The organism is Streptomyces sp. T39, assembly GCF_008042045.1.
Lineage (GTDB): Bacteria > Actinomycetota > Actinomycetes > Streptomycetales > Streptomycetaceae > Streptomyces.
Window position 1 is genome coordinate 3,429,523 of sequence record NZ_RDBP01000012.1, and the last position, 43,349, is coordinate 3,472,871.

The 43,349-nt window shown below is 74.0% G+C and carries 40 protein-coding genes and 3 pseudogenes; 37 read left to right on the forward strand and 6 right to left on the reverse strand.

Annotated features, from left to right (window positions below):
- Window positions 1-232, forward strand: a pseudogene (locus EAO77_RS16535) (IclR family transcriptional regulator C-terminal domain-containing protein); the annotation flags it as partial.
- A gap of 67 nt (window positions 233-299) precedes the next feature.
- Here EAO77_RS16535 and EAO77_RS16540 read toward each other — a convergent pair.
- A complete protein-coding gene (locus EAO77_RS16540) occupies window positions 300-1,100 on the reverse strand; it encodes an IclR family transcriptional regulator (protein WP_147988722.1) in 801 nt (266 codons plus the stop codon).
- Between the two features lie 475 nt (window positions 1,101-1,575).
- On the opposite strand from EAO77_RS16540, the gene allB reads away from it, so the two are divergent.
- Both allB and alc read left to right on the forward strand, forming a co-directional pair.
- Window positions 1,576-2,904 (forward strand): allantoinase AllB, encoded by a 1,329-nt coding sequence (allB, locus tag EAO77_RS16545; protein ID WP_147989173.1) that lies wholly within the window; start codon window positions 1,576-1,578, stop codon window positions 2,902-2,904.
- A 3-nt stretch (window positions 2,905-2,907) separates the two neighbouring features.
- Entirely contained in the window at window positions 2,908-4,029 is a 1,122-nt protein-coding gene (gene alc, locus EAO77_RS16550; protein ID WP_147988723.1) for an allantoicase, read from the forward strand.
- A gap of 99 nt (window positions 4,030-4,128) precedes the next feature.
- Here the strand turns inward: alc and EAO77_RS16555 are convergent, their stop codons facing one another.
- Window positions 4,129-4,875, reverse strand: coding sequence for an SDR family oxidoreductase (locus EAO77_RS16555; RefSeq protein WP_261993931.1), 747 nt, complete (start codon window positions 4,873-4,875; stop codon window positions 4,129-4,131).
- Between the two features lie 220 nt (window positions 4,876-5,095).
- On the opposite strand from EAO77_RS16555, the gene EAO77_RS16560 reads away from it, so the two are divergent.
- Both EAO77_RS16560 and EAO77_RS16565 read left to right on the forward strand, forming a co-directional pair.
- Window positions 5,096-5,710: a dihydrofolate reductase family protein gene (locus EAO77_RS16560; protein WP_147988724.1), complete on the forward strand. Its 615-nt coding sequence runs from the start codon at window positions 5,096-5,098 to the stop codon at window positions 5,708-5,710.
- 131 nt (window positions 5,711-5,841) lie between these two features.
- The gene (locus tag EAO77_RS16565) at window positions 5,842-6,819 is read left to right on the forward strand and encodes a DMT family transporter (RefSeq protein WP_147988725.1); all 978 of its coding nucleotides are present in this window, start codon (window positions 5,842-5,844) and stop codon (window positions 6,817-6,819) included.
- Between the two features lie 9 nt (window positions 6,820-6,828).
- Here EAO77_RS16565 and EAO77_RS16570 read toward each other — a convergent pair whose 3' ends face one another.
- Window positions 6,829-7,038, reverse strand: a complete 210-nt coding sequence (locus EAO77_RS16570) for a hypothetical protein (protein WP_147988726.1) — start codon at window positions 7,036-7,038, stop codon at window positions 6,829-6,831.
- 145 nt (window positions 7,039-7,183) lie between these two features.
- On the opposite strand from EAO77_RS16570, the gene EAO77_RS16575 reads away from it, so the two are divergent.
- The 4 genes from EAO77_RS16575 (at window position 7,184) to EAO77_RS16590 (ending at window position 11,582) form a co-directional block, all read left to right on the forward strand.
- Window positions 7,184-8,416 (forward strand): histidine kinase, encoded by a 1,233-nt coding sequence (locus EAO77_RS16575; protein ID WP_147988727.1) that lies wholly within the window; start codon window positions 7,184-7,186, stop codon window positions 8,414-8,416.
- Entirely contained in the window at window positions 8,413-9,087 is a 675-nt protein-coding gene (locus EAO77_RS16580) for a response regulator (RefSeq protein WP_147988728.1), read from the forward strand. Before EAO77_RS16575 ends, EAO77_RS16580 begins: the two co-directional genes overlap by 4 nt.
- Window positions 9,088-9,159: 72 nt before the next feature.
- Complete coding sequence (locus EAO77_RS16585) at window positions 9,160-10,338, forward strand: cytochrome P450 family protein (RefSeq protein ID WP_147988729.1); 1,179 nt, start codon at window positions 9,160-9,162, stop codon at window positions 10,336-10,338.
- A gap of 47 nt (window positions 10,339-10,385) precedes the next feature.
- A complete protein-coding gene (locus tag EAO77_RS16590) occupies window positions 10,386-11,582 on the forward strand; it encodes a cytochrome P450 family protein (protein ID WP_147988730.1) in 1,197 nt (398 codons plus the stop codon).
- Between the two features lie 40 nt (window positions 11,583-11,622).
- Here EAO77_RS16590 and EAO77_RS16595 read toward each other — a convergent pair whose 3' ends face one another.
- Window positions 11,623-12,627 (reverse strand): Gfo/Idh/MocA family oxidoreductase, encoded by a 1,005-nt coding sequence (locus tag EAO77_RS16595; protein ID WP_147988731.1) that lies wholly within the window; start codon window positions 12,625-12,627, stop codon window positions 11,623-11,625.
- A 156-nt stretch (window positions 12,628-12,783) separates the two neighbouring features.
- On the opposite strand from EAO77_RS16595, the gene EAO77_RS16600 reads away from it, so the two are divergent.
- The 14 genes and pseudogenes from EAO77_RS16600 to EAO77_RS39470 all read left to right on the forward strand — a co-directional run.
- The gene (locus EAO77_RS16600) at window positions 12,784-13,503 is read left to right on the forward strand and encodes a GntR family transcriptional regulator (RefSeq protein ID WP_147989175.1); all 720 of its coding nucleotides are present in this window, start codon (window positions 12,784-12,786) and stop codon (window positions 13,501-13,503) included.
- Between the two features lie 182 nt (window positions 13,504-13,685).
- Window positions 13,686-14,675, forward strand: coding sequence for a sugar ABC transporter substrate-binding protein (locus EAO77_RS16605; RefSeq protein WP_147988732.1), 990 nt, complete (start codon window positions 13,686-13,688; stop codon window positions 14,673-14,675).
- Between the two features lie 209 nt (window positions 14,676-14,884).
- On the forward strand, window positions 14,885-15,904 hold the full coding sequence (locus tag EAO77_RS16610) for a sugar ABC transporter substrate-binding protein (protein WP_147988733.1): 1,020 nt from the start codon (window positions 14,885-14,887) through the stop codon (window positions 15,902-15,904).
- Entirely contained in the window at window positions 15,901-16,962 is a 1,062-nt protein-coding gene (locus tag EAO77_RS16615; RefSeq protein ID WP_147988734.1) for an ABC transporter permease, read from the forward strand. Before EAO77_RS16610 ends, EAO77_RS16615 begins: the two co-directional genes overlap by 4 nt.
- Complete coding sequence (locus tag EAO77_RS16620; RefSeq protein WP_147988735.1) at window positions 16,929-17,804, forward strand: ATP-binding cassette domain-containing protein; 876 nt, start codon at window positions 16,929-16,931, stop codon at window positions 17,802-17,804. Before EAO77_RS16615 ends, EAO77_RS16620 begins: the two co-directional genes overlap by 34 nt.
- 119 nt (window positions 17,805-17,923) lie before the next feature.
- Window positions 17,924-19,090 (forward strand): ROK family glucokinase, encoded by a 1,167-nt coding sequence (locus EAO77_RS16625; protein WP_147988736.1) that lies wholly within the window; start codon window positions 17,924-17,926, stop codon window positions 19,088-19,090.
- Complete coding sequence (locus EAO77_RS16630; protein WP_187283231.1) at window positions 19,087-19,656, forward strand: hypothetical protein; 570 nt, start codon at window positions 19,087-19,089, stop codon at window positions 19,654-19,656. Before EAO77_RS16625 ends, EAO77_RS16630 begins: the two co-directional genes overlap by 4 nt.
- A 207-nt stretch (window positions 19,657-19,863) precedes the next feature.
- Complete coding sequence (locus EAO77_RS16635; RefSeq protein ID WP_147988737.1) at window positions 19,864-20,586, forward strand: nucleotidyltransferase family protein; 723 nt, start codon at window positions 19,864-19,866, stop codon at window positions 20,584-20,586.
- A 37-nt stretch (window positions 20,587-20,623) separates the two neighbouring features.
- Complete coding sequence (locus EAO77_RS16640; protein ID WP_261993933.1) at window positions 20,624-20,935, forward strand: hypothetical protein; 312 nt, start codon at window positions 20,624-20,626, stop codon at window positions 20,933-20,935.
- The gene (locus tag EAO77_RS16645; protein WP_147988738.1) at window positions 20,932-21,681 is read left to right on the forward strand and encodes a metallophosphoesterase; all 750 of its coding nucleotides are present in this window, start codon (window positions 20,932-20,934) and stop codon (window positions 21,679-21,681) included. The genes EAO77_RS16640 and EAO77_RS16645 overlap by 4 nt, the downstream gene beginning before the upstream one ends.
- 157 nt (window positions 21,682-21,838) lie before the next feature.
- Window positions 21,839-23,122 (forward strand): 4-carboxymuconolactone decarboxylase, encoded by a 1,284-nt coding sequence (pcaC, locus tag EAO77_RS16650; RefSeq protein ID WP_147988739.1) that lies wholly within the window; start codon window positions 21,839-21,841, stop codon window positions 23,120-23,122.
- Between the two features lie 12 nt (window positions 23,123-23,134).
- Entirely contained in the window at window positions 23,135-23,779 is a 645-nt protein-coding gene (locus EAO77_RS16655; RefSeq protein WP_147988740.1) for an MBL fold metallo-hydrolase, read from the forward strand.
- Window positions 23,780-23,868: 89 nt separating this feature from the next.
- The gene (locus EAO77_RS16660; RefSeq protein ID WP_147988741.1) at window positions 23,869-24,648 is read left to right on the forward strand and encodes an exodeoxyribonuclease III; all 780 of its coding nucleotides are present in this window, start codon (window positions 23,869-23,871) and stop codon (window positions 24,646-24,648) included.
- A gap of 58 nt (window positions 24,649-24,706) precedes the next feature.
- Window positions 24,707-25,069, forward strand: a pseudogene (locus EAO77_RS39470) (DUF6278 family protein); the annotation flags it as partial.
- Here the strand turns inward: EAO77_RS39470 and EAO77_RS40050 are convergent.
- Window positions 25,032-25,217: pseudogene (locus EAO77_RS40050) on the reverse strand (MBL fold metallo-hydrolase); the annotation flags it as partial. The pseudogenes EAO77_RS39470 and EAO77_RS40050 sit on opposite strands and share 38 nt — an antisense overlap.
- Before the next feature lie 330 nt (window positions 25,218-25,547).
- Between EAO77_RS40050 and ggt the strand changes: the two are divergent.
- Both ggt and EAO77_RS16680 read left to right on the forward strand, forming a co-directional pair.
- Window positions 25,548-27,371, forward strand: coding sequence for a gamma-glutamyltransferase (gene ggt, locus EAO77_RS16675; RefSeq protein ID WP_147988742.1), 1,824 nt, complete (start codon window positions 25,548-25,550; stop codon window positions 27,369-27,371).
- Window positions 27,372-27,520: 149 nt separating this feature from the next.
- Window positions 27,521-28,261, forward strand: a complete 741-nt coding sequence (locus EAO77_RS16680; RefSeq protein ID WP_261993934.1) for a glycoside hydrolase family 75 protein — start codon at window positions 27,521-27,523, stop codon at window positions 28,259-28,261.
- Window positions 28,262-28,334: 73 nt separating this feature from the next.
- On the opposite strand, the gene map is transcribed toward EAO77_RS16680, so the two are convergent.
- A complete protein-coding gene (gene map, locus EAO77_RS16685) occupies window positions 28,335-29,102 on the reverse strand; it encodes a type I methionyl aminopeptidase (RefSeq protein ID WP_147988743.1) in 768 nt (255 codons plus the stop codon).
- Window positions 29,103-29,166: 64 nt separating this feature from the next.
- Here map and EAO77_RS16690 point away from each other — a divergent pair, with 64 nt between their 5' ends.
- The 12 genes from EAO77_RS16690 to EAO77_RS16745 all read left to right on the forward strand — a co-directional run.
- A complete protein-coding gene (locus EAO77_RS16690; RefSeq protein WP_147988744.1) occupies window positions 29,167-29,442 on the forward strand; it encodes a helix-turn-helix domain-containing protein in 276 nt (91 codons plus the stop codon).
- A 10-nt stretch (window positions 29,443-29,452) separates the two neighbouring features.
- A complete protein-coding gene (locus EAO77_RS16695) occupies window positions 29,453-29,833 on the forward strand; it encodes a PPOX class F420-dependent oxidoreductase (RefSeq protein ID WP_147988745.1) in 381 nt (126 codons plus the stop codon).
- 95 nt (window positions 29,834-29,928) lie between these two features.
- Window positions 29,929-31,218: a hypothetical protein gene (locus tag EAO77_RS16700; protein ID WP_187283232.1), complete on the forward strand. Its 1,290-nt coding sequence runs from the start codon at window positions 29,929-29,931 to the stop codon at window positions 31,216-31,218.
- 242 nt (window positions 31,219-31,460) lie between these two features.
- The gene (locus EAO77_RS16705; RefSeq protein WP_147988746.1) at window positions 31,461-32,303 is read left to right on the forward strand and encodes a nitrilase-related carbon-nitrogen hydrolase; all 843 of its coding nucleotides are present in this window, start codon (window positions 31,461-31,463) and stop codon (window positions 32,301-32,303) included.
- A complete protein-coding gene (locus EAO77_RS16710) occupies window positions 32,300-33,580 on the forward strand; it encodes an aspartate aminotransferase family protein (RefSeq protein WP_147988747.1) in 1,281 nt (426 codons plus the stop codon). The genes EAO77_RS16705 and EAO77_RS16710 overlap by 4 nt, the downstream gene beginning before the upstream one ends.
- A 9-nt stretch (window positions 33,581-33,589) precedes the next feature.
- Window positions 33,590-34,993, forward strand: coding sequence for a dihydropyrimidinase (hydA, locus tag EAO77_RS16715; RefSeq protein WP_147988748.1), 1,404 nt, complete (start codon window positions 33,590-33,592; stop codon window positions 34,991-34,993).
- Window positions 34,994-35,004: 11 nt separating this feature from the next.
- Window positions 35,005-36,006 carry a TIGR03842 family LLM class F420-dependent oxidoreductase gene (locus tag EAO77_RS16720; RefSeq protein WP_147988749.1) on the forward strand — a complete coding sequence of 334 codons (1,002 nt, stop codon included), beginning with the start codon at window positions 35,005-35,007 and terminating at the stop codon, window positions 36,004-36,006.
- Between the two features lie 22 nt (window positions 36,007-36,028).
- On the forward strand, window positions 36,029-37,558 hold the full coding sequence (locus EAO77_RS16725; RefSeq protein WP_147988750.1) for an NCS1 family nucleobase:cation symporter-1: 1,530 nt from the start codon (window positions 36,029-36,031) through the stop codon (window positions 37,556-37,558).
- 170 nt (window positions 37,559-37,728) lie between these two features.
- Complete coding sequence (locus EAO77_RS16730; protein WP_147988751.1) at window positions 37,729-38,352, forward strand: TetR/AcrR family transcriptional regulator; 624 nt, start codon at window positions 37,729-37,731, stop codon at window positions 38,350-38,352.
- A 20-nt stretch (window positions 38,353-38,372) separates the two neighbouring features.
- Window positions 38,373-39,029 (forward strand): M15 family metallopeptidase, encoded by a 657-nt coding sequence (locus EAO77_RS16735; protein WP_147988752.1) that lies wholly within the window; start codon window positions 38,373-38,375, stop codon window positions 39,027-39,029.
- A 131-nt stretch (window positions 39,030-39,160) separates the two neighbouring features.
- A complete protein-coding gene (locus tag EAO77_RS16740) occupies window positions 39,161-41,851 on the forward strand; it encodes a LuxR C-terminal-related transcriptional regulator (protein ID WP_410088494.1) in 2,691 nt (896 codons plus the stop codon).
- A 152-nt stretch (window positions 41,852-42,003) separates the two neighbouring features.
- The coding region (locus tag EAO77_RS16745) for an MFS transporter (protein ID WP_147989180.1) at window positions 42,004-43,349 on the forward strand (1,346 nt) is incomplete at its 3' end.

Here is a 43,349-nt window from a genome sequence, read left to right on the forward strand (position 1 = left end):
CTCCACGGGCGTCGGCAAGGCGCTCCTCGCGCACACCCCGGCGGACGAGGTCCGCGCCCTGCTCGCCCGGACGGGCATGCCCGCGGCGACGGAGAAGACGATCACCACGCCCGACGGCTTCCTCGCCGCGCTGGAGCAGGTCCGCCGGGCCGGGTACGCGGTGGACGACAACGAGCAGGAGATAGGGGTCCGCTGCCTCGCCGTCCCCGTGCCCGAATCCCCCACCGCGGCGGGGGAGCGAGGGGAGGCGGCCGGGCCGTTTCGGGGCGGCACGTGCCGCCCGGGCCGCGCCCGGCGGTCTACGCCTGGGCGCCCGTGCTGGCGAGTGCGGCCGACAGGTCGCGGGCGACCTCCTGGAGGATCGGGACGATGCGGCCCGTCGCGGCCTCCGTCACGCGTCCCGCCGGGCCGGAGATCGAGATCGCCGCCGCGGTGGGGGATTCGGGCACGGGGACGGCGAGGCAGCGGACCCCTATCTCCTGCTCGTTGTCGTCCACCGCGTACCCGGCCCGGCGGACCTGCTCCAGCGCGGCGAGGAAGCCGTCGGGCGTGGTGATCGTCTTCTCCGTCGCCGCGGGCATGCCCGTCCGGGCGAGCAGGGCGCGGACCTCGTCCGCCGGGGTGTGCGCGAGGAGCGCCTTGCCGACGCCCGTGGAGTGCGGCAGCACGCGGCGCCCGACCTCGGTGAACATGCGCATCGAGTGCTTGGACGGCACCTGGGCCACGTAGACGATCTCGTCGCCGTCGAGCAGGGCCATGTTCGCCGTCTCGCCGGTCTCCTCGACGAGGCGGGCGAGGTAGGGGCGCGCCCAGGTGCCGAGCAGGCGGGAGGCCGATTCGCCGAGCCGGATCAGCCGGGGGCCGAGCGCGTAGCGGCGGTTGGGCTGCTGCCGCACGTATCCGCAGGCGACGAGGGTGCGCATCAGGCGGTGGATGGTCGGCAGGGGCAGACCGCTGCTCGCGGAGAGCTCGCTCAGCCCGACCTCGCCCCCGGCGTCGGCCATCCGCTCCAGCAGATCGAAGGCGCGCTCCAGGGACTGCACACCGCCGCTGGCGGCGGGCTTGGCTGCGTCGGTGGCGCTGGCGTCGGACGTCGGCACGTCGGCGGTCCTTTCGGGCAGGCAGGGCAAGGCAGCAGCCTACCGGGCGTGTGCGGGGGACACCTCGCGGCCGCCGCGCCGTCCTGGCCGGTCAGAGCCTGTTTGTCCCGGTGTCTGCCACCGTGGCCGGTGGGGTTCGGTCCTGCGGTCGGGGGAACCCCCCGACCGCAGAACGGAATTCTACTTCCACTTTGTGGAAACATCCAAGACGGGTGCGTCCGGCGGGTCCCGTCCTCGGCGGGTCTTGACGGAGGTGCGGCGGAGGGGAAGACTCCTGATTGCTTTCAACAGTTCGTTGAATTTCTGCGGGGGATCTCTTCGGCGGCCGCCTCGGTGCGCCGGAGCGACCACCCGCGACGGCACGCGAGAGAAGGCAGGTGAGCGGGTGTCCGACGTGGACGACGCCGCGGACGTGAATCCGGTCGCGAGTGACGGGCCCCCGGCGGCCGGCCGCGGGACCGCCCCGGACGCGCAGGTGCGTCTGGTGCTGCGCTCCACCCGGGTCGTCACCCCCGAGGGCACGCGCGCCGCGACGGTCTCCGTCGCGGGCGGGCGGATCGCCGCCGTCGGGGCGTACGACGCGGAGCCGCCCGCGGGCGCACGGCTGGAGGACCTCGGCGACGACGTCCTGCTCCCCGGCCTGGTGGACACCCACGTCCATGTGAACGACCCGGGCCGCACGGCGTGGGAGGGCTTCTGGACCGCCACCCGCGCCGCCGCGGCCGGCGGCATCACCACCCTGCTGGACATGCCGCTCAACTCCCTGCCGCCGACGACCACCGTCGGCAACCTGCGGACCAAGCAGGACGTCGCCCGTCCCAAGGCCCATGTCGACACGGGCTTCTGGGGCGGCGCGATCCCCGGCAACGTCAAGGATCTGCGCCCGCTGCACGACGCCGGCGTCTTCGGCTTCAAGTGCTTCCTCTCGCCGTCCGGCGTGGAGGAGTTCCCCGAACTCGACCAGGAGCAGCTCGCCCGGTCGATGGCCGAGATCGCCGGCTTCGGCGGACTGCTCATCGTCCACGCCGAGGACCCGCACCACCTCGCCTCCGCGCCGCAGCGGTCCGGGCCCCGGTACGCCGACTTCCTCGCCTCCCGGCCCCGCGACGCCGAGAACACCGCCATCGAGGGCCTCATCGCCCACGCCGAGCGGCTGGGGGCCCGGGTGCACGTGCTGCACCTGTCCTCCAGCGACGCGCTGCCGCTCATCGCCGCCGCCCGCGAGAGGGGGGTGAGCATCACCGTGGAGTCCTGCCCGCACTTCCTCACCCTGACCGCCGAGGAGGTCCCGGACGGGGCGACCGAGTTCAAGTGCTGTCCGCCGATCCGTGAGGCCGCCAACCAGGACCTGCTCTGGCAGGGCCTCGCCGACGGAACCATCGACTGCATCGTCTCCGACCACTCCCCGTGCACCACCGACCTCAAGACCCCGGACTTCGCATCCGCCTGGGGCGGCATCTCCTCGCTCCAGCTCGGCCTGCCCGCGATCTGGACCGAGGCCCGCAGGCGCGGCCACACCCTCGACGACGTCGTCCGCTGGATGTCCGCGGCGCCCGCCGGGCTCGCGGGCCTGGACCGCAAGGGCGCCATCGAGGCGGGCCGCGACGCCGACTTCGCGGTCCTCGCACCGGACGAGAGCTTCACCGTCGACCCGGCCGAGCTGCACCACCGCAACCAGGTGACCGCCTACGCGGGCAGGACCCTGTACGGCGTCGTGCGGTCCACCTGGCTGCGCGGCGAGCGGATCGTGGAGAACGGCAACCTGGCCGAGCCGAGGGGCCGGCTGCTCGAAAGGAACGACTGACCCGTGTCTGCATCCTCCATCCCTTCCTTCACCGGCGACGCCAGCCCCTACGGCGGCGGCGACCCGTACGCCGACTACCGCACCGCCGACTTCCCGTTCACCCGGTACGCCGACCTCGCCGACCGCCGCCTCGGCGCCGGAGTCACCGCCGCCAACGACGAGTTCTTCGCCGAGCGGGAGAACCTGCTGAAGCCCGCGCCCGCCGAGTTCGACCCCGAGCTCTTCGGCCACAAGGGCAAGATCATGGACGGCTGGGAGACCCGCCGCCGCCGCGGCGTCTCGGCCGAGCGGCCCCACCCCGCGGACGAGGACCACGACTGGGCACTCGTACGGCTGGGCGCCCCCGGGGTGATCCGCGGCATCGTCGTCGACACCGCCCACTTCCGCGGCAACTACCCGCAGGCCGTGTCCGTCGAGGGCACCTCGCTGCCGGGCTCGCCCTCGCCGGAGGAACTCCTCGGCGACGACGTCAAGTGGACGACCCTCGTCCCGCGCACCGCCGTCGGCGGCCACGCGGCCAACGGCTTCACCGTCGACGTCGAGCAGCGCTTCACCCACCTGCGCCTCAAGCAGCACCCCGACGGCGGCATCGCCCGGCTGCGCGTGTACGGCGAGGTGGCCCCCGACCCGCGGTGGCTCGGCGTGCTGGGCACCTTCGACCTCGTGGCGCTGGAGAACGGCGGCCAGGTCGAGGACGCGTCCGACCGCTTCTACTCGCCGGCCACCAACACCGTCCAGCCCGGCCGGTCCCACAAGATGGACGACGGCTGGGAGACCCGCCGCCGCCGGGACAAGGGCAACGACTGGATCTCCTACCGGCTGGTGGAGCAGTCCGAGATCCGGGCGGTCGAGATCGACACCGCGTACCTGAAGGGCAACAGCGCGGGCTGGGCCGCTCTGTCGGTGCGCGACGGAGCCGACGGTGCGTGGCGCGAGGTGCTGCCGCGCACCCGCCTCCAGCCCGACACCAACCACCGCTTCGTCCTGGACGCGCCCGCCGTCGGCCGCGACGTCCGCATCGACATCTACCCCGACGGCGGCATCTCCCGGCTGCGGCTCCTCGGCTCGCTGACCGAGCAGGGCGCCGCCCGCCTGACCGCCCGTCACCAGGAGCTCGGCGGCTGATTCGCGCCGCCGTGCGGGGAGGCCACGACACCCTCCCCGTGCACCCGTGGGGCGCACCGGCCGACAGCAACGGTGCGCCCCGCGGGCACGTCCCCGGCCCTACGCCGCGTGCCCGCCGTCGACGGACAGCTCCGCGCCCGTGACGTAGGCGCCCGCGCTCCCGGCCAGATACACGACCGCGTCGGCGATCTCGTCCGGGTGCCCGAAGCGGCCCAGCGCCGTACCCGCGCGCTGCGGCTCGGCGTACGGTCCGTCCGCCGGATTCATCGCGGTGTCGACGGGCCCCGGGTGGATGATGTTGGCCGTGATCCCGCGCCCGCCCAGCTCCCGCGCCAGGGCCTTGGTCAGACCGGTCAGCGCCGACTTGCTCATCGTGTAGAGCGTGCCGCCGGGCCCCGGCACCCGCTGGGTCATGCAGCTGCCGACGGTGATGATGCGCGAGCCGTCCGGCATGCGTGCCGCGGCCGCCTGCGACGCGAGGTACACGCCGCGGACGTTCACCGCGAGCACCCGGTCCACGTCGGCCGGCGTGATCGTCTCCAGCGGGCCGAGCAGGCCCACGCCGACGTTGTTGACCAGCACGTCCAGCCCGCCCAGCAGGTCCGCCGCGTCGGCGACCGCCCGGGCGGCCTCGCCGGCGTCGCCCGAGTCGGCGCGCAGGGCCAGTGCCCGCCGGCCCATGCCCCGCACCGCCGCGACGACTTCCTGCGCGGCGTCCTTGTCGGCCGCGTAGGTGATCGCCACGTCCGCGCCGGCGCGCGCCAGCCGCACCGCCGTCGCCGCGCCGATCCCGCGGCTCGCGCCGGTCACCAGTGCCACCTTGCCGTCCATCTGTGCCTCCGACATCCCGTGAATGGTTGCGGCTTCAATCACAGTCGAAGCGGGCGCCGGACGCTGGCGGCAAACGGACGTCGTGATCGGCGGACCGATGAGTCACGGGGCACCGTGGAGTCGGAACCCACGACAGAGGTCCACGGCACGGCAGGACGTGACAGGACGAGACGACGCGGCGCGACGGTGACGTCACCACGGCACGGCGGCGCGTCCCGCAGGAAAGGCGCCGATCATGGCGAAGCTCAGCCTCACCCAGTTCCTCACCCTCGACGGCGTCTACCAGGCGCCCGGCGGCCCCGAGGAGGACCCCAGCGGCGGGTTCGACCTGGGCGGATGGTCCGTGCCGTACGGCGACGAGGACTTCGGGGCCTTCATGGACGAGGTCTTCCGCAGGCCCACCGCCTTCCTCCTCGGCCGCCGCACCTACGAGATCTTCGCGAGCTACTGGCCCAGGCAGACCGATCCGGCCGACCCGATCGCCTCCAAGCTCAACGGGCTCCCCAAGTACGTCGCCTCCACCACCCTGGAGTCGGCCGACTGGGCGGGCACCACCGTCATCGGGCGCGAGGACATCGCCGAGGAGGTCGCGGAGCTGAAGCGGACCACCGACGGCGAGATCCAGATGCACGGCAGCGGCGCCCTGGCCCAGTCGCTGATGGGCCACGACCTCGTCGACATCCTCCATCTGCTCACCTTCCCGGTCGTCCTCGGCAAGGGCATGCGCCTGTTCGCCGGCGGCGCGACGGCCACCGCGTTCCGGCACACGGCGGCGCGGACCACCGGCAGCGGCGTGACCGTCCACACCTACGAGTTCGCCGGCCGCCCCGCGTACGGCAGCTACGCGTAGGCCCTCCGCCGCCGTGGCGGGAAAGACGTGGCCCGCGTCCGTCCCGCCCGGTTACCGTGATCACCCCGCCCGCCGTGTGAGAGCCGCCGACGTCTCCACCGTGCCCGTCACCACTGGAGACCGGAGACCAGGTGTCGTCGATCGCCCTGCCCGCACCCCTGCCCGCCCCCCGCCCGGCGTGGCTCACCGATCTGCCCGTGCTGCTGGTCGCCGTGGTCTGGGGCGCCAGCTATCTGGCCGCCAAGGGCATCACGACGGCGCACACCGTCGTGGCCGTGCTCGTCCTGCGGTTCGCGCTGGTGCTGCCGGTCCTCGTCGTCGTCGGCCACCGCCGGCTGCGGGCCCTGACGGCGGCGCAGTGGCGCGGGGCGGGTCTGCTCGGACTGGTGCTCGCCGGTGTGTTCCTGCTGGAGACCTACGGCGTCGTCCACACCTCCGCCACCAACGCCGGCCTGATCATCAGCCTCACCATGATCTTCACCCCGCTCGCCGAGGCGGCCGTCACCCGGCGCCCGCCCACCCGCGCCTTCCTCGCCGCCGCGGCCGTCTCCGTCGCCGGTGTGGTGCTGCTGACGCAGGGCGGCGGATTCACCGCCCCGTCCACCGGTGACCTGCTGATGCTGCTGGCCGCGGTGGTCCGCACCGTGCACGTCCTGGTGATGGCGCGCACGAAGTCGGTCGCGGGCGCCGACTCGCTGTCGCTCACCACCGTCCAGCTCGGCGGCGCCGTGGCCGTGTTCGCCGCCCTCGCGCTGATCCCCGGCTCCGGCGCGTCCCCCTGGGCGGCCGCCGTCGCCTTCGGACCCCGCGAGTGGGCCGGGCTCGTCTTCCTCTCCGTGTTCTGCACGCTGTTCGCGTTCTTCGTGCAGATGTGGGCCGTACGCCGCAGCTCCCCCTCCCGCGTCAGCCTGCTGCTCGGCACCGAGCCGCTGTGGGCCGCCGCCGCCGGTATCGCGATCGGCGGCGAGCACCTGGGCGCCTGGGGCCTGCTGGGCGCCGCCCTCGTGCTCGCGGGAACGGCCTGGGGCCGGCGCGCCGCCGGCGCCGGGGAGCCGCCACGGGCCCGGCCGGCCGGCCCCGCCCCCTCCCCGCAGGGGGCGCGGCGCTGAGGGCGGGCGTCAGCCCCGGCTCCGCGGCCGGTCCGACGCCACCATCAGGACCAGGCCCGTCACCGCGAGGACGATGCCCGCGTACATCTCGTACCCGTCCAGGAAGTCCAGCCGCCGCACGACGCCCCACAGCCTGAACCAGCCCGTCAGCTCATGGACCACCCCCGCCGCCCCCCAGACGAACAGCAGGAATCCGGCGACCTCGCACAGCTTCTTCATGGCGGCAGCGTCCCGGCTGCGGGTGCCCGGCCGCATCGGCCGTCGGCAGCCTCCGCGCCGCCGAAAGTCTGAGTCCGCCCGACTTCGGTAGCGCGTACGGCCCCGCGCCCCCGCGGCGCTCCCGCGGGCACCTAGCTTTGTCGACATGACGCGTACGGAGTACCCGTGGCTGCTGCCCTCCGCCATGGCCGACCCCCTCGACCCCGACCTCACCCCCGGCGGGGAGCCGCGCCCCCGCCCCCGGCGCACCGTCCGCGACTGGGTCGTCGACACGCTCGTCTTCCTGGGCGCGGCCGCGGTGGGGGTGGCCGCGGGGCAGGTCGCCCGGGACGCGGGCAACGCGGAGGCCGTCGTCGTCGCCGACCAGCTCGTCGGCGCCGCCGCCTGCTGCGCGCTGTGGGCGCGCCGCCGCGTCCCCACCGGCCTCGCCACCGTGCTGCTGATCGTCACGGTCGTGGCCCCGGTCGCGGGCGGCGCGGCGATGGTGGCCCTCTTCAGCCTCGCCGTGCACCGCCCGTTCCGGACGCTCGCCCTCGTCGGCGCGCTCGCCGTGGTGTCGGCCGTCGTGCAGCCCGCGGTGCGCCCCGATCCGGGGATGTCCTACCTCGCCTCCGTCATCGCCGGAATCGTCCTGGTGCTGCTGATGGTCGGGTGGGGCATGCTGGTGCGGGCCCGCCGGCAGCTCGTCGTCGCCCTGCGCGAACGCGCCCGCCGCGCCGAGACCGAGGCCGAGCTGCGAGCCGAGCAGGCCCAGCGGCTGGCACGCGAGGCCATCGCCCGCGAGATGCACGACGTCCTCGCCCACCGCCTGACGCTGCTCTCCGTGCACGCGGGCGCGCTGGAGTTCCGGCCCGACGCGCCGCCCGCCGAGGTCGCCCGGGCCGCCGGGGTCATCCGCGACAGCGCGCACGAGGCGCTCCAGGACCTGCGCGAGATCATCGGTGTGCTGCGCGCGCCCGGTGACGGAGACGGCCCCGACCGGCCGCAGCCCACCCTCGTGACCCTGGACGCCCTCGTCGCCGAGTCGCGGCAGGCCGGCATGACCGTCGCGTTCGACAGCACCGTCGCCGACCCCGCGTCGGTGCCCGCCGCCACCGGACGCACGGCCTACCGCATCGCGCAGGAGGCCCTCACCAACGCCCGCAAGCACGCCCCGGGCACCGAGGTGACGGTCGCCGTGCACGGCGGCCCCGGCGACGGACTCACGGTGGAGGTGGTCAACGCACCCCCGGCCGGCCCCGTCGGCCGGGTGCCCGGCTCCGGTCAGGGACTCATCGGGCTGACCGAACGGGCCACCCTCGCCGGCGGACGGCTGGAGCACGGCGCCGCCCGCGACGGGGGCTTCCGCGTGGCCGCTTGGCTACCGTGGCCCCCATGACCATCCGTCTGATCGTCGTCGACGACGACCCGCTCGTCCGGGCCGGCCTCTCCCTCATGCTCGGGGGCGCCGGCGACATCGAGATCGTGGCGGAGGCCGCGGACGGGGCGCAGGCGATCGACCTGGTCGGCCGGCACACGCCCGACGTCGTGCTGATGGACATCCGGATGCCGGTGATGGACGGCCTCGCCGCGACCGAGGCCCTGCGCGCCCGGCCCGGCGCGCCCGACGTGGTCGTGCTCACCACCTTCCACGCCGACGAGCAGGTGCTGCGGGCGATGCGGGCCGGGGCCGCCGGGTTCGTCCTCAAGGACACCCCGCCCGCCGAGATCGTCGCCGCCGTGCGCCGGGTGGCGTCCGGGGACCCGGTCCTTTCGCCGGCCGTGACCCGCCAGCTGATGACCCACGCCGCCGGCACCGGCGCGGACGTCCGCGCCGCCGAGGCGGCCCGGCGGCTGGACACCCTCGCCGAGCGCGAGCGCGAGGTGGCCGTCGCCGTCGGACGGGGGCGCTCCAACGCGGAGATCGCGTCCGAGCTCTACATGAGCCTGCCCACGGTGAAGACCCATGTGTCGCGCATCCTGGCGAAGCTCGGCCTCAACAACCGGGTCCAGATCGCCCTGCTGGCCCACGACGCGGGGCTCCTCGACGACGGGCGGCAGGATCCGTAGCGCGCCGCGCACCCCGGGCGCGCGCTGCCGGAACCCCTTATCCGGCGGCGCCGGCCTCCGTAGGCTGACGGGATGAGCGTCATCGATCTCGCCGACTTCGGGGCCGGCTTCACGGCCGACCCCCATCCGTACTACGCGCGGCTGCGGGACGCGGGACCGGTCCACGAGGTGCGCGCCCCGGACACCGGGCGGTTCTGGCTGATCGTCGGACACGAGGAGGCGCGCGCGGCGCTCGCCGACCCCCGCCTGTCCAAGTCACCGGCGACGGTGGGCTGGACGATGCTCGACGAGCAGGTCATCGGCCCGAATCTGCTGGTCCTCGACCCGCCCGACCACACCCGGCTGCGGAAGCTGGTGGCACGGGAGTTCACCATGCGGCGGGTGGAGCGGCTCGCGCCGAGGGTGCGCGAGATCACCGACGGGCTGCTCGACGCCATGGTGCCCGCCGGGCGGGGCGACCTGGTGGACTCCCTGGCGTTCCCCCTGCCGATCACCGTCATCTGCGAACTGCTCGGCGTGCCGTCCGCCGACCGGGACGCGTTCCGCGCCTGGTCCGGGGAGATCGTCGCCCCGTCCGGCGCGCAGGCCGAGGCCGACGCCGTGTACGCGCTGAGCGCGTACCTCGACGAGCTGATCGAGGACAAGCGCTGTGCGGCCCCGACCGGCGACCTGCTCTCCGCGCTGCTGCGCACCAGGGCGGAGGACGACGACCGGCTGTCCGCGGCCGAACTGCGCGCGCTGGCCTACCTGCTCCTCGTCGCCGGTCACGAGACCACGGTCAACCTGATCGCCAACGCCGTCCGCGCCCTCCTCACCCACCCGGAACAACTGAAGCTGCTGCGCGACGACTCCGGCCTCCTCGACGGCGCGATCGAGGAGACGCTGCGGTACGAGGGACCCGTCGAGAACGCCACCGTCCGTTTCAGCGCCGAGCCCGTCGACTGCGGCGGCACGGTGATCCCGGCGGGGGAGACCGTCCTCGTCGGCCTGGCGGCCGCCGGCCGGGACCCGGCCCGCTTCCCCGGCCCCGACCGCTTCGACATCACCCGCGACACCCGGGGGCACCTGGCCTTCGGCCACGGCCTCCACTTCTGTCTCGGCGCCCCGCTCGCCCGTCTGGAGGCCCGCACCGCCCTCCGCGCCCTCCTCGAACGCTGCCCCCGTCTCGCCCTCGACGCGCCCACCGACCCCGGCGACTGGATCCCCGGCCTGCTGATACGGGGGGTGCGCCGCCTCCCGGTGCGCTGGTGAGGCGCGCCCTCCCGCACCGTCCTGCCCGAGCACCCGAGAGGAAGACCGTGACCACCGACGCCGCACTCGTCGATCTCGCCGCCCTCGGCGACGACTTCACCCGCGACCCGTTCCCCGTCTACGCCGCGTTACGCGCCCGCGGCCCCGTGCACCACGTCCGGCTGCCCGAGGGCCACACCGCGTGGCTCGTCGTCGGACACGAGGCGGGCCGGGCCGCACTCGCCGACCCCACGCTGTCGAAGGACTGGCGCAACGTCTCGCCCGAGCTGGGCATCTCCCGGATCTCCTCCGGCGTCAGCATGCTCAGCTCGGACCCGCCGCTGCACACCCGGCTGCGGAAGCTGATCGCGCGGGAGTTCACCATGCGGCGGGTCGAGCGCCTCGCGCCGAGGGTGCGGGAGATCACCGACGGGCTGCTCGACACGATGGTGCCCAAGGGCGCCGCCGACCTCGTGGACGCGTTCTCCTTCCCGCTCCCGATAGCCGTCATCTGCGAACTCCTCGGGGTGCCCTTCCTCGCCCGCGAGGACTTCCGCGACTGGTCCAACACCGCGCTGTCGTCGCACGACAAGGCGGCGCGGGAGGAGGCCGCGGGCCGGCTGACCCAGTACCTGGTGGGTCTGCTGGCACAGAAGCGCGAACGGCCCGGCGACGACCTGATGAGCGGTCTGATCCACGCCGCGGACACCGAGGACGACGACCGGCTCACGCCCGAGGAACTGATCGGCATGGCGTGGCTGCTGCTGGTCGCCGGGCACGAGACGACGGTCAACCTGATCTCCTCCGGCGTCCTCGCCCTGCTGACCCACCCGGACCAGCTGGCCCTGCTGCGCGCCGAACCCGCCCTGATCGACGACGCCGTGGAGGAGATGCTGCGCTACGACGGGCCCGTGGAGACCCCGACGTACCGCTTCACCACCGAGCCCTACGAGGTCGGGGGCACCACCGTGCCGGGCGGCGGGCAGCTGGTGCTCGTCGCCATGTCGGACGCCAACCGGGACCCGGCCCGCTTCCCCGACCCGGACCGCTTCGACATCCGCCGCGACACCCGGGGCCATCTCGCCTTCGGGCACGGCATCCACTTCTGCCTGGGGGCGCCGCTGGCCCGGCTGGAGGCCCGGATCGCGATCCGGAGCCTGCTGGAGCGCTGCCCGGATCTCGCGCTCGACGCGCATCCGGCCGCGCTGCCGTGGCGCGGCGGGCTGCTGATCAGGGGACCGGAGCGGCTGCCCGTGCGGTGGTGAGCGACCCCGGCGGGCTCCCGGGCTCCCGTGCGAGGACGTCCTACCCGGCGGGGATCTCCTCCAGCCGCACCGGACGCCCCTCGCGGCGGGAGAGCTCGCACGCCTCGGCGACCCGCAGCGCGGTGAGGGCCTCCCAGCCGTCGCAGGCGTTCTCCGCCTCGCCCTGCACGAGGCGGATGAACGCGTCGAGTTCCGCCTCGTACGCCGGGGCGAAGCGCTCCAGGAAGCCCGGCCACGGGTTGTCCACCGGAGGCAGGCCCTTCGGTTCGGTCGAGCTGATCGGGGTGCGGTCGTCGAGCCCGACGGCGACCTGGTCGAGTTCGCCGGCCAGCTCCATCCGCACGTCGTACCCGGCGCCGTTGCAGCGGGTGGCCGTCGCCGTCGCCAGCGTCCCGTCGTCCAGGGTGAGCAGCGCGGCCGCCGTGTCGACGTCGCCGGCCTCCCGGAACATCGGGTGGCCGCCGTCCGAGCCCGTCGCGTACACCTCGGTGATCTCACGGCCCGTCACCCAGCGCACCATGTCGAAGTCGTGCACCAGGCAGTCCCGGAAGAGCCCGCCGGACAGCGGCAGGTAGTCGGCCGGCGGCGGCGCCGGGTCGGAGGTGACGGCCCGTACGGTGTGCAGTCTGCCGAGCCGGCCCGAGCGCACCAGCTCGCGGGCGGCCGTGTAGCCGGCGTCGAAGCGGCGCATGAAGCCGAGCTGGAGTGCGGTGCCCGCCTCGTCGACCGCGCGGAGGGCGGCCAGGGTGCCCGGCAGGTCGAGCGCGATCGGCTTCTCGCAGAACGCCGGCAGCCCGGCGCGGGCGGCCCGGCCGATCAGGTCGGCGTGCGCGGCGGTCGCCGAGGCGATCACCACCGCGTCCACGCCCCAGGCGAAGACCTCGTTCGCGCTCGGTGCCGCCGTCGCACCGCACCGGTCGGCCGTCCGGACGGCCCGCGCCGCGTCGGTGTCCGCCACCACCAGGGAACCCACCTCCCGGTGACGGCTGAGCACCCCCGCGTGAAAGCTGCCGATACGTCCCGTTCCGATCAGTCCGATGCGCATGGCCCAAAGGTGGAGGCGGGCCGGGGCCGCTGTCAAGACTTTGTCCTGACAATCGAACCTCACGGCTTCCCGTCGACATGGCGTGCGACTACGCTCCCCCACGTGCCCAAGCAGCCCCGACACGAGACGGACACGTCCCGGTCGCTCCAGCTGAGCGTGGACCGCAACAGCCCGGTCCCGCTCTACTTCCAGCTGGCCCAGCAGCTGGAATCGGCCATCGAGCGAGGGATGCTCACCCCCGGCAGCCTGCTCGGCAACGAGATCGAACTGGCCGCGCGTCTCGGGCTCTCCCGGCCCACCGTCCGCCAGGCCATCCAGACCCTCGTGGACAAGGGGCTGCTGGTGCGCCGCCGCGGCGTGGGCACCCAGGTCGTGCACAGCCAGGTCCGGCGCCCGCTGGAGCTCAGCAGCCTCTACGACGACCTGGAGGCCGCCGGGCAGCGCCCCGCGACCAAGGTGCTGGCCCATGTCGTCGAGCCGGCCGACGCCCGGGTCGCGGCCGCCCTCGGGATCACCGAGGGCAGCGACGTCCGGATGATCGAGCGGCTGCGCTACGCCCACGGGGAGCCGATGGCCCGCCTGCGCAACCACCTGCCCGCCCGGCTGCTCGACTGCGACACCGAACAGCTGGAGTCCACCGGCCTGTACCGGCTGATGCGGTCGGCGGGCATCACCCTGCACAGCGCCCGGCAGTCGGTCGGCGCGCGGTCGGCCGACCACGCCGACGCGGAGCTGCTGGGCGAGGAGGCCGGGGCGCCGCTGCTGACCATGCAGCGCACCACGTTCGACGACACCGGACGGGCCGTCGAGTTCGGTGCGCACGTCTACCGGGCGTCGCGCTACTCCTTCGAGTTCCAGCTCCTGGTGAGGCCCTGACACGGCTCCCGGCGGGGCCCGGGGGGAGTTCCCGCCGAGGTCCCGGGGGGAGGTCCCGGGGAAGCGGGCCCGACCTCCCGCGCCCCCGTCAGAATGTTCGGACAATGCCTTGACGGGGTCGCGCGCCCGTCGTAGAAACTCCCCCAGCCGCAACCGGGCGGCCCGGGACAGGAGGCGACACGATGCGCATCACCCGCACGGCGGCGGCGGTGCTCGCCGTCTGCGCCCTGGCCGCCGGATGCAGCGGTTCCGGGGGCAAGGAGGGCAACGAGAAGCCCGCCGCCGACGACGGCGCCCCCGCGGCCGGCACCCCGGCGCTGAAGATCGCCATGGTCACCCACTCCGGCCAGGGCGACACGTTCTGGGACATCGTCCAGAAGGGGGCCGCTGCGGCCGCCCGCAAGGACGGCGTCCGGTTCCTGTACGCGGCGGCCCCCGAGGGCAAGGAGCAGGCCCAGCTCGTCCAGACGTACATCGACCAGAAGGTCGACGGCATCGTGGTCACCCTCGCCAAGCCGGAGGCGATGGGCGACGTCGTCCGCAAGGCGGTCGCCGCCGGCATCCCCGTGGTGACCGTCAACTCGGGCGGGGAGTTCTCGAAGGACCTCGGCGCGCTCGGCCACATCGGCCAGGACGAGTCGGTGGCGGGCGAGGCCGTCGGCGAGGAGCTGAACGAACGCGGCCGCAAGAAGGCGCTCTGCGTGATCCACGAGCAGGGCAACGTCTCCCTGGAGGCCCGCTGCGACGGGGTGCGCAAGACCTTCGGCGGCGAGGTGGAGAACCTGAACGTCGAGGGCACCAACATGCCCGCCACCACCTCGTCGATCGAGGCCAGGCTGCAGAGCGGCAGGGACATCGACGCCGTCGTCACCCTCGGCGCGCCCTTCGCCGCGGCCTCGGTCAAGGCCCGCGAGGGCGCCGGCTCCGGGGCCGAGATCAGCACCTTCGACCTCAACGCGGCCGTGGTGGCGAGCCTGAAGGCGAAGGAGATCACCTTCGCCGTGGACCAGCAGCCCTACCTCCAGGGCTATCTCGCCGTGGACGGGCTGTGGCTGCACAAGGTCAACGGCAACGTCGTGGGCGGCGGCAAGCCGGTGCTCACCGGTCCCGCGCTCGTCACCGCCGAGGACGTGCCGGCGCTGGAGAAGCTGACGGCGGCCGGCACCCGGTGACCTGCCCGCCGCCCCGCGCGCAGCCGCCCCCGGCGCGGCGCGAGCCCCCGGGCCCGCGGCCCCCGGGGGTCCCCCCGCACCCGCTGCCGGGACGGCGACCCGCCGTGACGGATACTTGGGCGGCCGGGCCGGGTCATCGGGCCCCCCGGCCGTACGGGCAGGACGACCCCCGGCCGTACGGAACGACACGGCGAGAAGGGCACGGCTTCGTGGCACGGGCAAGGACAGGGGTACGCGCGCTCGGCGCGGTGCTGGCGGCGGTACTCGGGGTCACCACCCTCGCGGGGTGCAGCAGCACGGGCGGCAAGCGGGCCGAGGACGCCCGCAAGGCCGCCGAGAACGCCCGGGGCAAGGCCGCGGTCACCACCCCGCGCTGGACCTTCGCCATGGTCACCCACTCCGGGGACGGCGACACCTTCTGGGACATCGTCCAGAAGGGCGCCAAGGAGGCCGCGGCCAAGGACAACATCAACTTCCTCTACGCCCACAGCGACGAGGGACAGCAGCAGGCGCAGCTCGTCGACTCCTACATCTCCAAGAAGGTCGACGCCCTGATCGTCACCCTCGCCAAGCCCGACGCCATGAAGGGCGTCGTCGCCAAGGCCACCAGGGCGGGCATCCCGGTGATCACCGTCAACTCGGGCTCCGCGCAGTCCAGGGAGTACGGGGCGCTGACCCACATCGGCCAGGACGAGTCGGTGGCGGGCGAGGCCGTCGGCGAGGAGCTGAACGCACGCGGCCGAAAGAAGGCGCTGTGCGTCCTGCACGAGCAGGGCAACGTCGGTCACGAGCAGCGCTGCGCCGGGGCGAAGAAGACCTTCGGCGGCCGGCTGCAGAACCTCTACGTCGACGGCACCAACATGCCCGACGTCCAGGCGTCCATCGAGGCCAAGCTCCAGGCCGACCCGTCCGTGGACGCCGTCGTCACCCTCGGGGCGCCGTTCGCCGACGCCGCGGTGCAGGCGAAGAAGACCGCCGGCTCCGACGCCGAGATCGACACCTTCGACCTCAACGCCAAGGTCGCCGCCGGCCTCGAACAGGGCACCCTCGGCTTCGCCGTCGACCAGCAGCCCTACCTCCAGGGCTACGAGGCCGTCGACCTGCTGTGGCTGTACAAGTACAACGCCGACGTCCTCGGCGGCGGCCGGCCGGTGCTGACCGGACCGCAGATCATCACCGAGAAGGACGCCGCCCAGCTCAGGGAGTACACGGAACGGGGGACCCGATGAGCCAGGCCGCACCACCCGCCACCTCCGGCGGCGCCGGGCCGGCGCCGGACGAACGGCTGACGCGCACATCGCTGCCGCGCCGGCTCATGGGCCGCCCCGAGCTGGGCTCGGTGGTCGGCGCCGTCGCGGTGTTCGTCTTCTTCTCGATCACGGCCGACTCCTTCCTCCAGCCCTCCAGCCTCAACACGGTCCTCTACGCGGCCTCCACCCTGGGGGTCATGGCCGTGCCGGTCGCGCTGCTGATGATCGGCGGCGAGTTCGACCTGTCGGCCGGTGTGATGGTCACCAGCTCGGCGCTGATCTCGTCGATGTTCAGCTACCAGATGACCGCCGACGTCTGGGTCGGCGTCGGGGTGTCCCTGCTGGTCACGCTGGGCATCGGCGCCTTCAACGGCTTCATGCTCACCCGCACGAAGCTGCCCAGCTTCATCATCACGCTCGGCACCTTCCTGATGCTGACCGGTCTCAACCTCGGTTTCACCAAGCTCATCAGCGGCACGGTGTCCACCAAGTCCATCGCCGACATGGAGGGGTTCGCCTCCGCACGCGCCGTGTTCGCCGAGACCCCGTTCTTCGGCGCGACCGTCAAGTCCACGATCCTGTGGTGGGCCGTGCTCGTCGCCCTGGCCACCTGGATCCTGCTGCGCACCCGCTTCGGCAACTGGATCTTCGCCGTCGGCGGCGGGGCCGACGCCGCACGCGCGGTCGGTGTCCCGGTCAAGCGGACCAAGATCTTCCTCTACATGGGCGTCGCCTTCGCCGCCTGGGTGTCCGGCCAGCACCTGCTGTTCTCGTTCGACGTGGTGCAGTCCGGCGAAGGCGTCGGCAACGAACTGACGTACATCATCGCGGCCGTCATCGGCGGCTGCCTGATCACCGGCGGCTACGGCTCGGCCATCGGCTCGGCGGTCGGCGCGTTCATCTTCGGCATGACGAGCAAGGGCATCGTCTACGCCGAGTGGAACCCGGACTGGTTCAAGTTCTTCCTCGGAGCGATGCTCCTTCTGGCCACCCTGCTCAACGCATGGGTACGCAAGCGCGCGGAGGCGACACGGTGACGGACACCCTGCCCGCGGGGCCCCTCGTCGCACTGGACGACGTCAGCAAGTACTACGGCAACATCCGCGCCCTCGAAGGCGTCTCGCTGGAGGTCGGCGCCGGGGAGATCACCTGCGTCCTCGGCGACAACGGCGCCGGTAAGTCGACCCTCATCAAGATCATCGCGGGGCTTCACCGGCACGACGCCGGGACCTTCCGCATCGAGGGGGAGGAGGTCTCGCTCGGCAACCCGCGCGAGGCCCTCGACCGCGGCATCGCCACCGTCTACCAGGACCTGGCCGTCGTCCCGCTGATGCCGGTCTGGCGGAACTTCTTCCTCGGCTCCGAGCCGGTGAAGGGCAAGGGCCCCTTCAAGCGCCTCGACGTCGCCGCGATGCGTGCCACCACGCGCTCGGAGCTGCTGCGCATGGGCATCGACCTGCGGGACGTCGACCAGCCCATCGGCACCCTCTCCGGCGGTGAGCGCCAGTGCGTGGCCATCGCCCGAGCCGTCTACTTCGGCGCCAAGGTGCTCGTCCTCGACGAGCCCACCGCCGCGCTGGGCGTGAAGCAGTCCGGCGTGGTGCTGAAGTACGTGGCCGCGGCGCGCGACGCCGGCCTCGGGGTGGTGCTGATCACCCACAACCCGCACCACGCCTACCTCGTCGGCGACCGGTTCGTGCTGCTCAAGCGGGGCCTGATGGCCGCGAGCCACACCCGCGGGACGGTCACGCTCGACGAGCTGACCCGGCAGATGGCGGGCGGCAGCGAGCTGGAGGACCTGCGCCACGAACTGGAGCGCGCCCCGGTCCCCACCCACCTCGGCGGCCACCCCGCGAAGCGGGACCCCGAGGCGGACTGACCCGTCCTGSCCGGGGGCGGGCCCCGCCCCCGGCCAGGACCGGAACGACTAGCATCGGATCCCGGCGGGCGCCGTCCGCCCCGGTGATCCGGAGCAGCCCCCACGAGCGCAGGGACGACGTGAGCACGTACCGCGACTTCACGCACCGAGGCGCCACTCGTGCGACCGTCCTCAAGACCATCGGCACCCGTGAGCGGCGCTCGCACCTCACCGCGCCGCGGGTGCCCACCGTCGGGATCGACATCGGCGGCACCAAGGTCATGGCCGGTGTCGTCGACGCCGACGGCGTGATCCTGGAGAAGGTGCGCACCGAGACGCCGGACAAGTCCAAGAGCCCGAAGGTGGTCGAGGACACCATCTGCGAGCTCGTGCTCGACCTCTCCGACCGCCACGACGTGCACGCCGTCGGCATCGGGGCGGCCGGCTGGGTCGACGCCGACCGCTCCAAGGTCCTCTTCGCGCCCCACCTGGCGTGGCGCAACGAGCCGCTGCGCGACGCGCTCTCGGCCCGGCTCGCCGTCCCCGTCCTCGTCGACAACGACGCCAACACCGCCGCCTGGGCCGAGTGGCGCTTCGGCGCAGGCCGCGGCGAGGACCACCTGGTCATGATCACGCTCGGCACCGGCATCGGCGGCGCGATCCTGGAGGACGGCCAGGTCAAGCGGGGCAAGTACGGGGTCGCGGGTGAGTTCGGCCATATGCAGGTCGTGCCCGGCGGCCACCGCTGCCCGTGCGGCAACCGGGGCTGCTGGGAGCAGTACAGCTCCGGCAACGCCCTGGTCCGCGAGGCCCGGGAGATGGCCGCGGCCGACTCCCCGGTGGCGTACAACATCATCGACCGGGTCGGCGGGAACGTCCGCGACATCACCGGCCCGCTGATCACCGAACTCGCCCGCGAGGGCGACGCGATGTGCGTGGAACTGTTCCAGGACATCGGCCAGTGGCTGGGCGTCGGCATCGCCAATCTGGCCGCCGCGCTCGACCCGTCCTGCTTCGTCATCGGCGGCGGCGTCAGCGCGGCCGACGACCTGCTCATCGGCCCCGCCCGGGACGCCTTCCGCCGCCATCTGACCGGCCGCGGATACCGGCCCGAGGCGCGGATCGCCAAAGCACAGCTCGGACCCGAGGCCGGTATGGTCGGAGCGGCCGACCTCGCCCGGCTGGTCGCCCGGCGCTTCCGCCGCGCGAACCGCCGCCGGGTGGAACGCCACGAACGCTACGAGCGCTACGCGCAGGCCCTGCGCAGTCCGAGTTCCGTCCGCCCCACCCAGGACCCGCCTTCATGACCACGCTGACCCGACAGCCCAGCCCTCCGAAGCCGCCGGAGAACCGGCGGCACATGCTGGTGCGCCGCTGGCTCACCGCGATCACGATCGTGCTGCTCATCGGCATCCCGGCCGGGTACCTCGTCATCTCGGCCGAGCAGAGCCGGGACAGCGGGCGCGACAAGGAGGCCGAGTCCTCGGCGGACGGCCTGCGCGACAAGTGGCCGTCCAAGATGAAGCGCCGCATCTTCGAGGTGCCCATCCCCGAGGGATCCTGGCGCGTCGGCTACTACGAGACGAGCAACTGGAAGACCAGCCGCTTCTACGTCCAGTTCCGCACCACGCCCAAGGGCCTCGACACCTTCCTCAAGGGCGTCGGCACCGACCGGGACGCGCTGCGGCAGGGCGAGGTGACCGTCGCCGAGCGCGACGCGCAGACCGTCGGCTGGAACTTCGGCCTGAAGGGCCGGGACTGGGCGGGCACGACCCACCGGAACAAGGACCCGCGCCCCAGCCAGGACATCACGGTCGATCTGACCGAACCGCACAAGCCCTGGGTCTACGTCGTCTCGACCGCCACCCCCTGATCCACCCCGGGCGACACGAGGAGGGGCCGCCCACCGGGCGGCCCCTCCTCGTCGCCCGCGTGCGGCCGCCGGGCCCAGCGGGCCGTCCGGGTACGCCGGTGGAGGCCGCACCGCCCCGTCGCCCGTGTCCCCGACGCGTCCACCCCGTGTGGCGGAGGGACTGGGGGGTACCAGATGCCCGTGATGTCTGGGAACGGAGCAGCAGCGATGCGGAACGCGAACGACCCGGCCGACGACGGTGACGTCCCCGGCCTGCACGTGGCGCGCCCGCCCGAGGACGCGGTCACCGGGCAGACGCCGTCCGGCCCCGCCGTCCCCGGGGAGGCAGGGGCCGGGGGCGGCGCCATGGCGCCCCCGCCCCCGGTGGACCGGCACCAGGCCATCCTGGAGGCCGCCAAGCAGGTCGGATCGCTGCTGAAGCGGCAGGGGCACCCGTTCGCCCTGGCCGGCAGCGTCGCCGTCTACGCGCACGGCGGCGCGGCCCGGCTCCAGCACGACGCGGACTTCTGCATCCGGCGCGAGGACGCCGACGCCGTCGCCGCCACCCTCCGCGACGGCGGGGTGACGGTCTACGAGCCGCCGGAGGACTGGCTCTGGAAGGCGAAGTGCCTGGGCGAGGACGTCGACCTGCTCTTCGAGATCGCCCACGAGCCGGTCACGTCCGACCTGCTGACCAGAGCGGTGGAGCTGCCGGTGGACTCGGTGCGGATGCCGGTGCTCTCCGCCACCGATCTGCTCCGGAGCCTGCTGGGCTCCTTCTCGGAGCACCACTGCGACTTCGGCGCCGTGCTGCCCATCGCGCGGGCGCTGCGGGAGAAGGTCGACTGGGAGCTGGTCCGGCGGGACTGCGGGGACGCGCCGATGCCGGCGGCCTTCCTCTACCTGCTCGAACGCCTCCAGGTCGTCGCACCGAGGGAGGGCCGGCCGTGACCGGCCCCGGCCGGAGGCCACCGGAGAAAGGACGGACATGAGCGACTACGGCGAAGAGCCGGGGCGTGCACCCGGCGACCCCGGCGGCCGGACGGCCTTGGGCGGCCAGGAGATCGAGTACCGGATCGGGCACCTCCAGAACCGCCTCGCCGCGGACGGCCTGGCCGAACTCGGCATGCGCATCGAGACCCACGGAGCCTCCGTGACCATCCGCGGCACGGTCCCCACCGCCGGGTGCCGCGACGAACTGCTGCGCGCCGCGCACGAGGAGCTGGCGGGGCTGGAGGTCCACACGGACATCCAGATCACCGAAGCCACCCCGCCCGGCGCCGCCGAGGAGCTGACATGATCCGGGTCGCGGCCGTCGGCGACATCCACATGGGACCGGACAGCGCGGGCATGCTCCGGCCCGCCTACGAGACCCTGCCCGAGTGCGCGGACGTCCTGCTGCTGGCCGGCGATCTCACCCGGCACGGCACCCCCGAGGAGGCACGGGTGGTCGCCGAGGAGCTGACGGGCCTGCCCGTCCCCGTCGTCGCCGTGCTCGGAAACCACGACCACCACGACGAGAAGCCGGAGGAGGTCACCGCGATCCTGCGCGACGCGGGCATCCGGGTGCTGGAGGGCGAGAGCACCGTCCTCGACATCGACGGCACCCGCGTCGGCGTCGCCGGCACCAAGGGGTTCGGCGGGGGTTTCGCCGGCCGCTGCGGCAGCGAGTTCGGGGAGCCGCTGATGAAGGAGTTCGTCCGGTACACCCGGCGCTGCGCCGACGGCCTGCACGCCGGCCTCGAAGCGCTGGCGGGGGAGGGCTGCGAGGTGCGCATCGCCCTCACGCACTTCTCCCCGGTCCCCGACACCCTGGCGGGCGAGCCGCCGGAGATCTACCCCTTCCTCGGCAGCTACCTCCTGGCCGAGGCGGTCGACACCGCGGGCGCCGACCTCGCCGTCCACGGGCACGCCCACGCGGGCACCGAGCACGGCGTCACCGGCGGCGGCGTCCGGGTGCGCAACGTGGCGCAGCCCGTGATCCGCCGGGCCTTCAACGTCTACCACCTCCACCCCGCGGGCGGCGCCGAGCAGGCGGCCGGCTGACCGGACCGCCGCTCCCGGCCGGCCGCCGCCGCGACCCTCCGGAGGGGGCGGAGCCGTACGTGGAGGTTCTGCGTCCGGCGGCGGCCGTATGAGGAGGTCCGGCATGTGTCCCCGCCCCCCTCCGGAGGGGCGCGGCGCGGTGTGGGAGCGTGACCGGGTGAGTGAGACGACGACTGCAACCCTGCAATACCGCATCGACGGGCCAGAAGACGCCCCCACGCTGGTCCTCGGGCCGTCCCTCGGCACCACATGGCACATGTGGGACCGCCAGATCGCGGAGCTCGCCGAACGGTGGCGGCTGATCCGGTTCGACCTGCCCGGCCACGGCGGCGCCCCCGCCCACCCGGCCGGCTCCGTCACGGACCTGGCCGAGCGGCTGCTCGCCACCCTCGACGGCCTCGGTGTGCAGCGCTTCGGCTACGCGGGCTGTTCCATCGGCGGCGCGATCGGCCTCGAACTCGCCCTGCGCCACCCCCACCGGGTCGCCTCGCTCGCCCTGGTCGCCGCCTCGCCCCGCTTCGGCACCGCCGACGAGTTCCGCCAGCGCGGCGTCGTGGTGCGCACCAACGGGCTCGACCCCATGGCACGCAGCGCGCCGGAGCGCTGGTTCACCGCGGGCTTCGCCGCCTCGCAGCCCGCGATCGTCGAGTGGGCCGTCCAGATGGTGCGCACCACCGACCCCGGCTGCTACATCGCCGCCTGCGAGGCACTGGCCGCCTTCGACGTGCGGGCCGAACTCGGCCGCGTCGGCGTGCCCACCCTGGTCCTCGTGGGCTCCGAGGACCAGGTGACCGGCCCCGCCGAGGCCCGCACCCTGGTCGCCGGCATACCCGACGCGCGCCTCGCCCTCGTCCCCGGCGCCTCCCACCTCGCCCCCGTCGAGCAGCCGGCCGCCGTCACCGACCTGCTCGGCCACCACTTCGGCACCTCCTGGCACGACACCCTCACCGCCGTCCCCGTCGTCCCGAGCTCCGCCCCGGCCGCCTCCGCACCCGTGCTGCCGGTCGCCGAGATCGAGCCCGCCGCGGCCGAGCAGCCGCCGCACGCCCCGGCCGGCCGGCCGGACCCGTACGACGCGGGCATCAAGATCCGGCGCGAGGTGCTCGGCGACGCGCACGTGGACCGGGCGACGGACACCGCCGACGCGTTCACCGGCGACTTCCAGGAGCTGATCACCCGTTACGCCTGGGGCGAGGTCTGGTCCCGGGAGGGGCTCGACAGACGCACCCGCAGCTGTGTCACCCTCACCGCCCTGCTCGCCGGCGGCCACCTCGACGACCTCGCCGTCCACACCCGTGCCGCGCTGCGCAACGGACTGACGCCGGCCGAGATCCGCGAGGTGTTCCTGCACGCCGCGGTCTACTGCGGCGTTCCCGCGGCGAACGCGGCGTTCCGGGTCGCCCAGGACGTGATCCGGGAGGAGACCACCCCCCGCGCGTAGCAGGATGGAGGGATGAGGATCGTCAAGAAGACCCATTCCTGTGTCCGGCTGGAGAAGGACGGGCGCACGCTCGTCGTCGACCCCGGCGGCTTCAGCGAGCAGGACGCCGCCGCCGGGGCGGACGTCCTGCTCGTCACCCACGAGCACCCCGACCACTTCGACGAGGGACGGCTGCGGGCGGCACTGGAGGCGAATCCGGAGGCCGAGCTGTGGACCCTGCGCAGCGTCGCCGAACGCATGTCGCCCGCCTTCGTCGGCCGGGTGCACACCGTCGGCGACGGCGACTCCTTCGAGGCCGCCGGCTTCTCCGTCGAGGTGCACGGCCAGCTGCACGCCGTGATCCACCCGGACATCCCCCGGATCACGAACGTCGGCTACCTCGTGGACGGTTCCGTCTTCCACCCGGGCGACGCCCTCACGGTCCCCGGCCGGCCCGTCGACACCCTGATGCTGCCGGTGCACGCGCCCTGGAACAAGATCTCCGAGGTCATCGACTACGTGCGCGAGGTCGCGCCCCGCCGGGCCGTCGACATCCACGACGCCCTGCTCACCGACCTGGCGCGCCCCGTCTACGACCGGCAGATCGGCGCGCTCGGCGGCGCCGACCACGGCCGGCTGGCCCCGGGGGAGTCCCTCGACGTCGTGGCCCCCGCCTGACCGCGCCGCCCCGCCCCGCCCGGCCCGGTGCGCGGGGCGCCCCGGCCGTCGTACGCGGGAGTGTCGGACCCCGCCAGTAGGCTTGCGGCATGCGTATCGCCACATGGAACGTCAACTCGATCACCGCCCGGCTGCCGCGCCTGCTGGCCTGGCTGGAGAGCAGCGGCACGGACGTGCTCTGCGTCCAGGAGACCAAGTGCACCGAGGAGCAGTTCCCGGCCGACGCCCTGCGTGAGCTGGGCTACGAGTCCGCCGTCCACGCGACCGGCCGGTGGAACGGCGTGGCGATCCTGTCCCGGGTCGGGCTCGACGACGTCGTCAAGGGCCTCCCCGGCGGCCCGCAGTACGAGGGTGTCCAGGAGCCGAGGGCACTCTCGGCGACCTGCGGCCCCGCCCGCGTCTGGTCCGTCTACGTCCCGAACGGCCGGGAGGTCGCGCACGACCACTACGGCTACAAGCTGCACTGGCTGGAGGCGCTGTCCGCGGCCGTCGCCGAGGACGCGGCGGGCGACCGGCCGTTCGCCGTCATGGGCGACTACAACATCGCCCCCACCGACGACGACGTGTGGGACACCGCCGCCTTCGAGGGCCTCACCCATGTCACCGCGCCCGAGCGCGCCGCGCTCGAGGCACTGCGCGAGCGCGGCCTGAGCGACGTCGTCCCGCGCCCCCTGAAGTACGAGCACCCCTTCACGTACTGGGACTACCGGCAGCTGTGCTTCCCGAAGAACCGCGGCATGCGCATCGACCTCGTCTACGGCAACGCGGCGTTCGCCGGTGCGGTCAAGGACAGTTACGTCGACCGCGAGGAGCGCAAGGGCAAGGGGGCGTCCGACCACGCACCGGTCGTTGTCGATCTGGACACCTGAGATTCGCCGGAGCGCGCCCTGTGGTGCACCTGGCCGCAGGGATGCGAGGCTGAACGGTATGAACATCCCTTTCTTGGACAACTGGCTCAGGCGCCACGCCGACGACGGGGAGCGCGACGGGCCCGTCACGGCGCAGGACCGCGACCCGGAGCGCGCCGAGGCGATCACCGAGCTGCTGTCCGAGTGCGAGCTGCTGCGGGCGCGGGCCGCGCAGTCCGGTCTCGAACTGGACGACTCCCCGGGGTCGTTGTCGGCGCTGGACCAGCTCCCGCCGCGCTGGCGCGACGACCCCGAGGAACTGCCCTGGCTGGGCAACGACGCGGGTCTCTACCTGGGCACCGTGATCGTGCGCACCGTCCCCGGGGCGGCCTGGCACATCTGGCCGGGCGGTCACCCCGTGGTCCGGCTCGCCTCCGGCCGTGCACCTCGACGGAGAAGCCGGCGGCCTCGAAGGAGTCGCCGTCGCCGACGGTGTGCACCCGGCCGACGAAGGCGGGCGACATGCGTTCGGCGACGCTGCGCAGGGTCCACAGCTCGGCCTCCGGATTCGCCTCCAGTGCCGCCCGCAGCGTCCGAGGGCCCACCCGGGCTTGCGCCCGCCGCGCCGGCCGCAAGCCCGGGTGGGCCCTCGGACTTCGGCCGCGGTGCGGGGCAGGCAGGGCGGGGCCACGCATTCGAGACCCGCACCGGACGACGCACCGCGGGGGACGGGCCCCGGCCGCGGCGTCCGCCGTCGGCCGCCGTACCCGCCCGGGTCGCGGTGCCCGCCCCGGCCGCGGCCGTCCGCCCCGCCGCCGCGGACGTACCCGCGCCGCGGGCGCGACACCGGCCGAGGCGGTCCTGACGCCCGGCCCGCGCCGACGTTACGCTGCGCGGACCCATCCACACTGGAGGTACGCATGCGCCGTCCCGCCGTACGGAATGTGGCGGTACCGGCCGTTCTCGCGGCCGTTGTCTCGATCGGCGCGGCCACGCCGCCGACCCACGCGCCCCCCGCGGCACGGCCCGCCGCCGAGGCCCCGGCGAAGACGCCCGTGGCCGTCGGCCACGGAGGCGCGGTGGCCAGCGTCGACCGGGACGCCTCGGCGGCGGGGATCGAGGTGCTGCGCCGCGGCGGGAACGCGGTGGACGCGGCCGTCGCCACGGCGGCCGCCCTCGGGGTCACCGAGCCGTACTCCGCCGGCATCGGCGGAGGCGGGTACTTCGTCCACTACGACGCCCGGTCCCGCACCGTGCACACCGTCGACGGCCGCGAGACGGCGCCCCGTTCGGCCGACTCCTCGCTCTTCCTGGAGGACGGCCGGCCCATCCCGTTCGCCGAGGCGATGACGTCCGGGCGCTCGGTCGGCACCCCGGGCACTCCGGCGACCTGGGAGACCGTCCTCGACGCCTGGGGCAGCCGGCCCCTCGGGCGGCTGCTGGAGCCCGCCGAACGGCTGGCCGAGCGGGGCTTCACCGTCGACGCCACCTTCCGTTCCCAGACCCAGGCCAACCAGGACCGCTTCGCCGACTTCCCCGCCAGCGCCGAACTCTTCCTGCCCGGCGGCCGGTTGCCCGACGTCGGCGCCACCTTCCGCAACCCCGACCTGGCCCGGACCTACCGGGAACTCGGCCGTCACGGCGCCGGCGCGCTCTACCGGGGCCCGATCGCCGACGACATCGTCCGCACCGTCCAGGACCCGCCCGTCGCCGCCGGAGCCACCCGCCGGGTCCGCTCGGGCGACCTGACCCGGCGCGACCTGAGGTCCTACGAAACGATCCGGCGCGCCCCCACCAAGGTCTCGTACCGGGGTCTGGACGTGTACGGCATGGCGCCCTCCTCGTCGGGCGGCACGAGTGTCGGCGAGGCGCTCAACATCCTGGAGCGCCGCGACCTCTCCGGGGCCGACCGGGCGGAGTACTTCCACGCGTTCATCGAGGCCAGCCGGATCGCCTTCGCGGACCGGGGACGATGGGTCGGCGACCCCGCCTTCGAGGACGTGCCCGTCCAGGGGCTGCTGTCCCAGCGGTTCGCGGACGCGCGGGGCTGCCTGATCAAGGACGACGCGGTCCTCACGAGCCCCCTCGCGCCGGGTGACCCGCGCCGGCCGGCGGACTGCGGCACGGGCGGGCGCGCGGCGCCCACCACGTACGAGGGCGAGAACACCACGCATCTGACCACCGCCGACAAGTGGGGCAACGTCGTCGCCTACACGCTGACCATCGAGTCGACGGGCGGCAGCGGGATCACCGTGCCGGGGCGCGGCTTCCTGCTCAACAACGAGTTGACCGACTTCTCGTTCGCGCCCGCGGACCCGGCCGTCCACGACCCGAACCTGCCCGGACCGGGCAAGCGGCCGCGGTCCTCCATCTCGCCGACCATCGTCCTGGACCGGAACGACCGGCCCGTGCTGGCGCTCGGTTCACCCGGCGGCGCGACGATCATCACCACCGTGCTCCAGACCCTGACGGGCCATCTCGACCGCGGGCTGCCCCTCGTCGACGCCATCGCGGCCCCGCGGGCCAGCCAGCGCAACCAGGCCACCACCGAACTGGAACCGGCCCTGTGGGACGACGCCGCACTGCGCGGGCGGCTGGAGGCCATCGGCCACGCCTTCCGGCTGAACCCGGAGATCGGGGCGGCCACCGGTATCCAGCGCCTGCCCGACGGCCGCCTGGTCGCGGCGGCCGAGAAGGTGCGCCGCGGCGGCGGCTCGGCGATGGTCGTCCACCCGACGGGCTGACCGGGACCGGACCGTCCACGGCCCGCGGGCGCCCCGTCCGTGACGGCCCCTCACCGGCGCCGCCCGCCGGACCTCACCCGTCCGGCGGGCGGCGCGGAGGGGGCCGGGGCGGGCGGGGGTAGGGAGCCCTCCGACAGAAAGGCTCCCTCGTGCGCAAGCGAATCTCCGTTCTGGCCATGGTCGCCGGATGTGCCGTCGCCGCGGCGGCACTGCCCGCCGCCGCGGACACCCCGGCCGCCCCACCGCCGACGACGCGGACGCCGGCCTCGGCGCCCCCCTCGGAGGGGAAGGTGCCGGCCGACCGCCTGCTGTCCGCGCTCGGCGGCTGCGAGCAGGTCTCGAAAGGCGGGTACCGCACCGACCGGGGGGCTCCGGCGAACATTCCCGTCTGCGAGCGGGACGGCGTGGTGCACTGGACCGCCGATCTCGACATCGACTGCGACGGGGTGCCCACGACCCACTGCAACAGCCGCACCGACCGGTACTTCCAGCCCACCACGGCCTTCCAGCAGTCCGACGGCAGGCATCTCAACGCCGAGGAGCTGCCGTTCGTCGTGGTGCCGGGCGTGAGCGGCGTGTGGAACCACCGGTCCTCCGGGGTCCGGGGCGGGAGCGTCGCGGCGCTGGTGTACCGGGGCAGGGTCGTCTACGCGGTCGTCGGCGACACGGGCCCCGCCGACATCATCGGCGAGGCGTCGTACGCCGCGGCGCAGGCGCTCGGCATCGACCCGCACCCCACGACGGGCGGCGCCCCCTCGGGGATCACGTACGTCCTCTTCACCGGGGCCCGCGCGCAGCCGATCGAGAGCCGTACGGCGGCGGTCTCCCTCGGCGAGGCGCACGCCGCGCGGCTGGTCGCCTCGGCCGCCGCGTCCGGCGCGGGCGGCTGACGCGGGGGGCCGGTCCCGGGGGCCGGGGTGCGTCCGCCGCCGGTGTGCGGGCTCGTGCTTCCGCGCGGGGTGTTCAGAGCACGGTCAGGATCCGCGGTCCGTCGGCGGTGACGGCGACGGTGTGCTCGGCGTGGGCGGCGCGGCTGCCGTCGTTGGTGCGCATCGTCCAGCCGTCGCGGGCCGTGTGGAAGTCGTCGCCGCCGCCGGCGATGACCATCGGCTCGATGGCGAGGACCATCCCGTGCCGCAGCCGCATCCCGCGGCCCGGCCGCCCCTCGTTCGGCACACCGGGGTCCTCGTGCATCCGGCGGCCGATGCCGTGGCCGCCGAAGCCGTCGGGGATGCCGTAGCCCGCCGCGCGGCACACACTGCCGACGGCGTGGGCGATGTCGCCGATCCGGTTGCCGACGACGGCGGCCCGGATCCCGGCGGCGAGGGCCTCCTCGGCGGTCCGGATCAGCCGGGTGTCGGCGGGACGCGCCCGGCCCACCGTGAACGTGACCGCCGCGTCCCCGGCCCAGCCGTCCAGGATCGCGCCGCAGTCGATGCTCACCACGTCTCCGTCGCCCAGCCGCCGGTCGCCCGGGATGCCGTGCACGATCTCGTCGTTGACGGACACGCAGAGGACGGCGGGGAAGGGGACGGGCGCCCAGTCGGGGTGATAGCCGAGGAACGGGGACCCGGCCCCTGCCTTGTCGAGCACCGCGCGGGCGGCCGCATCCAGGTCACGCACCGACACCCCCACCGCGGCCGCCTCGCGGGCCGCCGCCAGGGCCTGGGCCACGACGCGGCCCGATTCACGCATCGCGTCCATGGACGCGTCTGTCTTGATCTCCACCATACCAATTACTATACCGGTTGAACCGGTATTCAAATACCGCCCGGTCCGGGATTAGAATACCGGCATGGTGCGCACCCCCCTCACCCCCGAAGAGCACGAACGCGGCGAGCGTCTCGGTCGGCTGCTGCGCGAGGCGCGCGGCGGCCGCAGCATGACGGACGTCGCCGCCGCCGCGGGCCTCTCCGCCGAGACCCTGCGCAAGATCGAGACGGGCCGTGCCCCGACACCCGCGTTCTTCACCGTCGCCGCCCTCGCCGGCGCACTCGGGCTGTCGATGGACGACCTGCTCGTGCGCTGCGCCCCGGTGCCCGCTCTGGGGGCGGGGGACCGGGCCGCGTAGCCTCGGCGGCATGAGCGCAGAGATCTTCGCCGCGGCCCGGTACATCAGCCTCACCACCTACCGCCGCGACGGCACGCCGGTGGCCACACCGGTCTGGTTCGCCGTGGACGGGGGCGAGGTGTTCGTCTGGACCCGCTCCGACTCCTGGAAGGTCAAGCGCCTCCGCAACGACAGCCGGGTGCGGGTCACCGTGTGCGACGCCCGCGGCCGGATCGAGGAAGGTGCGCCCACGGCGGAGGGGACGGCCCGGCTGATCGGCGCGGACGGGCTGCGCGGGGTCCGCAGGCTGCTGTCCCGCAAGTACACCTGGCAGTTCTGGCTCGTGGACCGGCCCGCGACCGTCGCCCGGCTGGGCAAGCGGCCGCACACCGGCATCGTGGTCACCTTCTGAACAGCGCGGCCGTCTGCCGAAAACTGCGCGTAGCCGTGTCGTAACACGCGTGCGGTCGAATACCCACCGGTTGTTCCCCCGACTGGCAGGTGGCGATGACGGTGCATCGACTTCCGTACGAGGCAGGGGAGTTCGCCCGGTATCTCGCGGATCTCTGCGGCCGGATCGACCGGAGCGACGGTTGGTTCGCGATCTTCTGGCAGCGTGATCCCGAGGGCATGAGCGCGTGCCTGGACGGCGTCGAGATCCCGCCCTGGGACGTGGTCGAGTCGCTCCTCCACGACCTCGCCGCCGTGACCGGAGCCGTGTACGCGGAGCAGGAGTCGGCACGTGCCCGCGCCCTGCACACCGCCGCCGCGACGGCGCACGACCTGCTGCCCGGCGGCCTCGAGGCGCTCCGGGAACGGCTGGAGCTGATGCGCCGCGAGGAGTCGTACGCGAAGGGCAGGGCCCGGGAGCTGCTGCGGCTGCTCGCCGCGGAGCCCGGGCGCGGCCCCGGGGCGGAACGCCTCACCCATGAACTGGCCTGGACGCGCGACGACCACGCCCGGGCGATGGCCCGCATCGCCGAGCTGACCTCCCGTCTGGAACGCGCCCGCCCACCTGCCGCTCCCACGGCGGACCCCGACCGGCCACCGGCCCCGGGGGCGGCGGGGAACGCCGCCGCCACGACGGCCAGGGCCGCCAAGGCGCGGCGGCGCGGCGGCGCCCGGTTCGCGGGCGCCGAGGACGACGACGGCGGTGCCGTCGCCGTGCCCGTCCTCCCCGTCGCCCAGGACCTGCCCCGGGGCGCCCGCTACGGCGGAGTCCCCCCGGCGCCGGCCCCGGCGGCCGCCCCCGCACCGGACCCCGCGGACGCCGTTCTGGCGGCCCGGGAGACCGTCGCCGCCCTCGGCCGCCTGCGCGCCGAGGGCCGCGGGGGAGAGGCGCACGTCGTGCTCTGCGAGGCGGCGGCCCGGCCCGGGTCGTGGCTGCCCGCGCTCGGCGCCCGACTGGAGCGCTCCGGGCTCGGCGCCGACTGGACCACCTTGCTGTGGGAGGTGGCTTCGCAGCCCGCCGCCCGGGTGGCCGCGGCAGCCGACGCGCTCGCCCGGGCGGGCCGCCACGACGACGGCCGGCTGCTGCTCCGGCAGGGCGTCGCCCGCCCCGCCGGCGAGATCGCCGACACCGTGATGGCGCTGGAGGACGAGGGCATGGCGCCCCGCGCCGGCGCGCTGCTCGCCGCCTACGTCGAGGTCCGCAGCCCCGAGGACACGGCCAGGGTCGCCGAACGCGACCCCTTCCGCCTGGTCCCGCGCCTGCTGGCGGCGGCGCGTGCCGTCTCCCCGTCCCGCGAACGCGACCTGATCCACGCCCTCCGCGTCGCCGGTCACCTGGCCGGCTGACCCCCGCCCCGCCGGCCCGCGCCCTGCGTGCGGGCGCCCGCGGTGTGCGACCCGCGCGGGGCCGCACACCCCCTTCGGGTGGAAATCGCTTCGAAATCGACCGCGTGAGTGCGAAACATGATCGACTCTGCGGGTTGACGGCGATGGTCTTGCCCCCGTGTGTGACGAGGCTTACGTTCTCCTCCTACGTATTGCGTCTACGTGCGTAGAGGCTCTCTGGCGTCCCGTCGAAGGAGCAGCTCATGGCCCATGTCGTCCGCGCCGCCCTGGTCCAGGCCACCTGGACCGGCGACACCGAATCCATGATCGCCAAGCATGAGGAGCACGCCCGGGAGGCGGCCCGGCAAGGGGCCGGGGTCATCGGCTTCCAGGAGGTCTTCAACGCCCCGTACTTCTGCCAGGTGCAGGACCCGGAGCACTACCGCTGGGCCGAGCCCGTCCCGGACGGGCCCACCGTCCGCAGGATGCAGGAACTCGCCCGCGAGACCGGCATGGTGATCGTGGTCCCGGTCTTCGAGGTCGAGGAGGCCGGTTTCTACTACAACACCGCCGCCGTGATCGACGCCGACGGCAGCTACCTCGGCAAGTACCGCAAGCACCACATCCCGCAGGTCAAGGGCTTCTGGGAGAAGTACTACTTCAGGCCGGGCAACGCCGGCTGGCCGGTCTTCGAGACCGCCGTCGGCAAGGTCGGCGTCTACATCTGCTACGACCGGCACTTCCCGGAGGGCTGGCGCCAGCTCGGCCTCGGCGGGGCGCAGCTCGTCTACAACCCGTCCGCCACGCACCGCGGACTCTCCTCCTACCTGTGGCAGCTGGAGCAGCCGGCGGCGGCCGTCGCCAACGAGTACTACGTCGCCGCCATCAACCGCGTCGGCATCGAGGAGTACGGCGACAACGACTTCTACGGCACCAGCTACTTCGTCGACCCGCGCGGCCAGTTCGTCGGCGACGTCGCCAGCGACAAGGAGGAGGAACTGCTCGTCCGCGACCTCGACTTCGACCTGATCGAGACCGTGCGGCAGCAGTGGGCCTTCTACCGCGACCGCCGCCCCGACGCCTACGAAGGGCTCGTGCAGCCGTGACCGACCTCCACGCCCGGCACAAGGCCGTCCTGCCCGAGTGGCTCGCCCTCTACTACGGCAGCCCCATCGAGATCACCCACGGCGAGGGCCGCCATGTCTGGGACGCCGACGGCAACCGCTACCTGGACTTCTTCGGCGGCATCCTCACCACCATGACCGCCCACGCACTGCCCGAGGTGACCAAGGCGGTCGCCGAACAGGCCGGACGGATCATCCACTCCTCCACCCTCTACCTGAACCGCCCCATGGTGGAGCTCGCCGAGCGGATCGCCACGCTCTCCGGCATCCCCGACGCCCGCGTCTTCTTCACCACCTCCGGCACCGAGGCCAACGACACCGCCCTGCTGCTGGCCACCACGTACCGCCGCTCCCAGCAGATCCTGGCGATGCGCAACAGCTACCACGGGCGCTCCTTCTCCACGGTCTCCGTCACCGGCAACAAGGCGTGGTCCCCGACCGGTCTGTCCCCGCTCCAGACGCTCTACGTGCACGGCGGCGTGCGCACCCGGGGCCCGTTCGCCGCTCTGAGCGACGCGCGTTTCACCGAGGCGTGCGTGGCGGACCTGGAGGACCTGCTCGGCCACACCCGGGACGTCGCCGCGCTGATCGCCGAACCGGTGCAGGGCGTCGGCGGGTTCACCTCGCCGCCCGACGGGCTCTACGCGGCGTTCCGGGAGGTCCTGTCCCGCCACGGCATCCTGTGGATCTCCGACGAGGTGCAGACCGGCTGGGGCCGCACCGGCGAGCACTTCTGGGGCTGGCAGGCCCACGCCGAGAACGGGCCGCCGGACATCCTCACCTTCGCCAAGGGCATCGGCAACGGCATGTCGGTCGGCGGAGTCGTCGCCCGCGCCGAGGTCATGAACTGCCTCGACGCCAACTCCATCTCCACCTTCGGCGGTTCGCCCGTCACCATGGCCGCCGGCCTCGCCAACCTCGGCCACCTCCTGGAGCACGACCTCCAGGGCAACGCCCGCCGCGTCGGCGGGCTCCTCATCGAACGCCTCCGCGCCATCGGCGCGGCCGTCCCCGCCGTGCGGGAGGTGCGCGGGCGCGGTCTGATGATCGGCGTCGAACTGGTGAAGCCGGGCACCGACGAGGCCGACCCCAAGGCGGCCGGCAAGGTCCTGGAAGCCGCGCGCGACAGCGGCCTGCTGATCGGCAAGGGCGGCGGCCACGACACCAGCGTGCTGCGCATCGCGCCGCCGCTGTCCCTGACCGTCGCCGAGGCGGAGGAGGGCGCGTCCCTCCTCGAACACGCCCTGCGCTCCATCTAGGGGGAGACCATGAGCACCCGCACCCTGATCCGCGGCGGCCTCGTCGTCACCGCCGCCGACGAGGTCCACGCCGACGTCCTCGTCGACGACGGCCGCATCGCGGCGCTCGCCGCCCACGGCACCACCGTCGCCGAGGGCTGGACGGCCGACCGCGTCATCGACGCCACCGGCAAGTACGTCGTCCCCGGCGGCGTCGACGCCCATACCCACATGGAGCTGCCGTTCGGCGGCACCTTCGCCTCCGACACCTTCGAGACCGGCACCCGGGCCGCGGCCTGGGGCGGCACCACCACCATCGTCGACTTCGCCGTGCAGACCAGGGGACGCGCGCTGCGCGAGGGCCTGGACGCCTGGCACGCCAAGGCCGACGGCACATGCGCGATCGACTACGCGTTCCACATGATCCTCTCCGACGTGAACGAGTCCTCACTGAAGGAGATGGACCTGCTGGTGGAGGAGGGCGTCACCTCCTTCAAGCTGTTCATGGCCTACCCCGGCGTCTTCTACAGCGACGACGGCCAGATCCTGCGCGCCATGCAGCGGTCCGCCGCCAACGGCGGGCTGATCATGATGCACGCGGAGAACGGCATCGCCATCGACGTCCTCGTCGAGCAGGCCCTGGCCCGCGGCGAGACCGACCCCCGCCACCACGGCGAGGTCCGCAAGGTGCTGCTGGAGGCCGAGGCCACCCACCGCGCCGTCCAGCTCGCCCGGGTCGCCGGGGCGCCCCTCTACGTGGTGCACGTGTCCGCCGAGGAGGCCGTCGCCGAGATCGCCGCCGCCCGCGACAAGGGCCTGCCCGTCTTCGGCGAGACCTGCCCGCAGTACCTGTTCCTGTCGACGGACAACCTGGCCGAGCCGGACTTCGAGGGGGCCAAGTACGTCTGCTCCACCCCGCTGCGGCCCAAGGAGCACCAGGCCGCGCTCTGGCGCGGACTGCGCACCGACGACCTCCAGGTGGTCTCCACCGACCACTGCCCGTTCTGCTTCTCCGGCCAGAAGGACCTCGGCCGCGGCGACTTCTCCAAGATCCCCAACGGCCTGCCGGGCGTGGAGAACAGGATGGACCTCCTCCATCAGGCGGTCGTCGACGGGCACATCTCCCGGCGCCGCTGGATCGAGATCGCCTGCGCCGCGCCGGCCCGCATGTTCGGCCTGTACCCGAAGAAGGGCACCATCGCTCCCGGCGCCGACGCGGACGTGGTCGTCTACGACCCGCACGCCGTCCAGACCCTCTCCGCCGCGACCCACCACATGAACGTCGACTACTCCGCGTACGAGGGCCGCACCGTCACCGGTCAGGTCGAGACCGTGCTGTCGCGCGGCGAGGTCGTCGTCGACCGGCGCACCTGGACGGGCCGCGCCGGACACGGCCTCTACACCCCCCGCTCCACCTGCCAGTATCTCGACTAGGAGGTCACCGAGTGGACTTCGGACTCGTCCTTCAGACCGACCCGCCCGCGTCCGAGGTCGTCGGACTGATGCGGCGCGCTGAGCGCAACGGCTTCCGCTACGGCTGGACCTTCGACTCCGCCGTGCTGTGGCAGGAGCCGTTCGTCATCTACAGCCGCGTCCTGGAGCACACCGAGAAGCTGATCGTCGGCCCGATGGTCACCAACCCCGGCACCCGCACCTGGGAGGTGACCGCCTCCACGTTCGCCACCCTCAACTCGATGTACGGCAACCGGACGGTGTGCGGCATCGGTCGCGGCGACTCGGCCATGCGGGTCGCCGGACGCAGACCCAACACCCTCGCGCGGGTCGGCGAGGCGATCGGCGTCATCAGGGACCTCGCGGAGGGCCGCGAGGCCGAGGTGGACGGACAGCTCCTGCGGCTGCCGTGGGTGCAGGACGGGAAACTGCCCGTGTGGATGGCCGCGTACGGGCCCAAGGCGCTCGCGCTCGCCGGGCAGAAGGCGGACGGCTTCATCCTCCAGCTCGCCGACCCCTATCTGACCGAATGGATGGTCAAGGCCGTCCGGACCGCGGCCGCGGACGCCGGACGCGACCCCGCCTCGGTCACGATCTGCGTCGCGGCCCCCGCGTACGTCGGCGACGACCTCGCGCACGCCCGGGACCAGTGCCGCTGGTTCGGCGGGATGGTCGGCAACCATGTCGCCGACCTCGTCTCCCGTTACGGCGAGCACTCGCAGCTGGTCCCCGAGGCGCTCACCGCCTACATCAAGGAACGGCACGGCTACGACTACAGCCACCACGGCCGCGCGGGGAACCCGTCGACCGACTTCGTCCCCGACGAGATCGTCGACCGCTTCTGCCTCCTCGGCCCCGCCGAGGCGCACATCGAGAAGCTCCGGGCACTGCGCGAGCTGGGCGTCGACCAGTTCGCCGTCTACGACATGCACGACGCGAAGGAAGCGACGATCGACGCCTACGGCGCGCAGATCATTCCCGCACTCACCAGATGACACGTCGCCGAAGGGACCCCGCATGACGACGACCGTCCCGCCCGTGCCCTCCGAAGGACCGATACCCGACCCGGCGGGACGCGTCGAACTCCCGCCGGGCACCCGTCCCCCGGACGGCCGCTTCGTCAACGACGACCTGCTGCCCGTCCCCGTCGCCGAACGCCGCTGGACCACCTACAACTTCGCCGCGCTGTGGGTGGGCATGGCCCACAACATCCCCTCCTGGCTGCTGGCGTCGGGGCTCGTCGCCCTCGGCATGGACTGGAAACAGGCCGTGTTCACCATCGCCCTGGCCAACGTCATCGTGCTGGCGCCGATGCTGCTGACCGGCCACGCGGGTCCCCGCTACGGCATCCCGTTCCCCGTCCTCGCGCGGGCCTCCTTCGGTCTGCGCGGCGCCAACCTGCCCGCGATGATCCGGGCCGGGGTCGCCTGCGCGTGGTTCGGCATCCAGACCTGGATCGGCGGCCAGGGCATCTTCGTCCTGCTCGGCAAGATCTTCGGCGGCTGGGCGGAGGCCTCCGAGATCGGCGGACAGCCCTGGACCCTGTGGCTCTGCTTCGTCCTCTTCTGGGCGCTCGAACTCGCCATCATCCACCGCGGCATGGAGGCACTGCGGCGCTTCGAGAACTGGGCGGCCCCGTTCGTCATCGTCGGCGCGGTGGTGCTGCTCGTCTGGATCGCGGTCAAGGCCGGCGGCTTCGGCCCGCTGCTCGACCAGCCGTCCGAGCTGGGCTGGGGCGCCGACTTCTGGCCCGTCTTCTTCCCCTCCCTGATGGGCATGATCGCCTTCTGGTCCACCCTGTCGCTCAACATCCCCGACTTCACCCGCTTCGGGGCGGGGCAGCGGGCACAGGTGTGGGGCCAGACGCTGGGGCTGCCGACCACGATGACCCTGTTCGCGCTGCTCTCGGTGTTCGTCACCTCCGGCTCCCAGGCGGTGTACGGCGCGGCGATCTGGGACCCGGTCGAGCTCGCCGCCAAGACGGACAACGTCTTCGGCCTGCTCTTCGCCCTGGTGACCGTCCTCGTCGCCACCATCTCCGTGAACATCGCGGCGAACGTCGTCTCGCCCGCCTACGACCTGGCCAACCTGGCGCCGAAGCTGATCACCTTCCGCACCGGTGCGCTGATCACCGGCGTCGTCGGCGTGGTCATCATGCCGTGGAAGCTCACCGAGACGCCCGAGCTGTACATCTTCACCTGGCTCGGAGTCGTCGGCGGGCTCCTCGGGACGGTCGCCGGCATCCTCATCGCCGACTACTGGCTCGTCCGCCGCACCGTCCTCGACCTCCCCGGGCTCTACACCCCCGGCGGGCCCTACTGGTACACCGGCGGCTGGAACCTCCGTGCCGTCGCCGCGTTCGCCGTCGGGGGAGCCCTCGCCGTGGGCGGCTCCCACTCGGCGCCGGGCAAGGGCCCCTTCCCCGAGGACGGACTGATCCCGTTCCTCCGCCCGCTCGCCGACTACGGCTGGGCGGTGGGCCTCGCGGCCTCGCTGCTGCTGTACCTCGCCCTGATGGCCCCCCGTCGCCGGGGCGCGCCCGCGTGAGACAGCGGCGGGCCGGTGGGGGCGCCTGCTGCCGGGGCGGGTGCGCCCCGCCGCCGCCCGCCTGCTCCCCGCACCCGTGAGCGTCGACTTCGCGTCGTATCCGGCCGTTCCGGTGGCGCGTGTGACACCTGCGCCTCCGGGCGGGGCACGGGCGGTGGAAGACTGCCGCCATGCCCACCGCCACCCGGTCCGCTCCCGTCCGGCAGCGCATCATCGAGGCCGTGCTGCACCTCATCCGCCGGGACGGCGTCGCGGCGGTCACCAACCGGCTGATCGCCGAGGAGGCCGGTGTCTCGCTCGGCTCCGTGACCTACCACTTCGCCACCCAGCACGAACTGCTCCGCGAGGCGCTGCTGCACTTCGCCCGGGACGAGAGCCGGCGCTTCACCGCGCTCTCCGAGGAGTACACGGGCGCGGACACGACGGGCGGCGAGGTGCTCACCGGCCGGGGCGGGGACGGCGCCGCCCCCGCCTGCGGGGACATCGCCACCTTCGCGCTGTACGTCGAGGCGGGGCGCGACGAGCGGCTGCGGCCGGCGGCCGCCGAGGCGTTCACCGCGTACGACCGGCTGGCGGCGCGGATACTCGCCGGCCTCGGCGTCCCCGACCCCGAACCCCACGCGGCCGCGGCCGTCGCCCTCGTGATGGGACTGCACCTGCGCCGCCTCGCCACCGGCAGCCCGGAGGAGGCCCTGGTCGACGCCGTCCTGCTCCTCGCACGCGGCGCGGCGGTCCCCGCCGGGGAGTGCGGGGCGGCTCTCGGCGGGCCGGCCGCCGCGTTGCCGGGCCCCTGACCCGGAATTAGCCTGAACGGGTGCAGAGCGCCCGCCGGTGCGCCGTGCCCGGTCTCGCCCTGGGGCTGTTGTTCGGCCTGCTTCCCCTCGGCGCCGCCGCGGGCGACGCGCCCCGCCTGGCGGCCACCGTGGGCGACGTGCCCCCCGCCCTTCTCGGCGCGAGCCACCGGCCCGGCTGCCCGGTCCCGTCCGAGCGGCTGCGGCTGATCACGATGAACCACTGGGGGTTCGACGGGCGGGTCCACCGGGGCGAGATGGTCGTCCATCAGGACGCCGTCCGGCCGGTGCTGGACATCTTCGAGGCGGCCTTCGACGACCGCTTCCCCATCCGCCGGATGCGCGCGACGGCCCACTACGACGGCGACGACCACCGGGCCATGGCCGACGACAACACGTCCGCCTACAACTGCCGCGGGGTGACCGGGGACGAGGAGCACCTCTCGCGCCACGCGTACGGCGACGCCGTCGACATCAACCCGCGCGAGAACCCCTACGTCGACCGCTCGGGCGCGGTCCATCCGCCGGGCGCCCGCGACCGGCTGGACCGCGAGCCCCCGGCCGAGGGGATGCTGGTGGCGGGCGACGCCGTCACCCGGGCGATCGAGGAAGCCGGCTGGCAATGGGGCGGGCACTGGTCGCCGCCCGACTACCAGCACTTCTCGTCGGACGGGACGTGACAGGCGGCCCGCCCCCGGGGCCGCTGCCGCCGGCGCCCCGGGGACGAACCCCGCGCGGCGCGGCGCCCGTCCCGGACGGACAATGGCATACGGGTGGGCGGCGCCGCCGCCCACGGCCACCGGAACGATCCGTGGTGGTGACCGCTGTGACGCTGCGTGAAGACGTCGTCGACCCGGAACGCCCCGGCCCGGGCGTGGACCCCTCCGGTGCCCCGTTCCTGCGCGCCCGCCTCTGCCTGCCCAGGCGGCCCGCGACCTATCTGCGCCGCGCGCGCCTGGCCGGAGCCCTCGACCGGGCCGCCCGCGCCCCGCTGACCGTGGTGAACGGCTCGGCCGGCGCGGGCAAGACGCTGCTCGTCGCCGACTGGGCCGCCGGACTCGACGGGCCGGTCGCCTGGATGACGTGCGACCCGGCCGACCGGGCCCCCGGCGTGTTCTGGGCGTACGTGCGCGAGGCGCTGCGCGGCGCCGACCCGACGGCGATGTCCGAGGTGCGCTGCCCGGCGGAGGCGGGCCGGGTGGACCGCAGGCTCCTCGCCCGTCTCGCGATCGCCCTCGCCGGCCGGGAACGCCCCGTGGTCCTCGTGCTCGACGAGTTCGAGCGCGTGACCGCCCCGGAGATCGCGGAGCAGCTGCGCTTTGTGCTGCACAACGCCGGCTCCGGACTCCGGCTGGTCCTGGTCACCCGCAGCGAGCCGCTGCTGCCGATGCACCGGTACCGGGCGTCCGGCGAGATGGCCGAGATCCGCAACGTGGATCTCGCCTTCACCCCCGGTGAGGCCGGCGACCTCCTCGCCCTGCACGGCCTGTCCCTGCCGGGCAGCACGGTGGGCGGCCTGGTGCGGCGGACACAGGGGTGGGCGGCCGGCATCAGGCTGTGCGCCCTGGCCGCCCGGCAGCGCCCCGACGCGGAGACCTACCTCAAGGAGTTCGAGGCGGGCCGCAGCACCGTCGCCGACTTCCTGCTCGCCGAGGTGCTCGACGGCCAGAGCCCCGCACGGCAGGAGATCCTCCTGCGGGTCAGCATCCTGGACAGGTTCTGCCCCGAACTGGTCGACGCGCTGACACTGCGCACCGACGCGGGGGCCGCCCTCGCCGCACTGCACCGGGAGAACGCCTTCGTCCAGCACCTCGGCCACTCCTGGTACAGCCTGCACCCCCTGTTCGCGGAGATCCTCCGGGTCCATCTGCGCGAGCGCCGCCCCGGCCTCGAACCGGAACTGCGGCGCCGGGCGGCGCGCTGGCTGCGCGGATCCGGGGCACTCGCCGAAGCGCTCGCCCAGGGCGCCGCCGCCGGCGACTGGGACTTCACCGCCGGCGCCCTCGTCGGCGACCTCGCGATCGGACAGCTCTTCACCGGCCTGCGCTCCCAGCACCTGTGCGGCCTCTTCGCGGGGATGGGCCCCGAGGCCACCGGCCCGGCGCCGGACCTCGTCCGCGCGGCGCTCGATCTCTCACGCCGCGACGTCGCCCACGGCCTGGCCTCCCTGCGCCGTGCCGAGGAGGCGCTGCCCGGCGACGGCGGGGCCGGACCGGCGGCCGCCGTGCTCAGCTCCGCCCTGCTCCAGGCCCTCGCCGCACGGCTCGCCGGTTCGCCGGCCGACGCCGAGCACGCGGCACGGGTCGCGGAGGGCGCGTGGCAGGACGTGCCGGCGCAGCTCCTGGAGGCACATCCGGAACTGAACGCCCTGCTGCTGACCCACCTGGGCTCCGCCCGTCTGTGGGCCGGGGACTTCGACGCCGCCCGTGCGGCCCTGGCGCCCGTCGCCGCGTCCCCGCCGACCGCGTCGACGGCCCTGCCGCGGCTGGAGGCCCTGGGCCGGCTCGCCCTGATCGACCACCTGACCGGCTGGAACGACCGGGCCCGGCACAAGGCCCTGGCCGCCGCCGAGGAGGCGGAACGCCAGGGGCTGCCCGAGCGCGCCGGCTCCCTCGTCGGCCGGCTGGTCCTCGCCGCCGTCTGTGTCGAGCGCGACGAACTCGACCGCGCCGAGGACCTCCTCGACGGCGCCGGCGACGACACCGCGCTCGCCGGCGACCCGGTGACCGCCGCCTTCCTGGCCGTCGTGCGGGGCCGCCTGCGGCTGGCGAGGGGCGACCTCCGGGGCGCCCGTCCGGCGGCCGTCCCCGCCGCCGTGCCCTCGCCCTGGGCCGAGGAGCACACCGCCGTCGTGGCCGCCGCCGCCCACCTCGCCCAGGGGCGGGCCGAACAGGCGGTACGGGTCCTGGAGGGTGCCCCGGGCGGACGGACGGTCCGCGCGGTCGAGACGGCCCGGGCGCTGCTGGCGGCGGGCCGCGCCGACGAGGCGCGGGACCTGATCGAGCATTTGCCCCGCCCGGACCGGCCCGGGCCGGCCGTGACCGTACGGATCACCCTGGTGCGGGCGCAGGCCGCACACCGCGCCGGAGAGGCGGGCGTGGCCCGGCGGCTGGTGGCGCAGGCGCTGCTCGACGCCCGGCGCGAGCAGCTGCGGCGGCCGTTCCTGGATGCCGGCCCCTGGATCCGCCCGCTGCTCAGGAACAGCCCCCGGCTCCACCGGCTCGCCGAGGGCTGGCTGACCACCGCCCCCGGCACCGGCGGCAAGGCCGTGACCCGGCCGCCGGCGGAGCGGCCCGCACCGCTCGTCCCGGAGACGCTGAGCGGGCGCGAGCGCGAGGTGCTGGAACGGCTGGCCCGGATGATGTCCACCCAGGAGATCGCCGCGGACCTGCACGTCTCCGTGAACACGGTGAAGACCCACCTCAAGAGCCTCTACCGCAAGCTGGGCGTCAACCGGCGCACCGAGGCGGTCCGCAGGGCGCGCGATCTGAGCCTGCTGTGACGGGGCGGCCGGCCCGGCGCCGCGGGTGCCGTCTCGCCCCTGACGGGTGAGGCGGCCGGCCGCCCGGCCTGGTGGGATCGGCAGGGCGGCGGGGCCGCGCCCGGACACCGGGCCGGCCCGGCGACGTCGGACACGGTGGCGAGGTGGACACGGTGAGGCACTGGCGCGCACTGATCGTCCTCGGGACGGCACAGTTCCTGATGGTGCTCGACACCTCGGTGATGAACGTGTCGATCAGCCGGCTCGTCGAGGACTTCGACACCGAGGTCACCGCCATCCAGGCGGTCATCACGCTGTACGCCCTGGTCATGGCCGCGTTCATGATCACCGGTGGCCGGCTGGGCGACATCTTCGGCCGCCGCCGCGTCTTCCTCGTCGGCATGGCCGTGTACGGCGCGGGGTCCGCCGTGACGGCCGCGGCGCCCACCCTCGGGGTCCTCGCCCTCGGCTGGTCCGTCGTCGAGGGCATCGGGGCGGCCCTGGTCCTGCCGAACATGGCCGCGCTGGTCGCCGAGTCCTACCGGGGACGGGACCGCACGGTCGCCTACGGCGTCATCGGCGGACTGGCCGGCGCCGGCATCGCGGTGGGCCCGCTGCTGGGCGGCTGGACGACGACCTACCTGACCTGGCGGCTCGTCTTCGTCGGCGAGGTCGTCGTCGTCCTGGCCGTGCTCCTCCTGCGCGGAGCGGTCGTCGAGCGGCCGCGGGCGGGCCGCCCGCCCCGGCTGGACGGGGTGGGAGCCGCGCTCTCGGCGGCCGGGCTCACCCTCGGCGTGCTCGGTGTGCTCCAGAGCGGCACCTGGGGATGGGTCGAGCCCCGGAACGCCCCGTTCACCGTCCTCGGCTTCGCCCCGACGCTCTTCGTGATCGCCGCCGGAGGCGTCGTCCTGGCGTTCTTCCGCGTCTGGGAACGGCGCCGGGAGACCAGGGGGCAGGACCCCCTGGTGCATCTCGCCCTGCTGGGCAGGCCGCCGCTGCGTGCGGGGCTGATGGCGCTGCTGAGCCAGAACCTCATCCTGCTCGGCCTGTTCTTCGCCATCCCCCTGTACCTCCAGGTCGTGCAGGGTTTCGACGCCTTCGAGACCGGGCTGCGGCTGCTGCCCGTCTCCGTCACCATGCTCGTGGCCTCCCTGGCCGGTTCCCGGCTCGGCAGACGGGCCGGCCCGCGCCGGGTGGTCCGCGTCGCCCTGCTGACGCTCCTCGCATCCGTGGTGTGGCTGCTGGCCACCATCGACCCGGTGATCGACGACGGCTCCTTCCTCGGCGCCATGGCCCTGCTCGGCGCCGGGATGGGGCTGCTCGCCTCGCAGCTCGGCGACGTGGTGCAGTCGGGTGCCGGCGACGCCGAGCGGAGCGAGGTGGGAGGGCTGCAGTTCACCGCGCAGAACCTGGGCTCCTCGCTCGGCACGGCCTTCATCGGCTCCCTGCTCATCGGCGCCCTGGCCACCGCCTTCGCCACCCGTGTCGAGGACGATCCGCGGATCTCGGACGCGGCCCG

Bases quoted from the DNA above. Each gene is read 5' to 3' on its own strand.
- EAO77_RS16555 (WP_261993931.1), bottom strand. From the start codon at position 4,875: ATGTCGGAGGCACAGATGGACGGCAAGGTGGCACTGGTGACCGGCGCG.
- EAO77_RS16560 (WP_147988724.1), top strand. From the start codon at position 5,096: ATGGCGAAGCTCAGCCTCACCCAGTTCCTCACCCTCGACGGCGTCTAC.
- EAO77_RS16570 (WP_147988726.1), bottom strand. From the start codon at position 7,038: ATGAAGAAGCTGTGCGAGGTCGCCGGATTCCTGCTGTTCGTCTGGGGG.
- EAO77_RS16575 (WP_147988727.1), top strand. From the start codon at position 7,184: ATGACGCGTACGGAGTACCCGTGGCTGCTGCCCTCCGCCATGGCCGAC.
- EAO77_RS16580 (WP_147988728.1), top strand. From the start codon at position 8,413: ATGACCATCCGTCTGATCGTCGTCGACGACGACCCGCTCGTCCGGGCC.
- EAO77_RS16585 (WP_147988729.1), top strand. From the start codon at position 9,160: ATGAGCGTCATCGATCTCGCCGACTTCGGGGCCGGCTTCACGGCCGAC.
- EAO77_RS16595 (WP_147988731.1), bottom strand. From the start codon at position 12,627: ATGCGCATCGGACTGATCGGAACGGGACGTATCGGCAGCTTTCACGCG.
- EAO77_RS16605 (WP_147988732.1), top strand. From the start codon at position 13,686: ATGCGCATCACCCGCACGGCGGCGGCGGTGCTCGCCGTCTGCGCCCTG.
- EAO77_RS16615 (WP_147988734.1), top strand. From the start codon at position 15,901: ATGAGCCAGGCCGCACCACCCGCCACCTCCGGCGGCGCCGGGCCGGCG.
- EAO77_RS16620 (WP_147988735.1), top strand. From the start codon at position 16,929: ATGGGTACGCAAGCGCGCGGAGGCGACACGGTGACGGACACCCTGCCC.
- EAO77_RS16630 (WP_187283231.1), top strand. From the start codon at position 19,087: ATGACCACGCTGACCCGACAGCCCAGCCCTCCGAAGCCGCCGGAGAAC.
- EAO77_RS16635 (WP_147988737.1), top strand. From the start codon at position 19,864: ATGCGGAACGCGAACGACCCGGCCGACGACGGTGACGTCCCCGGCCTG.
- EAO77_RS16640 (WP_261993933.1), top strand. From the start codon at position 20,624: ATGAGCGACTACGGCGAAGAGCCGGGGCGTGCACCCGGCGACCCCGGC.
- EAO77_RS16645 (WP_147988738.1), top strand. From the start codon at position 20,932: ATGATCCGGGTCGCGGCCGTCGGCGACATCCACATGGGACCGGACAGC.
- EAO77_RS16655 (WP_147988740.1), top strand. From the start codon at position 23,135: ATGAGGATCGTCAAGAAGACCCATTCCTGTGTCCGGCTGGAGAAGGAC.
- EAO77_RS16660 (WP_147988741.1), top strand. From the start codon at position 23,869: ATGCGTATCGCCACATGGAACGTCAACTCGATCACCGCCCGGCTGCCG.
- ggt (WP_147988742.1), top strand. From the start codon at position 25,548: ATGCGCCGTCCCGCCGTACGGAATGTGGCGGTACCGGCCGTTCTCGCG.
- map (WP_147988743.1), bottom strand. From the start codon at position 29,102: ATGGTGGAGATCAAGACAGACGCGTCCATGGACGCGATGCGTGAATCG.
- EAO77_RS16690 (WP_147988744.1), top strand. From the start codon at position 29,167: ATGGTGCGCACCCCCCTCACCCCCGAAGAGCACGAACGCGGCGAGCGT.
- EAO77_RS16695 (WP_147988745.1), top strand. From the start codon at position 29,453: ATGAGCGCAGAGATCTTCGCCGCGGCCCGGTACATCAGCCTCACCACC.
- EAO77_RS16700 (WP_187283232.1), top strand. From the start codon at position 29,929: ATGACGGTGCATCGACTTCCGTACGAGGCAGGGGAGTTCGCCCGGTAT.
- EAO77_RS16705 (WP_147988746.1), top strand. From the start codon at position 31,461: ATGGCCCATGTCGTCCGCGCCGCCCTGGTCCAGGCCACCTGGACCGGC.
- hydA (WP_147988748.1), top strand. From the start codon at position 33,590: ATGAGCACCCGCACCCTGATCCGCGGCGGCCTCGTCGTCACCGCCGCC.
- EAO77_RS16725 (WP_147988750.1), top strand. From the start codon at position 36,029: ATGACGACGACCGTCCCGCCCGTGCCCTCCGAAGGACCGATACCCGAC.
- EAO77_RS16730 (WP_147988751.1), top strand. From the start codon at position 37,729: ATGCCCACCGCCACCCGGTCCGCTCCCGTCCGGCAGCGCATCATCGAG.